This window comes from Pseudoalteromonas sp. SWYJZ98, assembly GCF_015864495.1.
GTDB lineage: Bacteria > Pseudomonadota > Gammaproteobacteria > Enterobacterales > Alteromonadaceae > Pseudoalteromonas > Pseudoalteromonas distincta.
The window spans coordinates 57,672-115,342 of the sequence record NZ_JADYXA010000007.1; the positions used below are offsets into that span (position 1 = coordinate 57,672).

A 57,671-nucleotide genomic window follows, 5' to 3' on the forward strand; every position below is an offset into this window, starting at 1 on the left:
CTTCTTATAATAGAAGGGGTCGATTACCGATATAACCGCACACAAAACAATGAGGGAGGTAAAAAATGCTTGAGGATGGTCCCACTGCGTAACCGCTAAAAAAAACGGCAAAGCAAAAAATAGACTTTCTTGTTGCACCATTTGTAGAGCAAAACGCATTACATTAGGAGATACAGCCACACCAAATTTTTCTTCTACTTTGTCTCGTAGCCAATTATCAATAATTAGCCACAACCAACTAATAAGTAAAAATATCGCAATAACTTGCGAAAAAGACTCTTTTCTATCTACAAGTGCAAAGCTGGCAACGCCCGACAAAAACGCCAATACAGCCAATAATCCAGGCCGCTTTTGCATCGCGCTTATAAATTTGGCGATTATATTTTTACAGTAATCCATGTATGAGTGTTTCCGTACGGGTACGTACTTTATTATTTTTATTCAGAGTAAGGTTAGTTTAACCACTTTTAAATGAACAACAGATAGACGGATGGATTTAAACGCGTCATTTAACAGTACATCAAACTAACCATTTTTAATTAAATAAAAGCTCGGCATAGCGCGTCATTGGTACGTTTATTAATTTTTGTAACGCGTGAGCCTTAGCAAGTAATTCATCCTCACTAAGTACAGGCATTTTATTGTTAAAAGCAAAAACAATTTTATTCCCGCCTTCAATAATAAAACTAAAAATCTTTCCTGCAAATTCTTTCTTAAGTAGTTGATCAAACGCTTCTCTTTGCCCAACTTTGGTATGGCAAATATTAAGTACTAAAACACCATCAAAAGTGAGCGCATTTTTACAATCGCGTAAGTAGGATGATTGCACCTGATCTGATTCCATCCCTTCTGAGCTATATAAATCAGAAAAAATAACATCCGTTTTTATCTGCGTTTTTTTCATGTAGTTTGCCGCATCATCAATGTGAATAAACAAACGTTCTGACACAGGCAGTTCAAAATATTTTATAGCCATATCAGCCACGGCTTTACGGTATTCAACGGTATGTATGGTCAGTGAAGGAAACGCATGATAAAGACTTTTTGCTATAGAGCCCGCCCCAAGTCCCATTATCATCGCGGTTTTTAAATTTGGTATAAAAAAAATCGCAGCCATCATAGCTTGCGTATAAGCTAAGCTTAACCCATTAATATTATTTAACTTAATACAGCTTTGATAAATTTTTCCGTCAAAGCTGAGAATAAGATTCTTTTTTGTTTGATATACATAAACAGGGCCATGCTCATCAATAGTTGATGCAATACAAGTGCCTTTGATATCCACGAATACTCAATAGGTGAGGTGATGAAAAACGAGTATAACTTAGTTAACGTACTACCATTGCTACTAATATGGCTCATAACGCTTTTATTAATTTACAAGCATTTATACGTACTCAAAAAAGTCGGTTTATCATTTAGGTTAGATGAGCTGAAGTATCTGCTTTTATAGTGAATTAAAACTTTCCCAGTGATGACTCTTAGTACAAGCAACGACTTAACCTACTAAAAATTTGACTAATGTACTGTTATAGCTATAAAAAACCCCTTTGAATATTCCTCATGTTCAACATGAATAAAGTGCACACCACCACTAAAGAAGTCTAAACGGCTAAACATCCATCCTTTATTTTTACTGATTTGTGCCTTTTTTTCGTCAATTGCTACGTAATCGAATCTAACAATAATGATTAATGAATATGACTCATGTTTTATGTGAAATTAAACCGTTTTTCTTCATATCCCAATCAACGTATAAATTACTCATCCCTTAGCGCTAAACACTATTGCTAACAACTTAAAGCTGCTGAATACCTAAACCAGCTGAGCCAGCTTAGTAAGTTGTGTTGTAAGGCTAGTAAAGCGCAAAGCATCAATCAGGTTTAAATTATAAAATTGGATATAAACACGATGAAAAAAGATTTTACATTTAATATTAAGAGCGTTTCACTCGACGAAAATTATCATCCATCAACTAATACGCGTATCACAACCAACTTTGCTAATTTAGCCAGAGGTGAATACCGCAAAGCAAACTTACGTAACGCCTTAAACATGATTAACAACCGTTTTAATGCCCTAGCCCACTGGGATAATACCAAAGGTGAGCGTTATGCTGTTGAGCTTGAAATTGTCTCTGTTGAAATAGGTATTGAAGATGGCGGCGAAAGCTTCCCCTCTATCGAAATATTAAAAACAAATATTGTTGATCATAAAACAAATAAACGCATTGAAGGTATTGTAGGAAACAACTTTTCATCGTATGTGCGCGACTACGATTTTAGCGTACTTCTACAAGAGCATAATAAAGGTAAGTCTCAATTTAGCATTCCAGATGACTTTGGGGTTTTACATGGCAAACTATTTCAGTCATTCGTTAATTCGGATACATACAAACAAAACTTTAAAAAACCACCGGTTATATGTCTAAGTGTGTCAGATAACAAAACCTACAACCGCACTGAAAACCAACACCCGGTACTTGGCGTTGAATACGAGCCAAATGAATCGTCTTTAACTGAGCAATACTTCAAAAAAATGGGCTTGCAGGTACGTTACTTTATGCCGCCAAATAGTGCAGCGCCTTTAGCATTGTTTTTCTTTGGTGATTTACTTAATGATTACAGCAATCTTGAGCTTATAAGCACCATTAGTACGATGGAAACGTTTCAAAAAATCTACAGACCAGAGATTTATAATGCCAACGCAACAGCGGGTAAATCATATAAACCAAACTTAAAAAACTTGGACCACTCACTAACGCAAATTGTGTATGACCGAGAAGAGCGCGGCAAGTTAGCAAACGAGCAAGGCAAGTTTGCGCAAGAGCATTTTATCAAGCCGTACCAAAGAGTTCTTGAGCAATTCTCTACTAGCTATCTGTCATAACAACTAATAGCAACAACCAGTAATAACGCGCTTAACGATACGTTTAATAATTAACTAAAATATACGGCATTATTTATTATGAAAAAATTACTACCTACATCTACCGCAGGCAGTTTACCTAAGCCTTTATGGCTTGCAGAGCCAGAAACACTTTGGTCACCTTGGAAATTACAAGGTGATGAATTAACCCAAGGAAAACACGACGCCCTACGTTTGTCATTATTCGACCAGCAACAAGCAGGCATTGATATTGTTAGCGATGGCGAGCAAACAAGGCAGCATTTTGTAACTACATTTATAGAGCACCTAAATGGCGTTGACTTTGAAAAACGTAAAACAGTAAAAATTCGTGACCGATACGACGCAAGCGTACCCACTGTTGTTGGCCCTGTTAGCCGTCAAAAGTCTGTGTTTGTTGAAGACGCTAAATTTTTACGCAAGCAAACCAAACAGCCTATTAAATGGGCATTGCCAGGCCCTATGACAATGATTGACACGCTTTATGACGATCATTATAAAAGCCGCGAAAAACTAGCGTGGGAATTTGCCATCATTCTTAATCAAGAAGCAAAAGAGTTAGAAGCCGCAGGCGTTGATATCATCCAATTTGATGAGCCCGCGTTTAACGTATTTTTTGACGAAGTAAATGAGTGGGGAATTGCCTGTTTAGAGCGAGCAATTGAAGGTCTTAAATGCGAAACCGCCGTGCATATTTGCTATGGCTACGGCATTAAAGCAAATACAGATTGGAAAAAAACACTAGGATCTGAATGGCGACAGTACGAAGAAGCATTCCCTAAGCTTCAGCAATCTAATATCGATATTATCTCACTAGAGTGCCATAACTCGCATGTACCAATGGATTTACTAGAACTCATTCGCGGTAAAAAAGTAATGGTAGGCGCAATTGATGTAGCAAATCATACTATCGAAACGCCAGAAGAAGTAGCTAATACGCTACGTAAAGCACTACAATTCGTAGATGCCGACAAACTCTACCCGTGTACAAACTGCGGCATGGCTCCACTGCCTCACCATATAGCCAGAGGTAAACTAAATGCCTTGAGCGCAGGGGCTGAAATTATAAGAAAACAATTATTAGAAAAGAACTAGAAAAGTAGCTTTAAAATACAAACTGTAAACAATAACAACTGTCGCACCATGTCATAGTAAAACCCATAAACATGGTGCGTTAGCTTAAACCGACTAAAGAACAAAGTTTAGGTTAGTTATTTAATTTTTTTATTTAAAAGCTCTAACCTATTTTTTGAAAAATCAATAACTGCTTGGTATTGAGTAAAAAAGGGAGAGCCTAACAAGCCATGTACTCCCTTTTCACCACCCGCTACCTGAACATGGTCAAGATTAAGTGACACAAAGTCAGGACTTTCAAACAAGGCATTTCCAAACTCAATTGAATGAACTTCTATATTCCCCATAGCGTGATCCGAAGTGCCCAAGCCTGCTGCATTCTCAACATTTAGTGTCTCTTCAATGCCTAACTCACTTAGGCATCCCCTGTCTAAAACAGATGCCCCAGCGCCAGTATCTAAAATAAAACGTAACAATTTACCGTTAATTTTAGCTTCAACAATTTGGTGTCCTGTTTCTGATATTTCAAACTCAATTACAGTTTTGCCTTCAGATAAATTCATATACGTTCCTTGTTATAAAGTTTTTAAAATCTTACTTACTATTTTCAGCTTCCCACAATTAATAGCCAAATTTTACTAGTCGCCCACCTCAGCGCGTTTTGTTAGGTAACGTTTATCACCTGAGGCTCAATATTTGTTAAAACATGAATGATTTCATTTGTAGTCATTACTGAATAATGAAACAGCTTATTGTTGTTTAAACTGAAAGTATTCGTTTTAGTTTGAGCATACTCCAATAAGCTTGAATCAGAATACACGCCGATTACGCCCGAATCACGGTTTTGATGATAGTCATGAAAATGGCTACTTTCAACATAAGTTTCAAATAAAACGGTATTCGTAAACACAACCATAAACCTTACGGGATCATCGCCTTTTATATAAGTTTTAAGGTTCAGTGTTAGTAACCCATCAACATACGATAATTTGTCTAAGCTCCAGTCTTGGTAATTATTTGTGACTTCATCGATGGCAGTATTCATTTAATTACCTAACGAGCCTGTAGATTAACTCGTTTCTATTTGTTTTTATTGATAAGCAAACCATAGCTGAGTTCCTATTTTGGTTCAATTGATTACTGTCTTTTTACACAGAATATAGAAGTGTTTGATATTGTTTTAATTGGCGTTTTGGAAGGGATTAAGGGTGGTTGAGTGGCTTTTATTTAGAGTAAGAGGGCTTACCCTTCTTAATTCATCGTGTTTTGCAGCTTTTCTATATTATGAGCAAGGCAATACAGTTGCCACACAATAAAGTAAAGGCATTGACTTTCGCTTGACCCCGTAAGGTCAGTTTATTCATGCCTTTGTTCACTGTAATATTCCGCTTTTTATTTAAAGGAAAGCCGGTTCGGTACAGCCGAGTCGTTTGCCATTCTTTAATAAACAGCTATCGTAGCCCGATTGTGCTGTCTATTTTTACTTTCATTTTGTCTACATAGCTCAGCTTTTTGCGTGATTCATTATTTATAATAGTGCACTCTTCATACTGTTTTTGTTGGCTTTTTTCCTAATGATTAGGATAGGTGTCATCCTAATCATTATTTTCCTCAAAGTGATGAGGAGGTGTCCACTAAAACGGGTCAGGAGCATTGTCCTTGTTTAACAGCTTGTTATAACTAATTACCACTTCTAAGCTGTTCTTTTAAGTTAACGTTTTCATTTTTCAATATTTCAACTTGCTGCTTGTAAGATGCAACTTCACTTTTTAAACTAGAAACATCAGACTGTATCTCATCTAGTTTTTCTACAATTTCTATGGAACGTGCATTCCCCAAAAAGAGAACAATTAACGCTATTACGAATAACGTGCCACCAGTTAACTTTACTTTTGATTCCATCCACTACAGCTCCTTTGGTTATAACAATTTTGTCTACGACATTTGTCGTTTTATAAACAGACAAATGTCCATATATTACAGTGCATTTATCTTAACCATCAAATAAACACCTGTAAACAATTAGTTAACTGGAAGTTATTTTTAATCAATACACAAATACACCGAAATGGTGAAGATCAGTAATATTGGACTAAACAACGAACACTGTCTATATATACAGTTAACTTTTAATAGAGATTCATATCATGAAATCACCTTTTTAACTATGATAGCCGAACAAATGTATCTAAAGCGTTATGCTAAAAGTACTATTAAAGCGTATTTATACTGGATAGCTTCGTTTATTCGATTTAACCCTATGAGGCACCCAACAACGATGGGACATAATGAGGTCGAACTTTTTTTAGCTTTTTTAAACTCGTTTAGTCAACCAACAAAATGTTGCTCCTAACACTCAAACACAAGCCTTAAATGCGTTGAGCTTTTTATTTAAAGAAGTGATTAAAAAGCCACTCTCATTAGGTTTTATTAAGAGCAAACGAGCAACTAATTTCACAACAAATTCCCAACGCCGTTATCAGCCCTTTTTCAAGATTATAAACTCCTCGATTTAAAACAAAGAAACACAGCCCGCAAGCGCCATGCTTTTTAAATCAACCTTAACCCCGCTTGTTTTACAAACGAATGCCGCCGTCTATTTCAACAACGCGGCCGGTAAAAAAGTCGTTTTCGATTATGTATTGTGCAGTATGCGCAATTTCGTCGCTTTCACCCAAGCGCCCTACTGGCGTTACTGCGAGCATACGTTGTTTGGCTTCGGGCTTCATGGCGTCTGTCATGGCGGTACTTATTACACCTGGTGCAATAGCGCCTACACGTATACCAAATCGGCCAAGTTCTTTAGCCCATGTGGTGGTAAGTGCCACTACGCCTGCTTTTGATGCTGCGTAATTTGTTTGGCCTATGTTACCTGCACGCGCTACGCTCGACATATTAACTATAACGCCGCCTTTGCCTGATTCAATCATGTGGCTTGCAGCTTCCCGCCCTGCTAAAAACACACCGGTCAGGTTTACATCAATAACTGATTGAAATTGCTCAAGAGACATTTTTTTTACCACCTTGCCGTCTTTAGCCTTTATAAACATGCCGTCGCGTAAAATACCGGCGTTGTTTATAAGCACACCGATGTGGCCAAAATCGCTGTTAATGGTATTAAATACGTTTTCTACTTCGCTCTCATTTGTTACGTTTGCGGCATAACCTTTAATATTGCTGGTTACACCTTCAAGCTGTGTCAATTGCTCGCATGCGTTGTTTAATAAGTCTTGTGCCATATCTATTAAAGCAATGTTAGCACCCATAAGTGCAAACTTTTGCGCCATTGCAAAGCCTAAACCTTGCGCGCCACCGGTTATTACTACCGTGTTATTTTTAATTTCCACGCGTTGCTCCTACTTAGAAAACAGTTTAAAAATGGCACTAAAGTCATCACTACCCGCACCTTGGTGCTGTAGCATAGTGTATAAATTTTTAGCCATTGAACCCATAGGGGTTGATGAATTACTTTGCTGAGCGGCTTCCATGGCAAGGCCTAAATCTTTAGCCATTAAATCCACCATAAAGCCAGGTTTGTAATCGTTACTAGCAGGGGCTGTATCCATTACACCTGGGCAAGGGTTGTAAAGTTCAAGCGTCCAGTTACGGCCAGAACTTGCGGTCATGATGTCGCTAAGTACTTTAGGATCGAGGCCATTATTTATACCCATTTGCAGTGCTTCGCTGGTGCCTGCCATTAAAATACTGAGTAGCATGTTATTACATATTTTTGCTACTTGTCCTGCGCCAATATCGCCTGCATGAAATATGTTTTTACCCATATCACTCAGCACTGTATTTGCTTTATCGAACGCGGCTTTTTCGCCGCCTACAATAAAAGTAAGTGTGCCTGCGGTTGCGCCTGCAACGCCGCCCGATACCGGTGCATCTACAAAGCTTATGCCTTGTTTGCCAAGTGCACTGCCTACAGTGCGTGCTGATTCTGCATCTATTGTTGAGCAATCAATTACTAATGTATTTTTGCTCAGCACATTAATTAAACCGCTGTCGTCGTTATTACCTAAATACAGCGATTTAACATGCTTGCCTGCAGGTAACATACTAATAAGTACGTCAGCATTGGTTGCGCACTGCTTTGCATCAACTGCTGCTTTTGCGCCTTTGCTTGCAAGTTCATTTACGACCGACTGGTTTAAATCGAACACACTCACAGTATGTCCAGCTTTAATTAAGTTAGCCGCCATTGGGCCGCCCATATTGCCTAAGCCGATAAAGCCAATATTGAGTTTAGTCATCGTCTTTCCTTTATTTGTGTGTTGGTGTGTCTAAGCCATTGAGTGGGTGGTTTTCGCCAAAGCGATTAGCAAAAAAGCTGTCGATTATTGTTTGTGGTACATCACTAAGAGTTTTGTACTGCCAATTAGGCGCGCCGTCTTTATCTATTAATAACGCTCTTACACCTTCTTGAAATTCACCTACTTCGCCAGCGCGCACCGACATACCCAGCTCCATTTTAAAACACGCTAATAAGCTTTTGCCTTTGCTTGTTTTTAATTGCTCACTAACGAGTGCACAGCTTAGTGGGCAGCCATGTTTAAGTGATTTTTGAGCGCGTTGTAGCCACTTATCGTCAGTGGTTAGCCCTAAAATATAATCTACCTGCTCCTGCAAAGTTGTAAACTCACCCAGCTTTTGAATCGTTTTGAGATTAGCTTTTACATTGCCTTTTGGCATACGCGCAGATTGGTTGTCTAAATCGGTTAATAACTTAGTTAAACGCTCATGATTTAAGCTTGCGGTTTTCCCCCACTTTGCAGTTAAAATTTGTGCAAGCATGGAATCATATTTAGTGCTGTCGATGAAGTGATCGGCAAGCGATACAAAACGCGCGTCGTCGCAGTTAATTGATGCTGACGTTAGCCCTAAAAATAACCCGACGTTTTGTGGCATTTTATGTAAAAAGTAACTCCCGCCTACATCTGGGTATAAACCTATGGTTTGCTCTGGCATGGCAATGCGAGATGTTTCGGTTACAACGCGGTGGCTAGCACCGGCCATTAGCCCTAAACCGCCGCCCATCACTATGCCGTTACCCCAAACGAGGATAGGTTTATCAAAGGTATGAATAAGGTAATCAAGCTTGTACTCTAGCGTAAAAAACTCTTCAACTAAGCTTGTTGGTTTACCTTGCGCCATTGCATGATGAAGGCTTACAACATCGCCACCTGCACAAAATGCTTTATCGCCTGCGCCTTTTAACAACACCATTGCAATAGCATCATCGTCTTGCCAAGCTCGCAATTGTGGTTCAAGTAATTTGATCATCTCAAAATTAAGTGCATTTAACGCTTTTGGCGCATTGAGTGTAATAAGCCCAATTAAACTGCCGTTTTCTGCGGTTGCGGTTTCAAATACCACGGGTTCATCAGCGCTATTTAATAATGTTAAAGCACTCATTAGCCGTTTACCCAGTTAGCGCGGCGTTTTTCTAAAAAGGCATTTACGCCTTCTTGTTGATCTTCGGTATCAAATAAACCAATAAATAACTCGCGCTCAAGAGGTAATACACTTGCCATTGGTTGTTGGCGCCCTTTTTGAATCAATGTTTTACATGCTGCAACTGAGGTGGGGCTTTGATCGGCCACTTGGTTGGCAAGTTTTAGTGCTGCCGCAAAGCTTTCACCTTGTGGTACTACTTCCTCTACTAAGCCAATTTGCAAGGCTTTATCAGCTTTTAAACGCTCGCCGCATAAAATCATCCGTTTTGCCCAGCCTTCGCCTACAAGCCATGCTAAATTTTGTGTGCCACCCGCACAGGGTAATAAGCCAACTTTAGCTTCAGGCAATGCCATTTGTGCTTGCTCTTCAGCTATACGTATATCGCACGCAAGCGCAACTTCTAGCCCGCCACCCATTGCATAACCATTAATGGCTGCAACCGACACGCCTCTAAAATTAGTAAGCGCTTCAAACGCTTCACCAAATACACACGACATATCAGCAGCTATACCTTTATCGCCACCTGCAAATACGTTTAAATCGGCACCGGCGCTAAAAAACTTCTCGCCTTCGCCAGTAAGTACTAAGGCATAAATATTTTTATTATTGTTTAGCTCGTTAACGGTATTTTTTAAGTCAACTAAGGTGTCTTTTGTCCAGGTGTTTGCTGGCGGGTTAGACATCGTTAAAATAGCAACATGACCTTCGGTTGTAAGTTCAATACTCGGATTAGATTTAGATTCTGACATACATTGCTCCTTATAAAACGTCGCTTGCAGACTCAGCCAAAATACGGCGCGCTATAATCACACGCATAATTTCGTTAGTGCCTTCTAAAATTTGATGAACGCGTACATCACGTACATGGCGCTCAAGCGGGTATTCTTTTATGTAACCGTAACCACCATGAATTTGCAGTGCGTCGTTACATACGGTAAAGCCAACATCGGTAGCAAAACGTTTAGCCATGGCGCAGTAAGTTGTTTTTTCAACGTCGTTATTATCAAGTTTAAATGCAGCAAGCCTTACCATTTGGCGCGCAGCTACAAGCTCGGTGTTCATATCGGCAATTTTAAATTGCAAAGCCTGAAACGCAGCCAATGGTTTACCAAATTGCGTGCGTTCTTTTAAATATTCACGGGCGGTATTAAGCGCCGCTTGCGCTGTACCAATTGAACATGTGGCAATGTTAATTCGACCGCCATCAAGGCCTTGCATCGCAAATTTAAAGCCTTCTCCCTCTGCGCCTAACAAGTTATGCGCAGGAATGCGCACATCTTCAAAGCTAATTAAGCGTGTAGGTTGTGCGTTCCAACCCATTTTTTCTTCAGCTTTGCCATATTCAACGCCTTTTGCGTCGGCAGGCACTACAAATGCCGAAATACCCGCAGCGCCTTCGCCGCCTGTACGTGCCATTACCACTAATACTTCGGTTTCGCCCGCGCCCGATATAAACATTTTTGAGCCGTTAATAACGTACTCATCGCCCTCAAGCACGGCTTTTGTTTTAAGTGATGCGGCATCTGAGCCCGAGCCTGGCTCTGTTAAACAGTAAGAGGCAAGTAGCTCGCCCATTACTAATTGCTCTACGTATTTGTCTTTAACGGCATCGGTACCAAAACTTGCTACCATCCAGGTGGCCATATTATGAATGGTCAACATGGCCGTTGTTGCGGTACAGCCCATAGCAAGTTGTTCAAAAATAATGCTCGAATCTAAACGAGATAAACCAAGGCCGCCGGCTTCCTCTGGCGTGTATAAACCACAAAAACCAAGCTCGCCCGCTGCTTTAATCGTATCTTTTGGAAAAATATGTTCGCGATCCCATTTTGCTGCATGGGGCGCAAGTTCTGACTCGGCAAATTGGCGTGCTGTTTGAGCAAAGGCTTGTTGATCTTCAGATAAGTTAAAGTCCATGTTAGACCTCTTTAATTGTGTTAGTTGTGTTGTTAGTGTTTCCCGTCACGGGAGTAGTTTGTGACGAGCGGCGAAGGCTTATGTGTGTGTTGTGTGTGAAGTAGCCTTCGCGCCCATCTTTTTTATTAATTATTCTTTTATTTACTCATTTTTTAATTACGATTATTTTAAGTTAATACTCATGTTTGGACCCGAAGCAATATCGTCTTCAAACCAACGTGATGTAATCGTTTTAGTTTCTGTGTAAAAGCGAATACCTTGTTTACCGTACGTGTGCGTATCGCCGTAAAACGAGCCTTTCCAACCAGTGAACGAAAAGAACGGAAGTGGCACCGGAATTGGCACATTAATACCTACTTGGCCTACTTCAATTTCGTGTTGGAATTTACGAGCCACTGCGCCGCTTGAGGTAAATAACGAGGTGCCGTTACCGTAAGGGCTATCGTTAATAAGGGCGATTGCTTCATCAAGCGTGTTTACAAACATACACGCCAGTACTGGACCGAATATTTCTTCTTTGTATAAATCCATCTCTTTGGTTACATCGGTAAATAACGTTGGGCCAACCCAGTTACCTTGCTCATACCCTTCAACCGTAAAGTCAGAGCCATCAATTAAACAGGTAGCGCCTTGCTCTTTACCACCAGCAATGAGTGATAAAATACGTGCCTTTGCTGCTTTTGATGTTTGTGGACCGTATGCCGCGTTTGCATCATCCCACAAGCCTGGGCGTACATTTTCAAAGCCTGCTTTTATTTCATCTACCCACTGACTTGCTTGGCCTACAAACACAGCAACCGAAATACCCATACAACGCTGGCCAGCAGCACCGACTGATGCACCTACTAGGTTGTTTACAACGTGAGATTTACTTGCATCTGGCATAATAACCATGTGGTTTTTAGCGCCAACACAGGCTTGCACGCGCTTAAGGTTTTGCGTGCCTTTAGAATAAATATAAGCACCTACACCACACGAGCCAACAAACGAAATAGCGCGTACTGTTTTATCTTCTAGTAAGCGGTCTACTTGTGGTTTTGTACCGTGAACAACTTGTAATACGCCTTTTGGTGCACCGGCTTCAATAAATAGCTCTGCTAAACGCATTGGTGTAAGTGGATCTTGCTCTGACGGTTTTAAAATAAAGGTGTTACCACACACAATAGCCAGCGGGAACATCCAAAGTGGGATCATTGCCGGAAAGTTAAACGGGGTAACGCCCGCACACACGCCAAGTGGCTGCATGTAAGAATACGTATCGATTTTACGCGCTACGTTTTCCATTGTTTCACCCATCATTAATGATGGTGCGTTAGCGGCTTGTTCTACTACTTCAATACCACGCCAAACATCGCCTTTTGCATCTTCAAATGTTTTACCCAATTCGTGGCAAATAATGGTAGCAAGCTCATCGTGGTGTTCCTTTAATAGCGCAGCGTACTTCATCATAATGCGAGCACGTTCAGTAATAGGTACGTCTTTCCATGTTTTAAACGTCTCAGAAGCTGAGGCAATTGCCGCGTCCATTTCTGATTCTGTGGTACATGGCACTTGTGCAAGTACTTCTTGAGTTGCTGGGTTTATAACATCGATAAGCTCTTTTGATGCTGATTGAATAAATTCGCCATTAATAAGTAGTGGTACTTGGTGCATGATTAAATCCTAGTGTGTGAGTTGTGTGTTCTCTTTTAAAATTGGTAGCGCCGCTTTGTTAGTATTATTAGTGCAGCGCTTTTATAGTTATTCGTACAGCTTTCTTATAACTATTAAATACCTAGTTAATACGCTTCTACGGCCATAGCAACCGCTTCACCGCCACCAATACATAAAGACGCAATGCCTTTTTTAAGGCCTCGGTTTTTAAGGGCATGAATTAGCGTTACTAAAATACGCGCGCCGCTTGCACCAATTGGGTGGCCAAGTGCACATGCACCGCCATTGACGTTTACTTTGCTTTCATCAAGTTTTAACTCGTTAATAGCCAGCATGGTTACCATGGCAAATGCTTCGTTAATTTCCCAAAGGTCAACATCGCTTACAGCCCAGCCTGCTTTTTCAAGCACGCTGTTCATAGCCCCTACTGGCGCTACTGTAAATTCACTTGGTTTTTGAGAATGCGTGCTGTGCGCTACAATTTTACAAAGCGGTGTTAAGCCCTGCTCTTTTGCTTTTGATTCGCTCATTAATATAAGCGCTGCGCCACCGTCTGAAATTGACGATGAATTAGCCGCTGTAATGGTCCCGTCTTTTTTAAAAGCAGCACGTAAGGTAGGAATTTTTTCTGGGCGGGCGTTGCCTGGTTGCTCATCAATCGATACTGTTACATCGCCTTTGCGTGTTTGCATTGTATGGGGTGCAACTTCGTTATCAAAGCTACCGTTTTGTATCGCGGCTTTAGCTTTACTTAATGAGCCTAATGCAAACGTATCCATTTGCTCGCGGCCAATGCCGTATTCGTCGGCGGTGTCTTGTGCAAAACAACCCATAGCTTTGTTGTCGTAGGCATCTTCAAGGCCGTCGCTCATCATGTGATCTTTTATTTCGCCGTGACCCATACGCATTCCGCCACGCGCTTTTGGAATAAAGTACGGTGCGTTTGTCATGCTTTCCATGCCACCAGCAATAGCAGATTGAATAGAGCCGGCTTTAATTAAATCGTTTGCAAGCATGGCTGCTTTTAAACCAGATCCGCACACTTTATTAATTGTTGTAGCGCCAGTGCTAAGTGCAAGCCCTGCTTTTAACATTGCTTGGCGTGCAGGCGCTTGCCCAAGGCCCGCTGGTAATACGCAGCCCATAATTACTTCATCTATAGCGTTATTAGCTAAACCAGTTTGTGCAAGTGCGCTGGCAATGGCGGTAGCGCCAAGCTCGGTAGACTGCGCATCACTTAACGCTCCCATAAAACCACCCATTGGGGTGCGTTTTGCTGCTACAATTACCACTGATTCTAAAGTCATAACTAACTCCATTGTATTTATTTGCAAATAGTTGTTAGTATATTTGCTCTATTAATTTAGTATTCATTTATTATTTAATACCCTCACACAATACTAACGTTTACGCCAACGTCAACTAAAAACAGCTTAATTTTTAGTTTTATAAGTGTAAGGATTATTTTCCATCGGTTAGACCACACTGATGGAATAAAAATAACCCATTGAATATTAACAACATAAATCAAAACCTCGCTTAAACATCCCTTTATAAATAGTTTCAAATCAAACCAAGCTTTACCTTTACGTAAACTTCACTTATATTGGGGTTATTCGAATGAGGTAAATACAATTATGAAACCAGATAATCAAACAAACTTTGCAAGCTCAGCCAAAATGCCGGCCAGTAATGAACAAACATTTAGCATTAGCGAACTCGCTAAAGAATTTGACATTACAACCCGCTCTATTCGCTTTTACGAAGACCAAGGGTTAATAACTCCAGAGCGTAATGGTCAAACCCGTATTTATTCAAAACGCGATAAAGTGCGTTTAAAACTAATATTACGTGGTAAGCGCCTTGGCTTTACATTGGCCGAAACCGGACGTTTGTTTGAACTGTACGACGCAGATAAATCAAGCGCTAAGCAGTTGGTTACTATGCTTGACCTTATATCAGAAAAAAAAGCAGATCTATCTCAACAAATGGACGACATTAAAGTTGTTCTTATGGAGTTGGTGACGGCCGAGCGCCGCTGCAGAGACACGCTTAATAAAATAGACGAGTAAGTTTATTTTTAAAATAAAAACACACTGACAACACACACGTCACACAGGAATGAATCATGAGCACTATTTCACTATATAAAGAAATGAACTTTGGCCTTGGCGAAACCGCCGATATGATCCGCGACCACGTAAACAGTTTTGCGAGTCAGGAGATTGCCCCGCTTGCTGAAAAAACGGACTTAGATAACGCTTTTCCAAATCAACTTTGGACTCAAATGGGCGAAATGGGCGTACTAGGTATGACCGTATCTGAAGAACTTGGCGGCGCCGGTTTAGGTTACTTAGAACATGTTATTGCTATGGAAGAAATTAGCCGTGCCAGTGCCTCTATAGGGTTAAGCTATGGAGCACATTCAAACCTGTGCGTTAATCAAATTAACCGTAACGGCACACAAGCTCAAAAAGAAAAATACTTACCTAAGCTTATTAGTGGCGAGCACATTGGTGCCCTTGCAATGAGTGAGCCTAATGCGGGCTCTGACGTTGTATCGATGAAACTCAAAGCCGAAAAAAAAGGCGATAAGTACATTTTAAACGGCAATAAAATGTGGATCACTAATGGTCCTGACGCACACACACTCGTTATTTACGCTAAAACAGATTTAAACGCTGGCGCTAAAGGCATTACCGCATTTATTGTTGAAAGTGACTTTCCTGGTTTTTCAACAGCACAAAAGCTCGACAAACTGGGTATGCGCGGCTCAAATACCTGTGAGCTAGTATTTGAAAACTGCGAAGTACCCGAGGAAAACATTTTAGGTAACTTAAACGAAGGCGTTAAAGTTCTTATGAGTGGCCTTGATTACGAACGCGTAGTACTTGCAGCGGGCCCGCTTGGCATAATGCAAGCGTGTATGGACATAGTGGTACCGTACATTCATGAGCGTAAACAGTTTGATACCCCGATTGGTCAATTTCAGTTAATTCAGGGCAAAGTAGCCGACATGTATACACAAATGAATGCTGCCCGCTCATACGTATATACAGTAGCTAAAGCGTGTGACCGTGGTGAAACGACCCGTAAAGATGCAGCCGGAGCAATTTTATACGCAGCAGAGCTTGCAACTAAAATGGCGCTAGATGCAATTCAAATTTTAGGTGGCAATGGCTATATAAACGAATACGCAACGGGTCGCCTTCTTCGTGACGCTAAATTATATGAAATTGGTGCAGGTACATCAGAAATACGCCGCATGCTTATTGGCCGCGAACTTTTCACAGAAAGCCGTTAAGGATTAAACCATGACTATTTTAAAATCGAGCGTTAATCCTCACGATCCAACGTTTGTGCAAAACCATAAAAATATGTCAGCGCTGGTGGATGATTTACGCAGTAAAGTAGCCACAATTTGCCAAGGTGGAGGCGCTGCATTAAAGGAGCGCCACGAAGGCCGTGGTAAATTATTTGTACGCGACCGCATAAATACATTAATTGACGAAGGCTCACCGTTTTTAGAAATTTCACAGTTTGCTGCCTTTGGTGTGTACGAACAAGCAATACCTTGTGCAGGCGTTGTAGCCGGTATTGGCCGTGTTAAAGGCGTTGAATGCATGATTATTGCAAACGATGCCACGGTTAAAGGCGGTACATATTTTCCGCTTACCGTTAAAAAGCATTTACGCGCACAAGATATCGCCGAGCGTTGCCACTTACCGTGTATTTATTTGGTGGATTCGGGCGGTGCAAATCTGCCAGAGCAAGATGATGTATTTCCAGATAAGTTGCATTTTGGTCGTATTTTTTATAACCAAGCCCGTATGTCGGGCAAAGGCATTCCACAAATTGCCGTGGTAATGGGATTATGTACCGCAGGTGGTGCGTACGTACCTGCAATGGCCGATGAAAGCATTATTGTAAAAGATCAAGGCACTATATTTTTAGCAGGTCCGCCCCTTGTAAAAGCAGCAACAGGCGAAGAAGTAACCGCCGAAGAGTTAGGCGGCGCCGATGTGCACTGTAAAATTTCGGGTGTTGCCGATCACTACGCTGAAAACGACGCCCATGCGCTTTCTATTGCGCGCCAATGTATTGAGCGTATTAATTACACACGCCCTACTGCCCCTCTTCTAGATGATGTAAAACCACCCCGTTACGATATAAACGAGCTTTACGGCATTGTAGGCACCGACCTTAAAAAGCCGTTTGATGTACGCGAAGTAATAGCGCGCACAGTGGACGACTCATCATTTGATGAATTTAAACGTTACTTTGGTGAAACGCTGGTCACCGGCTTTGCCAGTATTTATGGCAATCCGGTTGGCATAGTAGCTAATAACGGTATTTTATTTAGTGAGTCGGCGCAAAAAGGCGCGCACTTTATTCAGCTGTGTGCTCAGCGCAGTATTCCTTTAGTGTTTTTACAAAATATTACCGGCTTTATGGTGGGTAAAAAATACGAAGCCGAAGGCATTGCAAAGCACGGCGCTAAAATGGTGATGGCGGTTTCGTGTGCTGATGTGCCTAAATTCACTGTACTTATTGGCGGCTCTTACGGCGCAGGTAACTACGGAATGTGTGGCCGCGCATTTGAACCAACCATGATGTGGATGTGGCCTAATGCCCGTATTTCGGTAATGGGCGGCGAACAAGCTGCTGGTGTAATGGCGCAAGTTAAACAAGATGGTTTAGCACGTAAAGGCCAAAACATGAGCGAGCAAGAAATCAGTGATTTTAAAAAGCCAATTATTGATCAATACGAAGAGCAAGGTCACCCGTATTACGCAAGTGCACGCTTGTGGGATGACGGCATTATAGACCCTGCCGACACGCGTAATGTATTAGGGCTTGCGTTAACGTCTGCGAATAACGCACCAAAACGTGATTCGAAATTTGGCGTATTTAGAATGTAACCGGAGCGCAAAATGTCAGTAACACTACAAATAACAAAATCTAATGTGGCTGTACTTGTGTTAAGCCGCCCAGAAAAAAGAAATGCATTTAACTGTGAAGTAATACACGAACTTATTCAGTGTATTGAACATGCAAATACGCTTGATATTCGTGCTTTGGTTTTAAAAACAGAAGGTAAACACTTTTCAGCCGGTGCTGATTTAGCTTGGATGAAATCGATGGCGGATAACAACTACGCCGATAACCTAGCTGATTCAATGCAATTAGCTAAATTAATGCAGGTATTGGCAAGCTCCCCGCACCCTACAATTTGCGCTGTGCAAGGTGCTGCTTTTGGTGGTGCTCTGGGCTTAATTGCCTGTTGCGACATAGCCCTTAGTAAAGACGATGCGCAATTTTGTTTAAGCGAAGTAAAGCTGGGTCTTATTCCGGCTGTTATTAGCCCATACGTCATTAAAGCGATTGGTGAACGCGCTGCTCGCAGGTACTTTTTAACGGCTGAAGTGTTTGATGCACATACTGCTAAGCAACTTGGTTTAATTCATCAAGTAACCGGTAATTTAGACTGTGCGCTCGATAATATGCTGCAAACACTGATTGATAACGGACCTGTTGCAGTAAAAGCCGCAAAAGCATTAATTAACGATGTAGCAAATAAAGAAATTACCGATGAACTCATTGAGCTTACCGCAGAAAGTATTGCAAAAATTCGCGTATCTGAAGAAGGTCAAGAAGGGCTAAGTGCTTTTTTTGATAAACGCCCACCCGCTTGGCAACTGTAGGATTGATTATGAAGACACAACGATTACAAAAAATACTGATTGCCAATCGTGGAGAAATTGCGTGCCGAGTAATACGCACCGCAAAACAAATGGGCTTAACCACGGTCGCAGTTTATTCTGATGCAGACAAACATGCCCAGCACGTAAAAATGGCTGACGAGGCTTACCATATTGGTGCCGCACCAAGTAAAGATTCGTATTTGGTGGCAGACAAAATTTTACAAGTTGCTAAAGACTGCGGCGCTGATTGTATTCACCCAGGCTATGGTTTTTTATCTGAGAACAGCGAATTTGCTAAAGCCTGCGAAGCTAATAACATTGCTTTTATAGGGCCACCAGCAAGCAGTATTGAAGCAATGGGGTCTAAAACCCGCGCTAAAGAAATAATGGCAGCTGCTAATGTACCGTTAGTACCTGGTTATTACGGTGATAAACAAGACCCTGCTTTTTTACAAAGTGAAGCTGAAAAAATTGGCTACCCTGTACTAATTAAAGCCGCCTTTGGTGGCGGTGGTAAAGGCATGCGCATTGTACAAAAAGCAAAAGACTTTATGAGCGCACTACAAGGTGCGCAACGTGAAGCGATTGCCGGTTTTGGTAACGATTTAGTATTACTTGAGCGCTACGTTAACCAGCCTCGCCATGTTGAAGTGCAAGTATTTGCAGATAACTACGGTAACTGTGTTTATTTAGGCGATCGTGATTGTTCTTTGCAACGTCGTCATCAAAAAGTAATTGAAGAAGCCCCTGCTCCGGGTTTATCTGACGAACTACGCAAAGAAATGGGCGAAGCGGCTGTACGTTGTGCACTGGCTATAAATTATAGAGGCGCAGGTACGGTTGAGTTTTTACTGTGTGGCGATGAATTTTTCTTTATGGAAATGAATACGCGCCTTCAAGTAGAACACCCTGTGACCGAAATGGTAACGGGTGTAGATTTAGTCAATTGGCAAATTAATATTGCGGGTGGGCAAACATTGCCACTGACACAAAGTGATATTCAATTGCAGGGTCATAGCTTTGAAGCACGTGTATACGCAGAAGATCCAGCCAACGACTTTATTCCGTGCTCGGGCACTATTGAAGCACTACACACACCGCTTAACAGTGAATTTGTACGCATTGATACAGGCATTGCACAAGGCGACGAAATCAGCCCGTTTTACGATCCAATGATTGCAAAACTTATTGTGCACGACGACAATCGCGAACAAGCACTGAGCCGCTTACAACAAGCCCTTGAGCAATTTCATTTAGCGGGTTTTAGCACTAACATTGGCTTTTTACATAATTTAGCAAGCCACCCTACCTTTAAACAGGGTGCGCCAAGCACACACTTTATTGCTGAGCAAGGTGATTCGTTAGTTGCTGTTGACGAATCGTTATTGCAAACAAGCCAGCTTATTGCTGCTTTTGCGTATTTAGAATCGTTAACTAACACCCAAAATGCGCAAAGCAGTGCAAGCCCGTGGCAACAACTAACTGGATTTACACTCAATTCACCACAAGCAATTAAAGTCCCTTTTGCCGATTTACAGCTAAGCGCTATAAAAACAGCAGCGGGTTATAGTATTACGCATAACGAGCATGTATTTAAACTACAAGGCACATTAAATAATAATCTGTGCACTGTATTTATTAACGGTGAAAAACATAGCGCGCACGTAACTACGGTTGGTAATAGTACTGCGGGCAATATTATCACTGTTATGAATAAAGCACTGCAAACTAAGCTTGAACTAGTTGATAAACATTATATTAGTTCGCACGAAAGCGAAGCTTTGCCACTTGCCGCGCCGCTTAATGGCACAGTAGTTAAGCACTTAATCGACATTGGTAGCACAATTACCAAAGGCGATGCGGTTGTTATTATCGAAGCCATGAAAATGGAATACACGCTAAACGCACCGCATGACGGCATTTTAAAAAGCTACTGTTTTGGTGAAGGCGAATTAGTAACGCATGGTGCTCTGCTTGCTATTGTCGAAGATACAACAGAGGAAGGTGCATAATGAGTGCCTTTCCAAATAAAGTACGTATTGTTGAAGTTGGCGCGCGAGACGGCCTACAAAACGAAAAAACAGTAAGCACAGCCGATAAAGTAGCGCTTATTAACGCCCTAAGTGCTGCAGGTTTAAAAGATATTGAAGCGGGCGCGTTTGTCTCCCCTAAGTGGGTGCCACAAATGGCAGACTCAGCGGATGTAATATCAGCGCTAGATTTACCCAATGTAAATTTAAGCGCCCTTACACCTAACTTAAAAGGTGCACAAGCAGCGCACGCTGTTGGCATTAAAGAGTTTGCTATATTTACCGCTGCAAGTGAGTCGTTTTGTCAAAAAAATATCAACTGCTCAATTGAGCAAAGTATTGAACGTTTTAGTGAAGTAATGGCGTTTGCTAAAGCTAATAATATTCGTGTACGTGGTTATGTAAGCTGTGTGCTAGGTTGCCCTTATGAGGGTGAAATTAACCCGCAAGCAGTACTAAGTGTATCGCAAAAGCTATTAGATTTAGGCTGTTACGAAGTAAGCCTTGGCGATACCATAGGTGTTGGCACCGCAAAAAAAGTAACGCAATTAATCGAGTTACTTTTAACGCACATTGATAAAGCCAAGTTGGCCGTGCATTTTCATGATACATACGGCCAAGCGCTCACAAATATTTACGCAGCTTTAAGCCTAGGTATTGCAACGGTTGACGCGGCAGTTGCGGGCCTTGGTGGCTGTCCTTATGCAAAGGGGGCGTCAGGAAATGTTGCCACCGAAGATGTAGTTTACTTACTGCAAGGGCTTGGCATTGAACACTCAATTGATTTACAAAGGTTAAGTGACGCTGGCTGGGAGATAACCAAAGTACTTGGTAAGCAACCTGTGAGCAAAGTATCAGTGGCACTACACACTAAATAACCTGAGCTCTGGATAATAAATCTATCTCGAGCAGCTATTTTCAGCACTAACTGCGTTGAATTTACTTGCAATAGACCAGCTATTGACGCGTAAATTCGCCTTGTTTTCACTGAAAATCTCTGGCTAGAGAAAATAAATTTAAATATCAACCTAATTCAATATGTTAGTAAATCTCTTAACCAGAGTTCAGGTTAAATGGCTATCTTATAAAATGATAATTAAAGATAATTAACAACAAATAGCACACAATGAGGAGAGACTCATGGCCGGTTTTGATAAGGTAGTTTCTAGTTACGAAGCTGCAATGGAAGGATTAAAAGACGGCGATACCATTATTGCCGGTGGTTTTGGTTTATGTGGTATTCCTGAGGGCTTAATTAAACAAATTAAGCACATGCAAACAAAAAACTTAACCGTAGTATCTAATAACTGTGGTGTTGATGACTTTGGTTTAGGTATTTTATTACAAGACAAACAAATTAAAAAAGTAGTTGCCTCGTACGTTGGCGAAAATGCCCTATTCGAGCAGCAGTTATTAAGTGGCGAAATTGATGTAGAGCTTACGCCTCAAGGTACACTAGCTGAAAAAATGCGTGCTGGTGGCGCGGGTATACCTGCGTTTTACACCGCAACCGGTTACGGTACTCCTGTGGCTGAGGGTAAAGATGTAAAAGAGTTTAATGGTCGCCCGTATATTTTAGAAGAATCTATAACGGGTGAATTTGCTATTGTTAAAGCGTGGAAAGCCGACCGCTTTGGTAATTTAGTGTTTAGACACACCGCCATGAACTTTAATCCAATGGCGGCAACAGCGGGCAAAATTACCGTTGCCGAAGTAGAAGAAATTGTAGAGCCGGGTGAGCTTGAACCAAGCCAAATTCATACCCCGGGTATTTTTGTAAATCGCGTTATTAAAGGCAGCTTTGAAAAACGCATTGAACGTGTAACAACACGAGATTAAGCAGGAGCAAAATTATGGCATTATCACGTGAACAAGTTGCAATGCGCGTTGCACAAGAACTACAAGACGGTTACTACGTAAATTTGGGCATAGGAATTCCGACACTCGTCGCAAACTATGTACCAGATGATATTGAAGTTATGTTACAGTCCGAAAATGGCCTTTTAGGCATGGGCCCGTACCCGACTAAAGCAGAGCTAGACGCCGATATGATTAACGCGGGTAAAGAAACCGTGACAGCAGCCACAGGTGCAGCCATATTTAATAGTGCAGATAGTTTTGCCATGATACGGGGTGGTCATGTAGACTTAACCGTTCTGGGTGCATTTGAAGTTGACCAGAACGGCAACATCGCATCGTGGATGATCCCTAAAAAGCTGATTAAAGGCATGGGTGGCGCGATGGATTTAGTCGCTGGCGCGAAAAATATTATTGTTACTATGACCCATGCAAGTAAGCATGGTGACTCTAAACTATTAGAGGCCTGCTCTTTACCGCTTACTGGCGTTAATTGCGTAAAAAAAATAGTAACAGATTTAGCCGTATTAGAAGTTAAAGACGGCGCATTTCATCTATTAGAACGTGCTCCGGGCGTTACTGTTGATGAAATCATTAGTAAAACAGCAGGTAAATTACTTGTTGACGGTGAAGTTCCAGAAATGGCTTTTTAGGCTTTAGCTTAAAATAACGCTTTACCCTGTACCGACCTCATTCCCAGTGCCAATGGCGCTGAGTTACCCAAAATCCCTCTTACGAGGGATTTTTTTTATCTTTTGTCATTATTTTTACCGTCATTCATACATCTGTAGTAAATTTTATCTATAATACAAATATAAATTAAATGTAAGCGCTTAGATTCTTTGCACTATTTAGTGGATAGCCTGCACCCTTTTTGTGAACTAGCGTTAACTTTATTTTTAACCTACTGATATTTAAACACTAAATAGTTGGTTCAAATTTTGCCTAAGTAAGGCGTCTCAATAAATTAAATAATTCTGGAAAACATGCAAACTCCTATTCGTGGCCTTCGCTCTTTTTGCTTTGCCGCAAGAAGCCTAAGTTTTAAGCATGCAGCTAATGAGCTGTACTTAACGCCGTCTGCGGTAAGCCATCAAATAAAACAACTTGAAGAACAACTTGGTATTGAGCTTTTTCAACGTAAAACGCGTTCAATTAGCTTAACCACAGCGGGTAAAAACTTTTTTGATGCTGTGTCTCCTATCATCACAATGTTAGAGAGCACCATTAATGAGTTTAGTCAGATGCAGCAAAATACAAATTTGACGATTACCCTGCCTGAATTTTTTGCCAGCGAACTACTCATGCCTAAATTAAGTGAGTGGACGTCAGAACACCCTAATATAAACCTGCAAATGGACACGCTTAAAACACGCAAAGAATTAACGCGTCATAGCGATTTATCTATTGTATTGTCCTCTGGTAAACCTACTGAAGGGTTAGCGACTGAGTTGTTTAACCTTGAATATATTCCTGCATGTAATAAAAAATTGCTCGATCAGTGGAGGGACGATCATCGTCAAGCGCTTAACCAAGTTCCCCTCATCCTCCACAAAGCTCGCCCTTGGGCATGGCACCAGTGGGCCGAAAAAGCGGGTATTGATGACTTTTCTCCTTCGCAGATTATTCAAATAGATAGCATGTTTGGTGTAGCGCGTGCAGCGCAGCAAGGCATGGGCATTGCGCTTATTCCACTGCCTATTAGTCAAAGCTGGTTAGATGAGCAATGGCTGTACAAATTATTCGAGCAGCCTTTAACAACTAAAGATAAATACTATTTAGTGCAGCACGAATCAAGCACGCCTAATCACCCGCTTGATTTATTTGCGAAGTGGGTTGTAAATACGTTTAGAAAAATCCAAGAATAATCCCCTATTAGACGAGTTCAGTAATACAACCCACTCTGTGTTTTATTACTGAACTCGTCTAAACCTCTCTGCAATTTTTAATAATATTTTTTATTTAAATACATAAACTTAACGCCGAGCATTAGACTAAAGTCTATAGTTTAATTTTTTTCACTCATTGGTTTCATTTTTATCGTTTGTCGAAAATAAAGTTAAATATTAAAGTTACTTCATCAGCTCAAAACAACTTAGTTAATTTGTTTTTTAAGAGCAATAAATGCAACCTTTTGAGTTTTAGTAACTCAAACTTAGCAGTGAAAAGAATCTTATATTGTGTGTGTAAGATGTTGTCAGTGTGAAAAAGCGGTTCAAGTTAGGTGGTGACTTGGCTTGAACTGTTTTTATTCTTGGCTCAACCACATGATATGCATTACAAAGCTACTAAAGCGTAGCAAACCGAATCTTTATATTGTGTGTGAAGATGTTGTCAGTGTGAAAAGCGGTTCAAGTTAGGTGGTGACTTGGCTTGAACTGTTTTTATTCTTGGCTCAAACCACATGATATGCATTACAAGGCTACTAAAGCGTAGAAAACAGAATCTTTATATTGTGTGTGAAGATGTTGTCAGTGTGAAAAGCGGTTCAAGTTAGGTGGTGACTTGGCTTGGACTGTTTTTATTATTAAGCACATACATAATATAGCTATATACAGATTAATACATTTTAAAAAGCCCCGTAAGTTATAACTTACGGGGCTTTTTTAGTTAATTTTTTATTTGATACTCTTTTTTTAATTTACTTATTTGCACTTTATGTGAAAGCAAAAATGTATCAAATTGCTTAACTACCTCAGGATAGTCAATCGACGATAATAAAAAGGCTTGTAAATCTGTCGGCAATTCGTTTTGAAAATAAACGGGTCGGGTTAATTTGAAATATTTAACAATATTATAGTTTAATACATCGTTAGATATGTAAATACACTCCACTCGCTCTTTTAAAAGCATCTCTATTAATTCAATTACGTTAGCTGTTTCTATTAACTCAACGTTTTCATTATTCATTAACGGTTTAAAGCTTTGAGGCGTAAACCCTCTTACCGTTACAAAACTAATGCATTCATCAATAGTGATATTTATATTTAAACTCGCAATGCCCGTTTTAGTCACAACGGTTGGCTGCGAATAAATAATTTTATTTACATCAATAAATGAAGCTTTGTAGCTTGATTTCCAGCTAGGGTTATCTGGATACTTAAAGTCGACATGGCGATGTTCCACAAATTCTTTGTAAAGTCGATTAATAGGTAGTGTGTAAAACTCAAACTCAAAGTCATGCTGCTGGGCAAACAAGGTAAGTAACTTTTGACTGAAACCATAATAGTCGCGGTTATCAGCCCCACTACCATCGTAGTATGGAAGGTATTCTATATTCTCTACGCCTACTACGTAATGAGTCGCTGATTTAGCGTTGTTTATTAAAAGCAGTAAAGCGAATGGCAAATATATTAACTGCGTTGCTATTTTTTTAAATTGATTCATTAATAACCTAAGTAATATTATTGACAATTAGCTGCACGCTTTAATTTTAACAAATTTGCAAAGATTATGATAAGCCTATTTTGTTTTATGCAAAAAAAAGCCTGATTAAAATCAGGCTTAGCAAAGAAAGGGTTTAGCTTTTATCTCTCGGTACAAAATCAAGGACTGTTGCATTAATACAGTAACGATCGCGACCTCTTGGACCTTCACCTGGAAATAAATGCCCTAAGTGTATGCCTGTACTTTTAGAGCGAAGCTCAATGCGTGTCACGCCCCAGCGGCTATCGTCGTGCTGTGTTACGTTGTTTTTTACAGGATGAGTAAAGGATAACCAACCAGTACCTGAGTTAAACCTATCGCTTGTATCAAATAGTGGCTCGCCACTTAATTTATCAACAAAAGTACCGTCAGGTGTGTTTTTAAACTCTTTGTACTCTTTACAGTAAGGTCTATCTGTTCGTGCATCAAATGCAACTTTATAAGCATCACTGTTACCTAATTTAAAAGCGCCTAATGCTTTATAAAACTCTTCGGGCGTTGCGTAACCTTGACGACCATATACCTCAACGCCATTTTCTAAAAACAAAATGGTTGGTGTTGCCCACGTGGCTGACTTAATAGTTAAATCATCAAGTTGGTCAGCATGGCGAAACGACATTGGTATTGTTCCTTTGTAATCATTTGCGACTGCTTTTTTAAACTTTTCACAATATGGGCAGTATTCACGTGAATCAAGTACCACTATTTGCTTTCCTGCTAGTAAAGCCGTGTTATCTACTTTTTCTACAGGTGTTTTATTAAAAACAACACCGGTAGAATGATCTGGGCAATAGCCATTAGGGTTCTTTTCTAAATAATTTTGATGATACTCTTCTGCCGATACAAAACCTTGAAGCGGTTTAATAACTGTTTCAATTTTGCCATAGCTCGCATCAGTTAAAAGCTGCTGATATTGCGATTTAACTTGCTCAGCTACTTTAGCTTGCGCATCAGTGGTCGTTAATACAATTGAGCGATATTGCGTACCAATGTCGTTACCTTGGCGATTTTTTTGTGTAGGGTCGTGACTTTCAAAATAGTTTTTTAAGAGATCTTCTGCTGAAATTATATTGCTGTTATACATAACTTGTACAACTTCAGCATAATTGTTCTCGTCAAAACGACGAGACTGATCAGTAATGTTTCTGTAGGTAGCTTTAAAGCCATTGCCGTCAGCGTACCCCGATTCAGCATCAATAACGCCATTAAGCGCTTCGTAGCGTTTTTCTGCTCCCCAAAAACACCCCGATCCAAGTACAATGGTTTCTACATGCATGGTGGCTTCTACATTACTGTGCTCAATTTTTTCCATAGATAAAGCAAAGCTGCCTGCGCTAAATATAATAGCAGCGCCTGATAAATATAATAAATGCTGGTGTTTCATAAAGTACCTCTTAAACAAGTGCTAACTAAGACCTCCTTATCCTAATTTTTATTTCAACCTAATTACTTATTTAGTACGAAGCGTATTAAGTTTTGGTCTTCAATAAGTTAAATACGATTAATTGAATATAAAACTACTCTTAAAGTAAGTTGGGCAATAAACATAACCACTTAGTCGCAATGGTGTAAATAAATTAATAAAACTGTGTTACGTTTAAATTATGTTGTACAAATAGGTTTATTTAATGAAGCCAGCTCCTCATATTTATGCATTAACAAACAGTAGTTTACTGTTTGATGCATCGCATTTAGACGCTACAGATAGACTCTCTATTCAAAAGAAAATTTGGGCTTTAGCTAGCCACTGTAAAAGCACTGATGAATTTAGCGATTTGGTGCCCGCCATGAACTCGCTCACTCTTTATTTAAAATCAGATAAACACTTAAATAAGTGGTTACAAGTGCTACCCCCGCTGTGGAATGAGATTAAAACGAGTACTTTTAAGGGGCAGCATCACTTAATCAAAACCTCATACAAGGGTGAGGACATTAATTACGTGGCTCGCTATCATAATTTAAGTGCCGATGAAGTTATTAATATTCATAGTAAAACCAAGTACCACGTTTTATTTTTAGGCTTTCAGCCCGGTTTTGCTTACCTACATGGCTTAAATGAGCAATTACATACACCAAGACGTGATGAGCCACGTACTAGGGTTTCTAAAGGCTCTGTTGCGATAGGTGCTGCACAAACCGGCATTTACCCCGCAGATACCCCAGGTGGTTGGCATATAATAGGTCATACAGATACTGCATTGTTTGATTCGACCTCTGAGCAACCTTGTTTAATTCAACCAGGCGATACGCTTGAATTTGTTCCGCTCGTTAATAAAGGAGCAAATCATGATTAAAGTACTTAAAAGTGGTGTATTACTTACAATTCAAGATTTTGGCCGTGAGGGCTACCGCCATTTAGGTGTAAGCAAAGCGGGCAGCCTAGACCCTATTGCACAAATCATTGCTAATAGATTACTTAACAATAACGACAATGATGCCGTTTTAGAAATAACTGTAGGTTTGTGCGAACTGGAATTTACCTGCGACACAGTAATTGCGCTTCATGGTGCAGATTTGCAAGCAACCCTTGATGGACATGCAATTTATCCTGGTTGGACATACGCAGTAAAAAACAAACAAATCCTAAGTTTTGCTACTGGTAGAGCGGGCTTAAGAGCTTATTTAGCAGTGAAAGGCGGTATACAAAATGCTGAGGTTATGGGTTCTAAATCTACAGATTTAAACGCATGCTTTGGTGGTTTTGAAGGTAGATCTCTCACCACTGGTGATGAAATACCTATTACTCCTTATTATGGAGAGTTTATAAAGGTAGGCGCAATTGCTCCCGCCCAGCGCAAGCTTATACGCCTGCATCCAAGTCCTCATGCTAATTTGTTAGGCGAGACTTTACTTAGCAACTTTGTGTCTACCGCTTTTAAAGTCAGCAATAATAGTAACCGAATGGGTGTAAGGCTTGAGCATAAAAATAATTTGGGCCATTCACACTCTTTGCCATCATTAGGGGTGAGCCCTGGGAGTATTCAATTACCACCAAGTGGAGAGCCGATTGTGTTACTAAATGATGGCCAAACTACAGGGGGCTACCCTCTGCTAGGGACTGTTATTGAAGCCGACTTACGTCAATTTGCACAGTTTAGACCTTTAGATACTGTTGAGTTTAAATATGTAACGTTTGAAGAAGCAGCAAAGGCGAAGCAGAAACTTGACGGACACCTGCATCAATTGAGCCTTGCACTTAAAAATAACCTATAAAAATATTCTAAAAATAAATAGGAAAACTATGTTCGACTTAAATTATTGGCCCTGATAATCGTTTAATACTGGTTGTTTTGTATTGTGTAGGTATATTTTTAATTGAAGGTCATGGCACAAGCCCTGCTCCATTAGTTGTGCTCGGCATGTATAGCGGCAATTGCGGTACGTTAATGACGCCTATGACAGCAAATTAAATATTATTCCTACAGCTCTTTTAGACTTAAAAGATAAGTACCATGTAATAAAGGTTCAAATTCAGACGGCAGTTACCTTACTCGCCGTTAATATTATTTTAATGTATAGCTTGGTGTGTAATGACTAAATCAACTTCTTCTATGGCGTGTGTATTAATAACCGGCTTTGCGCCTTTTGGTAGCGAAACTATCAATCCTTCTTGGCAAGCAGTGCAAAAACTTGATGAAACTATCATCATGAAACACAAAATAAGTACACTAGAACTTGCCTGTGAGTTTAATACGTCTATTAGTCAGCTTATAAACGCCATTGAGTCGCACAATCCGACGGTTGTTTTATGTATAGGTCAAGCTGGTGGGCGCAGCGAAATATCAATTGAGCGTATTGCAATAAACGTTGATGATGCACACATTAAAGACAATGCAGGTAAGCAACCTGTCGATACACCAATAGAAAAAAATGGCCCTGATGCCTATTTCACTAACTTGCCAATAAAGCGTATGTTACAAGCACTGCACAACAGCAATATACCTGCTGCCATTTCCAATACGGCAGGTACGTATGTATGCAATCACGTTATGTATGGCCTTATGCATTACATAAGTGATCACTGCGCTGTAATGAAAGGTGGCTTTGTGCATATTCCTTATTTACCAAGCCAAGCTGTGCACCACAATGGCGCACCTAGCATGTGTGAAGACACTGTTATTAACGCGCTAAAAGTGATGATTGCACAAGCTTTGAACAATAATAACGACGTAAAAATAGCAGCAGGCACCACGCATTGACCACTTTGGTGCGGTTACATATAACTTGGTGCATAAATTATTCTTAATTAATTGTAAAAGCTATGTGACTTGAGTAATTTTTTCTGATAAAACAAGGTTTCGCAGCACAGCAAATTGGCTTTGCTGCACACATAATAGGAATGAGGAGTTACTATGTGTTCAATTTTTGGGGTATTAGATATTAAATCTGATCCCGCTCAATTGCGTGCCCAAGCAATTGAAATGTCAAAGTTGCTTAGGCACCGTGGCCCAGATTGGTCTGGTGTATATGCATCTGAAAAAGCTATTTTAGTACATGAGCGTTTAGCTATTGTTGGTGTATCAAGCGGTGCACAGCCTTTATACAATCCTGAAAAAACAAATATTTTAGCGGTTAATGGCGAGATTTATAATCATAAAGAACTTGCAGCAGAGCTAGATGTTGATTTTACTTTTCAAACTCAATCAGACTGTGAAGTTATTTTAGCGCTTTATAAACAAAAAGGGCCTGACTTTTTAGATGATCTAAATGGCATTTTTGCATTTTGTTTATACGATGAAGAAAATGACGCTTACTTAATTGGCCGTGACCATATTGGTATTATCCCGCTTTACACTGGTCACGACGAGCACGGTAACTTTTACGTTGCTTCTGAGCTAAAAGCACTTTCTCCAATTTGTAAGCATATTGAAGAATTTCCACCGGGGCATTACCTGTACAGCAAAGATGGCAAAATGACGCCTTATTACAAGCGTGATTGGGAAACATTTGATGCAGTTAAAGATAACAGCGCACAAGCGCAAGACGTTAAAGATGCATTAGAAGCGGCCGTTAAACGCCAGCTAATGTGTGACGTGCCTTACGGTGTATTACTTTCTGGTGGTTTAGACTCATCGGTTATCTCTGCTATTACCCAGCGCTTTGCTGCCAAACGTATTGAAGATAACGACGAAAGCGATGCATGGTGGCCTAAGCTGCATTCTTTTTCAGTAGGCCTTGAGGGTTCACCTGATTTAGCCGCTGCCCAAAAAGTAGCTGACATGATTGGTACTATTCACCACCCTATCATTTTTACCATTCAAGAAGGTATTGATGCACTGCGTGAAGTGATTTACCATATTGAAACGTATGATGTAACCACGATTCGTGCCTCTACACCTATGTACCTAATGGCTCGCCAAATTAAAGCAATGGGCATTAAAATGGTGTTATCTGGCGAAGGTGCTGATGAGTTATTTGGTGGTTACTTATACTTCCATAAAGCCCCTAACGCACAAGAGTTTCATGAAGAGCTAAACCGTAAAGTATCAAAACTGCATATGTTTGACTGTTTACGTGCTAATAAATCAATGGCAGCATGGGGTGTTGAAGCACGTGTACCGTTCCTTGATAAAGAATTTGTTGATGTTGCTATGCGTATCAACCCTGAAGCCAAAATGTGTAAAGATGGCAAAATTGAAAAACACATTTTACGTGAAGGTTTTGATGGCTACTTGCCTGATGAAGTTTTATGGCGCCAAAAAGAGCAATTTTCAGACGGTGTTGGTTACAGTTGGATTGATACGTTAAAAGAGTTTGTAAATGAGCAAGTGAGCGATCAAGAGCTTGCAAATGCTAAATTTAAATACCCTATTAATACGCCAGATTCAAAAGAAGCTTACTACTACCGTACTATTTTTGAATCGCACTTTCCTGGTGATGCATCAGCTAAATGTGTACCACATGGTAAATCGGTAGCGTGTTCGACTCCTGAAGCACTTGCATGGGACGCATCGTTCCAAAACAATGCAGATCCATCAGGTCGTGCTGCGGGCGTTCATAACGACGCGTATGCAAGCAAAGGATAACACTCTTTGTTTAACGAAGCGTAAGCCCAAATGGCTTACGCTTCGCTTTATAAAACTCACTTCCACCGAATCTGTTTTTTATAGCCCTGCAAATAACTTAAAAGGCTCAAGTGCTTTAATTGTTATTTATAAAATTGGGTTAACATCAAAAACAATGCAATATATTGCATCACAATCAAATCACCCTGCTACCGTATTTTTAAATCAAAATGAGATAACTAAACGCCATTGTAATATTCGCTGGTTTAACCAAACAAGTGAAATTAAACGCTGTGGGCATGGTTCTTTAGCGGCCGCTAATTTTTTAATAAAATATTTTGGTTATTGTCCTGAAGTATTTATATCAATGAGTAATGAGCGCTTTACTATAAGAGTAAAAAAACAACGCGCCCAGTTGTTACTAAAAAGTATAGAGCCTAAAAAAAGCGAATTAGCTAATGGTGAGTTAAAAAGTGTGTTTTCATTAGCAATAAAAGCAGCCTACAGTATCGGCGAAAATAACGGTTATACGGTTGTGTTATTTAATGAAGAATTTAGTAAAGACGTTGAAAAAGAAGATTTAAAAAGCTTACACGTTGATTTTAAAGCGTTAAATAAACTCCATAAAAATGCTGTTATAGCGCTTAGTATAAAAAATATAGACAAAAAAAATGCCATAGCGCATTTTAGATATTTTGCCCCCCAGTTTGGAGTAAATGAGGACAGTGCAACGGGCTCTGCGGTATCTGTTATTGCCCCCCTGCTATTTAGACTACATGGTTTAAATAAAGCTAAGCTTATACAGCAATCAAATAATGGTGCATTGCTAAGCTATGAGTTTAGCAATGCTAAAGTTGTCATTTATTAAAGATAACTTAAGTAACGTTTAAAGCGGCCTTAATAAGCACAATGCAAAATAGTTACTATCGTCTTGCCATGTTTGCTCTAACTTTAAATTAGCTTGCGCTGCAAGCTGCTTAAACGATTCGAGCGTGTACTTATGAGAGTTTTCTGTATGGATACTTTCGCCTTCAATAAAGTCTATTTGCTGATCATTTATAACCACGCTTTGATTACAGTTACTTACTAAATGCATTTCAATACGGCTATGTTGCTCGTTAAAGCGTGACTCGTGGCTAAAGTTATCTAAATTAAATGTGCCGTTTAGCTCGTTATTAATACGTTGTAGTAAATTTTTATTAAATGTAGCGGTGATTCCCGCTTTATCGTTATATGCATCAAGTAGCACTTGGCGCTCTTTTACTAAATCAACCCCAATTAATACATAACCGTTTACACCACATAAGCGATGGAAATTATTCATAATTTCTATAGCTTTAACTGGGGCAAAATTACCAAGAGTAGAGCCTGGAAAATACACCAAATTGGTTTGACTATCTAAAGCGGTGTCTTTGGTTAGCTGTTTAACCGTTTGGCTATGTGTAAAGTCTCCTAGCAATGGCGAAATTGCCAAATCTGGAAATAACGGTGACAAATGTGCAAGTGAATAACTGAGCATCTCCTCAGAAATTTCAAACGGTACGAAGGTTTTTACGTTTGCCATATGCGCTAATAAATACGCGACCTTTTTACCCGAACCACACCCAGGCTCAATAATAGAGAGATTTTCAGGTAGCATTTGAGCAATCGACTGCGAGTATTGCTCTAAAATAGACAACTCCGTACGTGTAACATAATACTCTTGTAAGGATGTTATTTGCTCGAATAATGCAGCCCCTTTATCATCGTAAAAATACTTACACGGAAGCGTTTTTTGTTGTTGAGTTAATCCGCTTATCACGTCGTTTAAAAATTCAGTGTCGGTTATGATACTTTGTTTAATCGCTGTTACTTGGCTCATACTATATCCTTAGCTAGTCTTATCCCGCTGCACATCCACGCTTGATGTGGGTAATAAAAATTTCGGTATGTTTGTCGTAAATGGTTTTGAGGAGTAAACACACACCCACCCCGTAACACCATTTGGTTATTCATAAATTTACCATTGTATTCCCCTGCTACTCCTTCAATAGGCTTAAAACCGGGGTATGGCAAATATGCACTGTTTGTCCATTGCCAACATGAATCCGTTAACTGGTTTATTTCAGTATCATCTTTTGCTTGTTGTGGTGTTAGGTAGTTATTATTAGTGTCTGTTGCAGGTGTATTTTTAGCTGCATATTCCCACTCGAACTCTGTAGGCAAGCGAGCCTTTACAAAATTAGCGTAGGCGCTGGCCTCAAAATAACTAACATGGCTGATGGGAGCACTTAAATTTAAAGGCTGCAATCCATAGTGTGTAAATTCAAACCATTCGTTATTTATGTAATGCCAATATAGTGGATGCGTTAAACGAGTGTTTTGAATATGCGCCCAACCGTCGCTTAACCAATATTGTGGATTGCTATATCCACCGGCATTTATAAAGTCTAAATATTCACCATTAGTGACCAATCTATTAGCAAAGCTGAATGGATGAATTAGTACTTGGTGTTTGGGGCACTCGTTATCATATGCAAATTCATCTTCGGCATTTGTGCCGATATTAATAATGGCTTTTTCAAAATTGATAAAATTAAGGGGTTTAATATCAGCTGATTTTTTTTGGCTATTTAAAAGCGATGTTTTATATTGAGGAAATAATGGATTTACTGAAAAGTTATATTTGATGTCCATAAGCATTAGTTCTTGATGCTGTTGCTCGTGGTGTAACCCAAGTTCAATAATATCTTTAATGTGCGGGTTAACGTCAGTCTTAAGTAATTCAATCACGCGGCTATCCACATGTTCTTTGTAAGCTAGTACTTCGTCTAAACATGGCCTAGATAAGCTTCCTCTGTTTGCCCGTTTAAATTGCTCTCCAATCCCATTGTAGTAAGAATTAAAAAGCATTTTATAGTGAGGATTAAACACTGCGTACTGTTTACAATGAACACTAAGTAAAAACGTTTCAAAAAACCACGTGGTATGCGCTAAATGCCATTTAGTAGGACTGGCATCAGCCATAGCTTGTAATAGGCAATCTTCTACAGTGAGTGGTTCGATAATGGCTAGGCTTTCGTCTCTAACGCTACAAAAGCGTTTAACAAGTTCGTTTTGATTGGTATCGTTTGTAACGCTTTCACGCATAATAGTATTAATCCTTTGCCTATCTATTTATAAAATATAGCTTAGTGTTGTGTTAAATCATATTCATATTACAACTTGATTAAAGATGCTTATCGGCTTATAAATTTATAATAGCCTTGAAGAGAAATTTGCTCTTTGCTAGCCGGTCTTTGATTATTCTTACGTGCATGCAAGCATGAGAAATAACGCATAAGCTGTTACCGAACCGCTAAGCTATAAAACTAGGAGCGATTAAATTGCGCCTAGATTAAATAAATTTCAATCCTTAAAGACTAACAAGTCCTAATATTTAAGCATTAATTAAGCTACTTAAAAATGATCTTTTTTTACTTAATCAAGTAAATTAATACTTTTAATAGCAAACTAAATTTTAACGTTCACTGAATTTTTAAATTTAGGGCTTTTAAATGAAAGAATCATGAATTTGGTCATATAAACAGCATTTTAAATACAAATTCATTTACATTTAATATTTAACTCATACACTACTAGCTGTATGATCACGCTTCAAATTAGTTAGTCTTCAAATAATTACGGTATTACTTTTTACTTAATATTTAAAGACTAATGTAATTCGATATGACGCCGAATTTATTTTGGCTTGTTAGGACAACTAAAGAGGTATTGCATGAAGGAAAATCATGACAAATATAGTATTGACAACACGGATTACACCGTAGGTCAGGACAACGTACAAAAGTGGGGGTTTGATATTCACAACCCTGTTTTTGGAACTAGTGCGGGCCTGATTGTCATCTTTTTAATCGCCATACTTGTTACCGACCCACAAACTGCAAAAACAGCGCTTGATAGTATCAAGACCGATATTATTAATAATTTTGATGCCCTATTTATGTGGGCTGCTAACTTCTTTGTACTCTTTTGTTTAGCACTTATTGTTTCTCCTTACGGTAATATTCGCCTTGGTGGTGATGACGCTAAACCTTCTCACTCTCGCGTTTCATGGCTTGCTATGTTATTTGCTGCGGGTATGGGTATCGGCCTTATGTTTTGGGGCGTTGCTGAACCAGTTGCTTACTTTACTGGTTGGTACGAAACACCGCTTAATGTAGCCGCTAATACACCAGAAGCTGCAAAATTAGCAATGGGCGCAACTATGTTTCATTGGGGTCTTCACCCTTGGGCTATTTACGCTGTTGTTGGTTTATCTCTTGCATTTTTTACCTATAACAAAGGTTTACCGCTTTCAATTCGTTCTATTTTTTACCCTATATTAGGTGATAGAGCTTGGGGTTGGCCTGGCCATATCATTGATATCTTAGCTGTACTTGCTACGTTATTTGGCCTTGCAACATCTTTGGGTCTAGGTGCGCAGCAAGCTTCTGCTGGTATTAACCATGTATTTGGTACAGAAGGTGGTGTTGGCTCTCAAATATTAGTAATAGTGGGCGTAACACTACTAGCTATAATTTCTGTTGTGCGCGGAATTGATGGCGGCGTAAAACTTTTAAGTAACATTAATATGCTAATTGCTTTTGCTTTATTAGTGTTTGTTTGCTTAGTAGGTTTTGCTGTTGCTATGGGTAACGTACCCACTACCGTGATGGGCTATGTAGAAAATATTATTCCATTGAGTAATCCTCACGGTCGTGAAGACGAAACATGGATGCATGGTTGGACTGTGTTTTACTGGGCTTGGTGGATTTCCTGGTCGCCGTTTGTAGGTATGTTTATCGCGCGTGTATCACGTGGTCGTACAATTCGTGAATTCTTAATTGCAGTTTTACTTATTCCTACTCTAGTTACCGTTTTATGGATGTCTATTTACGGTGGTATTGCGATTGATCAAGTAGTTAATGGTGTTGGTGCGTTAGGCACTAATGGTTTAACTGATGTACCTTTAGCTATGTTCCAAATGCTTGATGAATTACCTTTATCTAATATTTTATCGTTTATTGCAATTTTATTAGTGTTGGTATTTTTCATTACGTCATCTGACTCTGGTTCATTAGTAATTGATTCAATTACAGCTGGCGGTAAAATTGATGCACCGGTACCACAACGTATATTTTGGGCATCGGTTGAGGGCGCAATTGCAGCTGCTTTACTTTGGATTGGTGGCACACAAGCAATTGAAGCACTACAAGCAGGCGCTGTCTCTACAGGCTTGCCATTTACTATTGTATTATTATTTATGTGTTTAAGTTTAGTTTTAGGTTTACGAACTGAGCCTCGCCCAGTTAAGTAATACTTTTAGTGAGTAATACTTTTAATTAGTAACGAAAGCGCCGCAATTTTTGCGGCGTTTTTTTGTTTGGTCATTAAAAGCTAGAGCCACAGCTCTGAGATTGGAGTATCTACACGATAATGATAACTCAGCTGCGCTTGTAAAAGTTCTGCTGTAGCAAGTGCATCCGTTAACGCATTGTGATTTTGATATGCTGGTAGGGAATAACGCGCACGGCAATCTGTTAGCCTAAGAGAACCTAATTTTGTGTTAAACAACCGCCCTAATAACCCCTGCCTTGCTTTTAGTGCTCTTTTTTCTATTTCCATTGTATCAACAAGTGCAAACTCAATACCTTCTTTAAGCCTTAACAATAACGCATTATTTAAAAAGTGACGTTCTATTGCTGCATAATGCACCACGACAACTTTACCACTGAGCGCTTCAAGTAAAGGCTCTATAATTTGATTAAAGTCGGGGGCGTCGTCCACCTCAGAGTGCGTTATTCCATGTATTAAAATAGACTCTTCATGAAGGTTTCGCCTAGGCTGCACAACCCAATGCCGACTGTGCTTACAATAAATGCGCTCTAAATTGAACGGCACTAAACCAACACTCACTATATCGTCGTTTTGGCTATTTAAGCCTGTTGTTTCAAAATCCATTGCTACAAAAGGCACGTCTTTTATTGCAGCTTTGTCTTGATTATAAGCACCCGCATAAAAGTGTTTTAGGAGTTTATTTTTGGTGCTATTGGCAAGCTCGTTATACCTAGCTTGCCAATCAATTGCTTTATGATTACGCGGATTCATAGGCTACTTCACACCAGAGTTTGCTGTGTAGCTAAATTTTAAATAGCTTTGTGCTTTTTCTAAAATGGCGAACGCCTCTTTTAAGTTTCGTTGCTCGAACGGAGAAAGTAAATGTGGATCTAAGTCGTTATCGGGCTCTTCGCCCTTCTCTATTTGCCACGCTTGATGGCGAATTCGCATCATGGCAATATACTCAAGTGCATCACGTAAATCTTGCGCTTTACCCTGTGGTAAAAGTTTCGCTTCAATAATATCTTCTAGTCGTTCAAACGAATTTTGTTTACGTGAACCAATAGCCAATGCGTGCACGCGAATAACATCAGAAAGAGGTGCAGTCCCTCTTCGCTTTAAGTTCATTGAACGCTTATGTTGGCCATTATGCTCCATAACAAAGCCTTTAAAGAAACCTAGTGGAGGTGTTCTATTTCTAGCATTTGCTGCCATATTAGCTAAAAATACGCGATTTACTTTACTTTGTTTTGCTATAAATATTTTAAGCTCGTCGGCCCACTTGGTTTTACCCCACACACCGTCTAAGTCAAAAAATATAGAACTATTAAGCAATGCTTGTGGTTTTGGCTGCGCGATCCAATCTGCAAATTGATCGAACCACTGTGAGCGAGTTTTACGCCATTTTTTAAACGACGCCATAATTTCTCCATCACAGTAGGTGTAACCACACTGCGCTAAACCATCACACACAAAATCGGCAATATTTTGAAAATACGCGTTATGTTTTTCGTCGTCATAACTGTCATCTAAAATAAGCGCGTTGTCTTGATCGGTTACAATAAGTTGCTCGTCTCGAGCCATTGAGCCCAGAGCAATAAAACAGTAAGGCACAGGAGGTGGCCCAAACTTTTCTTCTGCTAGTACAAGTAGTCTTTGTTTAAATGTACGCCCTATAACAGCCATGGCTGTACCAACCATGTGTGAGTTTGCATCTTCATTCACCATACGAACAAACACATTGGGCAATTGGCGCGCATAATGAGCCAAATCCTCTATTGTTTGTTGAGCCAGTATACCGCGTACAAGTAATAAGCTACTTTGGGATTCATAACGCAAAATATCAGAGAGGGAGATAACTCCTATAGGACGTCTTTTTTGTACTACGGGTAAATGATGGAGATTATCTCTGAGCATGGCCAATACTGCTTCGAAAATATAGTCATTGGCATCTAAAAGCACCAAGTTAGTAGACATAATCTCTTTTGCTTGTGTATTAAAATCAAGCCCTTTAGCCACTACTTTTGAGCGTAAATCCCTATCGGTTATTATACCAACTACTTGTCCGTCATCTTCTTCTGGGTCATCATTTATTGGTTTATTTACATCGGTTACCAACACTGACGATACCGCCTCTTCGGTCATTAATTTAGCGATATCTTGTATCGTAGAGGTTGCATCTACGGTAACTACATCTCTGTGAATTAATGATTTTACCTTCGCGGTTGTCAGGTCATTGCCATCGGCTTGCTCGACAATAGCTTGATGCAAACGCACGTTACCGTCTGTTTCGAAGTAATCAGCAAATGCATCAAACTCATCACAGTAACAATTAAAGAGCTCGACATTTATGCAATAAACTAACGTATCTTCCAGAGCAGTTGCAGGAAAACGTACCTTACGGTTCATCAATAAACCCATTTGACCAAATATACCTGCGGTAGCCAAACGATTGTACAGCTCGCCATTTCGGCGATACATTTCTACAGAACCACTTCTAATTACATATAAATCAGAAATGTCTTGTCCAAAACTCAAGATATCTGTTTTTGCTCTAAAATAAGCCACTTCTACTTGTTGAGCTAGCTCATTAAGCGCTTTTTGAGGTAAGTCATCAAAAGGAGGATGTTGTGCTAAAAATTGTGCGATTTCAACTTGTTCGGCTTGCATAAATCCCTTCCTGTATGCGCATTAAAATGACTAAATCTATTTTGCAGATTAACACTATCATCGGGGTGTGAAAACAATTACTGTACAAATTTAGGCACAAAAAAAGAGCCTAAATAGACTAATGCCGATCATTTAAGAATTAGTTAATAGCACTTGAACGATCTTCTAGGTATGTAAGAATCCGAATTCTTTTGTAGAATTCGGATTTTTTTATGCAACTTTCTAATGCTCTCGATATTATTAACAACATCAAACCTAATGACGTTGAAACACTCGCAGACTTACTCCCTTTATCTCTTATCGAAGAAGCCTATACACTGACCGAAACCGTTACACTACGAAAAAGAAAACTAACCCTAGAATCGATGGCTTGGTTGTTGATCGGGATGGTTATTTATAATGACAAATCGATGGCCGATGTCGTTAATATGCTCGACATTGTTGACCGCGATGGTAAGCCATTTGTTGCGCCAAGTGCTTTAACTCAGCGCCGTAAAAACCTAGGTGAAGCCGCCATGAAAGCCTTATTTGAATGCACCCAAAGGCATTGGAATAATGACGCTAATCATCCTCATTGGAATGGGCTTACCTTGCTTGGTGTCGATGGTGTCGTTTGGCGTACGGATGACTCACCCCAAAACAATGAAGCCTTTACAAAACCGACTAATACACAATACCCACAGGTCAGAATGGTGTGTCAAATGGAGCTAAGCAGCCACCTAATCACGGGGAGTGCTTTTGATGATTACAAGGTCAATGAAATGGTGCTGGCTGAAAAGCTTATAGAAACCACACCCGATAACAGTCTCACTTTATTCGACAAAGGTTTCTATTCTTTAGGGCTTTTACATAAATGGCAAACAACTGGCAGTGAACGCCATTGGCTAATCCCCCTGAAAAAAAATGTGCAATATGAAGTTATTCAAACATTAGGGCGTAATGATAAATTAGTCCAACTTAGTAGCAACCCAAGAGCAAGAAAGATGTGGCCAACGCTGCCTAACACCTTAATCGCGAGGTTAGTGACTCGAAAAATAAAGGGGAAATCATATAGTGTGATGACATCTATGACAGATCCGATGCGATATCTATCAGCCGATATAGGTGATTTGTACAGTCACCGCTGGGAGATAGAGCTTGGTTATCGGGAACAAAAGCAATATATGCTGGGCAATCGATTAACATTAAGAAGTCGCTTACCAGCGCTTGTAAAGCAAGAGCTGTGGGGAGTGTTGCTTACTTATAATATGGTGCGATATCAGATGGTAAAAATGTGCCACACATTAAAAGGTGATTATTTACCGTACCAACTGAGTTTCAATGGTAGTTTAGCTCAAATAATGAGGTTGCTTGTTGGATTACCTTATTCAACACCTGGAGCCATACCACGTCAATTAAAATACTTTTATGCGATGGCAGAAAGCCTAATTCTAGAGCCTCGAAGGGATCGAGGTTTTCCTCGTGCAGTCAAGCCAAGACCACAGCGGTACGCTAGAAATAAAAAAGCCGCTCACCTTAAGTGAACGGCATTAGCCTAAATAGACTCTTTAAATGTAATACTTATTGTATAAATTTATTTACCGCGCTGAGCGTCTTTTTGGGCTTTTTTAGCTTCTTTACGTTGCTGTAAAACAGCTTGTGCTTCATTACCAATATGGCCTTCACCACGCGCTTGCGCTAATTCTATTTGCTTTTGGCGCTCTGCAAAACGTGCGCGTTGTTCATCCGTAACTTCTTCAATACAATGATGACAAGAGACGCCCTCCATGTATTCAGGCTTTAACTTTTCGTCTTCTGTAATTGGCATACGACACGCGTGGCATTGATCATAAGAGCCTTTTTGTAGGTCGTGATTAACCGCAACGCGATTATCAAATACAAAACACTCGCCTTCCCACATGGTTTCTTCTTTTGGCACTTCTTCTAGGTATTTTAAGATACCGCCTTCAAGGTGATAGACTTCATCAAAACCTTGCTCTTTCATGTAGGCTGTCGATTTTTCGCAGCGGATACCACCTGTACAAAACATCGCCACTTTTTTGTGTTTTTCAGGGTCTAAGTTTTCTTTTGCCCACTGTGGAAATTCGCGGAACGTTTTGGTATTTGGATCGACCGCATTTTGAAATGTACCAATTTCAATTTCGTAATCATTACGTGTATCAATTAAAATTACTTCAGGGTCAGATATAAGTGCATTCCATTCATTTGGCTTTACATAGCTACCCACAACTTTAAGCGGATCTACGCCTTCAACGCCCATCGTTACAATTTCTTTTTTTAGTTTTACTTTAGTGCGGTAAAACGGACATTCATCGTCGTAAGATTCTTTTGTAACGATGTTTTTTAAATTTGGTTGCTCATCTAACCATGCTAATAAGTTGTCTATCCCTTCACGTTTTGCAGAAACAGTGCCGTTTATACCTTCGGCAGCGAGCAATAAAGTACCGCGTACTTCATTTGCTTCCATCACTTCTAGTAATGGCTTACGGATAGCTTCAAATTCAGGTAAACCTACAAACTTATACAGCGCACATACTACAAAGTGATCGCCCGTTACATTATCTTTATGAACAACAGTCATTATATTTCCTATTTTGCCTTGTTAGCCAATATTGGCGTTTACCGAATCGTAAATCCGGCGCATATGGGGCGCGTATTTTACGCTTTTTTAGTTTAATTGCAAAAAATAGCGCTATAGATTGGTTTTTACTGTTAGCGACCTAGCTGTGTAAGCTATAATGCGCTAATAAATTTATAGAGTTAATTTGCTCATTTTGGAGAAACACACATTGCAGTTTACTGATCTTGGGATTGATACACGCCTTGAAACACAATTAGCACATCAAGGGATCACCCAGCCCACCGATATTCAAGCGCATGCAGTGCCTACCGCACTTGCAGGGCATGACATTTTCGCTCAGTCTAAAACTGGGTCGGGCAAAACCTTGGCGTTTTTATTACCTGCTGTACAAAGGGTTATGAAACAAAAAGCACTCAGCAAACGCGATCCTCGTGTACTTATTGTTGCTCCTACGCGTGAGCTTGCTACGCAAGTATTTACTCAGCTGCGTTTATTAATTGCAGGCACAGCTATTAAGGCAGTTAAAATACTTGGCGGCGAAAACTTTAATGACCAAATAAAAGCTCTTAGAAACGACCCACAATTCGTAGTTGCTACACCTGGGCGTTTAGCTGATCACATAACAAAACGCTCATTGCAATTGAGTGGACTAGAACTGCTTATTTTTGATGAAGCCGATCGTATTTTAGATTTAGGCTTTACCGAGCAGTTAAAAATGATTAACGAGCAAGCTAATCACCGATTACGCCAAACGTTATTGTTTTCTGCAACACTTGACCATGCACAAGTAGATGCACTATCACGTAACCTATTAAAAAAACCAAAGCAAATTACGCTAAGTGCAGCAAATGAGCAACATAGTGATATTAAACAAACGTTATACCTTGCCGATCACCTTGATCATAAAGAAGCGTTATTAGAGCATTTTTTAAACCAAGATGATGTTGGTCAATGTATTATCTTCACAGCAACGCGTTCTGACACGAGCCGTTTGAGTGAAGCCCTTAATGCTAAAGGCTTCAAATCTGTAGCGCTTGCTGGTGATTTAACGCAAAACAAACGTTTAGATATCATGGATTCGTTTAGTCGCGAAAACTTTAAAATATTGATTACCACCGACGTTGCATCTCGTGGTTTAGATTTGTTAAGCGTAACGCACGTTATTAACTTTGATTTACCAAAACACGCTGAAGAGTATGTACACCGCATAGGTCGTACAGGACGTGCTGGCTTTAAAGGAAATGCAATTTCATTAGTTGGCCCAAAAGATTGGGCAAGTTATTTAGCTATTAAAGCATTTTTAAATGACGAATTAAAATTTGCGAGCGTAGAGAGCTTAAAAGCTAAGTTTAAAGGCTTAAAAGAGAAAAAGCCTGAGGCAACGTGGGATAAATCTAAAGAAAAATCCGCCGCTGTTAAAAAGCCTGTATTTAAACGCAAAACCAAAGCTAAAAAGCCAACAGCACCTATTAAAGCACCAATGAACATTGATGGCGATACACCAATGCGCCGTAAAAAAAAGACTGAGCAGGAATAATTATGAGTTACCTAGGAACCACACAAACATTATTTGTAAAAGAAGTGAGTAACGAAGGTGCTTACTTAGACGGTCATGATTTAGGTGAAGTGTTTTTACCAAAACAAGAAATTAAACATGAGCTTGAAGCGGGCGATAGCATTAGTGTATTTATCTTTTTAGACAATGCTAATTTAGCCACAGCAACAATAAAGAAACCACATGCTCAAGTTGGCGAGTATGCCCTACTACGCGTTAAAGAAATAAATAGTATTGGGGCATTTTTAGATTGGGGGCTTGAGAAAGATGTGCTTGCACCTTTTAATGAACAAAAGCCACGCATGCAAGAAGGCCATTCTTATTTAGTACGCCTGTACCTTGATAATGCAAGCCAACGTATTTGTGCCTCAAACAATTTTAATCGTTTCTCATCAAAAGATGAGCCGCAATATACTCACTTACAAGAAGTGGATTTAATTGTTGCTGGCAAAACAGATATTGGCTACAAAGTATTAATTGAAGAGTCGCACTTCGGTGTTGTTTTTTACAATATGGTATTTAAAAGCTTATTTGTGGGTCAAAAGCTTAAAGGCTATATTCAAAAAGTACGTGACGACGGAAAAATTGATGTTGTACTAGAAAAGCCAGGTATGGGAAAAGTAAGTGACCTTGGTGAAACTATTATGCAAAAGCTTAAAAACGAAGGCGGTGTTATTCCACTTGGTGATAAGTCTGATCCTGAAGCAATAAAAAAGATGTTTTCTACAAGTAAGGCTAATTATAAAAAAGCAATTGGTGGCTTATTTAAACAAGAGTTAATAGATATTGAAGCGAAATCCATTCGCTTAAGATCTTAATTATAATTGGCTGTAATTACTAATAATACCTGTTTGTAATTAACCTAAAATATATTTATAAGGCAATGTACATTGCGTATATTGCCTTGAATAATCAAGCACTTCAACTTCCGACTCAAGATTGAGCGGCGCCAAACGAAAAACCTTTTTTTCACATTCTGTTTTTTTATCATCAAGCTTTGATATACATTCACTAACGCTTACATGCTGAGATATGAGTGTATCTTCATTTTTGTAACACAGATGATGAGCATAATCTTGCATTGTTTTTTTAAAATCAAACATATCGACTGGGTACGTTGGAATTATATCTGTAACGGTTGTTACACCATCGTATGCTTTATTAGAAAAAACGTACTTATTTACTGAAAAACCCGCAATAACAATTACTATAGAACCAAAAAATAACTTCAAAACAAACCCCTACTACATTTTGATTTTATTAATGTAACATAAAACTCACATAAGGTAAGGGTTTTAGCACTATATGACTGCTTAATGTTAAATTAAGCTATAGAGTTATTAACATCACTAAGCACTTTTACAGGATTATCTGCTTGAGTAATCGGTCTGCCTATAACTAAATAGTCACTTCCTGAATCTATAGCTTGCTTAGGAGTCATTATACGCTTTTGATCACCCGCATCACTCCCTTCAGGGCGTATACCAGGCGTAACAAGCTTAAAGCTATCACCTAACTCTGTTTTTAAAGCTTTTGCTTCTTGTGCAGAGCACACAACACCATCAAGCCCAGCTTCCTTTGCAAGCTTAGCTAAATAGATAACTTGCTCTTGAGCTGATTTATCAACACCTAAACGCTTAAGTTCTGTTTCATCCATACTTGTTAATACAGTAACAGCGATAAGTAATGGCGCTTTGTCACCAAATTGCTCTAGAGCCGATTTAGCTTTGCTCATCATTTCAAAGCCACCAGAAGCATGAACGTTTACCATCCACACCCCCATTTTAGCAGCTGCAGTAACCGCTTTAGCTACTGTATTAGGAATATCATGAAACTTTAAATCTAAGAAAACATCAAAACCTAAATCAATTAACTCTTTAACAAATGCAGGTCCAAAATAGGTAAACATTTCTTTGCCGACCTTGAGACGGCAAGTATCAGGAGAAAGTTGTTTAACAAAGTTTAAAGCAACTTCTTGATCATCGTAATCTAATGCAATAAGAATTTTTTTTGAGTGTTCGAAAGACATAACTATCCTAGTGAATGGCAGTAAAGTTATAAATTATGGGGTTATTAAAATCCGTCTAAGCCTCGACTTGGAACAATGGTTTCCCAATGCTTACAAGAAGGGCAGTTCCAATATATGGTGTAGCTTGTAAAACCACAATGCTGGCATTGGAAATCTGGTTTTGTAGCAATATAAGAGGTTACAAGCTTATCAATTTCGTTAAGTACTTCTTTAGTATTTTTATTTTGGTCACCCATTAATTGCAGTAAAAAACTAAAACCACGAATAGTAGGTTGACGTTTTAAGCTATCAGTTAAAAATTCAAAGGCTTGCTTGGTGTGACCTTGCTCAAGTAATGCTTGGCAATGCTTTATTTTAATTAATACTCCGCCCTTCTCTAACAAGTCACTGACTAACTCGTGAAATTGATGCGTCAAATTCAATTGTTTATAACTGTGTGCCAGCTCATCAATAAACAACGGAGCAAACAAGGTAAATTGAGAGACAAGTTCACGCCAGTAATAAATAGCTTTAACGTAATCTTCTTTTGCGTAAGCAACTAACCCTAACTCGTAAAGCGGACGCACGGCTTTATAATTTAAGCTAATCGCTTTTCTCATTAGTTGGGGTGTATTGTCACTTAAAGCTGACTCACAATAAAAATTAGCAATTGCTTTAAATTGCTGTTCTTTTGAAAATAATTCGCTATGGGCTTCAAACATGTTGATGCCTTTTTCCCACTCACGGGTTTGCGAATATAAAGTGATAATAGGGTCCAGCGCTTCTACATGCCCTGCTTTAACTAACCAAACTAAGTGCTCTTCCGCACTATCTAGTAGTCCAGCCATTATATAATCTTCGGCTAGTTCTAAACGACTAGTTGCAGCTTGTTGTTCATTTAAGCTTGGGTGTTTTAATAGAAGTTCGTGAATTTTTATTGCGCGGTCTAATTCACCTCTACGGCGAAACATGGTGGCAAGTGTAGAATAGTGTTCAACCGAGTCGGCTGAAACTTCAAGTAAGTTGATTAAATGCTCTAAGCCTTGATCTTCTTCTCTATCGAGTAGAAATTTTAAGCCTTTGCTATATTCAGAAGTGATCTGACGATTAAGTTGATGAGCTTGGTTTTTAGCACTGTTTTTACCCATAATCCAACCGTAACCAGCGGCAACGGGTAATAGTAAAAACAAAAGCTCAATCATAGTTAGGTGTCTTTATTCGCGGCAAGCTTTTTTTTATCTTTTTCAGGCGCTAATTGCTTTTTTAAGCGGTAGTTTTGCCACTTTAATTGCGAAAACAATTTAAAGCTAATAAAACAACCAATCAAAACACCTAATAAAAAGCAGATACTTATTATTACAGCTAAAGGTAGCGTATTACTGGCTATAATGTAATTTACTTGTACTAACTGTGGGTTTTGTGACCCTAATACAAATGCACTGATAAGGCATAGTGCAGCCAGAATAATTTTTAATACCTTGAACAAGTAACTACTCCACTAAGTTAACTAGGCAATGCTTTCATTCACGCGGTCGCGTAATTCTTTGCCTGGTTTAAAATGAGGTACATGCTTTCCTTCAAGCTCAACTGTATCGCCAGTCTTAGGATTACGACCTGTGCGAGGAGCGCGGAAATGCAAAGAGAAACTACCAAAACCTCTGATCTCAATACGATCTGAAGTAGATAATGAGCCGGCCATTTGTTCAAGAATTTCTTTTACAGCATTCTCAACATCTTTCACTGGAACGTGTGCGTGTTGTTCCGCAAGTATTTCTATCAATTCTGACTTAGTCATAGCGTTTCCTTAAAAAGAGATATAGGAAGGGCAAAAAATGCCCTTCCAACTAAAAACTAATTATATATTAGTCTTTTTGTGCATTTGCGAAAGCAGCTGCCATTGCGTTTTCAAACACTGGCTCTTCTTTCTTAAGCTTCTCTAGTACTTCTTTCTCTTCTGCTTCGAAAAGAGCTTTTACAGATAAGCTTAAAGTGCGGTTCTTACGATCAACACCAACGTATTTAACTTCAATCTCGTCGCCTACAGAAACAACAGTAGTTGCATCTTCAACGCGCTCTTGAGCGATATCAGCTACACGGATGTAACCTTCAACGCCTTCGATAAGTTCAACAGTTGCGCCTTTCGCATCAACTTCAGTCACTTTACCTTTAACAATAGCACCTTTTTTGTTTGCATCAAGGTAGTTATTGAATGGGTCAGCTTCGATTTGCTTAACACCTAGAGAGATACGTTCACGCTCTGGGTCAACTTGCAATACGATAGCAGTGATTTCGTCGCCTTTCTTGAATTCACGTACAGCTTCTTCGCCAGGTGTATTCCAAGAAATGTCTGAAAGGTGTACAAGACCGTCAATACCACCGTCAAGACCGATAAAGATACCGAAGTCAGTGATTGATTTGATCTTACCAGTAACTTGATCGCCTTTGTTTTGTAGACGAGCAAATTCCTGCCAAGGATTAGCAATACATTGCTTAAGACCAAGAGAAATACGACGACGTTCTTCGTCAATTTCTAAAACCATAACTTCAACAGTGTCGCCAAGGCTTACAACTTTTGAAGGATGGATGTTCTTGTTAGTCCAATCCATTTCAGAAACGTGTACTAAACCTTCAACGCCTTCTTCGATTTCCACGAAACAGCCGTAATCTGTAAGGTTAGTAACACGACCAGAAAGTTTAGAACCTTCTGGGTAACGACCAGCGATAGCTGCCCATGGATCTTCACCAAGCTGTTTAAGGCCTAGAGAAACACGAGTTTTATCTTTGTCGAATTTTAGAACTTTAACTGCGATTTCGTCGCCAACATTAACGATTTCTGAAGGGTGCTTAACACGCTTCCAAGCCATATCAGTAATGTGTAGTAGACCATCAACACCACCAAGGTCAACGAATGCACCGTAGTCAGTAAGGTTCTTAACGATACCTTTAACTTCTTGGCCTTCAACAAGGTTAGCAAGAAGCTCTTCACGTTCTTGTGAGTTTTCAGATTCGATAACTGCACGACGTGAAACAACAACGTTGTTACGTTTTTGGTCAAGCTTGATTACTTTAAATTCAAGCTCTTTGCCTTCAAGGTGAGTTGTGTCACGTACTGGACGAACATCAACAAGTGAACCAGGTAGGAAAGCACGGATTGAATCAACTTCAACTGTGAAACCGCCTTTAACTTTACCGTTGATAACACCAGTAACAGTCTCTTGCTCTTCACATGCTTTCTCAAGACGGATCCATGCTTCGTGACGCTTAGCTTTCTCACGAGAAAGGATAGTTTCACCGAAACCGTCTTCAATTGCATCTAGTGCAACATCTACTTCGTCGCCTACAGCAACTTCTAGTTCACCAGCAGCATTTTTGAACTGCTCTGCAGGGATAGCACTTTCTGATTTAAGACCAGCATCTACAAGTACAATGTTATTCTCGATAGAGATTACTGTACCTTTAACGATAGAGCCTTGCTCTGCTTCAAAACCCTTTAAGCTTTCTTCAAATAACTGCGCAAAATTTTCTGACATACGAATATACGTCTCATATATTAATACCAATAAGCAACCATGCTGCATGGGGTTGTTAAAATAGCACTGGCATCCTGCTGGCGCATAAAATGTGTTTAGCTTCGTTTAGGAAGCTTACCTTCAGAGATAGCAATATCCAATAAAGTTATTACCTTATCAAACACTTGCTGTGCATTAAGATCGCTAGTATCGATCTCAATAGCATCCTCTGCAGGTACAAGCGGAGCAACGGTGCGATTCATATCGCGCTCGTCACGAGCTTGAATGTCTTGTAATAGACCACTTAGTGTAACATCAAGGCCGCGCGTATTCAACTCAACAAAGCGTCTACGAGCACGCTCTTGTGCACTGGCTGTTAAATATATTTTTAACGGCGCATCTTGAAAAACCACAGTGCCCATATCACGGCCATCGGCAATTAAGCCATTTTCAGTGCGAAATGCACGCTGGCGACGTAATAACGCTTCACGAACGCGAGGTAATGCTGCAACTTTTGAAGCCGCAGCGCCTACTTCTTCATTACGAATAGTAGTGGTTACATCTTCGCCTTCTAAAATAACTTTTCCTGCATTAGTTTGACTATCTACCAAAAACTGCACATCTAAATTTGCAGCAAGCGGGACAAGCCCTTCTTCATTGTCTAATGCAATTTGGTGATGAAGTGCAGCTAAAGATAAAACACGATAAATCGCACCGCTATCTAATACATCCCACCCTAACTTGTCGGCTAACAAGCGACAAACAGTTCCTTTACCTGAACCACTTGGGCCATCAACGGTGATCACGGGCATTAATAACGCCTGCATTTAAAACCTCCTGCAATGCACACCTAAATAAACCGCGACATTATACGTCAGTTATTAAAATATATCTGCTATTAGTGTGTAACTTTTGTAATTACTTCTAATTAGCTTATTCACTGACTGACGCTAAAACATTGAAAAATGTAGGAAATGTTTTATAGGTACACTTTGGATCATTAATTGTTATTGGCTTTCCACCAACGGCAACCATTGCAAAACACATGGCTATACGGTGATCGTCGTAAGTATCAACAGCAACATCATTAAATGTTTCAGGTGGGGTGATCTCTATAAAATCTTCACCTTCTACAACCTGTGCGCCTACTTTACGAAGCTCAGTTGCCATTGCATATAAACGGTCTGTCTCTTTTACTCGCCAGTTATAAATGTTACGAATGGCTGTTGGGCCTTTGGCAAAAAGAGCAACAGTTGCAAGAGTCATAGCTGCATCAGGAATTGCATTGGCGTCAATATCCACACCTTTTAGTTCACCTTTGCGAACAACTAAACGCTCATCATACCAATCAATTTTTGCGCCTACTTGCTCCATTACTTTGGCAAAGCCTATATCACCTTGCACCGACTTGGCACCCACGCCCTTAATTTCAATCTCACCGCCTGCAATTGCAGCCGCAGCAACAAAGTAAGAGGCAGAAGATGCATCGCCTTCAACCATTATGCGATCTAATGATTGATACTGTTGACCACCTTTAACTTTAAAGGTTGCATAATCACTGTGCTCAACATTAACCCCAAAACGTGCCATTACATCAAGTGTAATATCAATATAAGGTTTAGAGACTAAAGTACCTTTAATAGTTATTGTTGTATCACCGTTAAATAATGGCGCTGCCATTAATAGAGCGGTTAAAAATTGACTTGAAATACTGCCGTCAATTTCAACCTCACCGCCTTTTATTTGGCCACCCACAATTTTAAGTGGTGGGTAGTCTTTGTGCTTTGTATAAGTAACATCACCACCCAATGCTTGCAGCGCGTCAACCAAGTGCCCTATCGGGCGCTCTTCCATACGTGGCTCGCCTATTAGCTCGTACTCACCAGCAACGCCAGCAAGTACTGCTGTTAAAGGTCTATAAGCAGTACCCGCATTACCTAAAAACAAGGGCTCAGTCGGTGTATTAAACACACCACTAACACCCTCTACGGTGGCTACAGTGCGTTCATCATTTAAAGTTACATTTACACCTAATAACTTTAAGGCGCCCAGCATATGGCGTATATCGTCACTATCAAGTAAGTTTTCTACAACGGTAGTACCGCTTGCAAGTGCTGCTAATAATAAAATTCTGTTCGATAGACTTTTTGAACCTGGTAGGGTTACTGTGCCATTTACTCTAGAAATAGGTTCTAAACGAAGCTGCTCCATTAGCTGTGCTCCTTTGCAAAAGCAGCCATAAAGTCTACAAGTGCTTGAACACCTTCAATAGGCATTGCGTTATAAATACTTGCGCGCATACCGCCCACAATTCTGTGGCCTTCAAGAGCTAGTAACCCTGCATTTTTAGACTGAGCAACAAACTTATCATTTAAGCTTTCATCATTAAGCCAAAACGGAACATTCATACGTGAACGGCAATGTTTAGCTACTTTATTGGTATAAAAGCTCGATTCATCAATAAAGTCATAAAGTAGCTGCGCTTTAGCAATATTTTGAACTTCCATCGCTTTTACGCCACCATTACTTTCAAGCCATTGAAATACTTCAGCAGCTAAATACCAAGCAAATGTAGGGGGCGTGTTAAACATACTGCCTTGTTTTGCTTCTAATGCGTAATCTAAAATGCCTGGCTTAGGTAAGCCTTCACGCTCAAGTAATGTTTTACGAACAATAACGATTGATATGCCCGACGGGCCGATATTTTTTTGCGCACCAGCGTAAATTAAATCAAATTTATTAACGTCTATTTCGCGTGATAAAATAGTTGACGACATATCAGCAACGATCGGTGCTGTTGGGTGGCTTGGTACATCAAAAATTTCTAAGCCGTCAACCGTTTCGTTAGGGCAATAGTGAATGTAAGATGCATCTTCTGGTAACACCCAATCAGCAACCTGTTTAATAGAAAACTCGCCATTGGCATCATTACGCACATCAATAGAGGTTGCTTGAGTAAACTTGTTGGCCTCGTCTGTTGCACTTTTTGACCACACGCCGTTTTCGCAATAAACCGCAACTTTGCCTTCTTGGTGTAAATTTAATGGCACAGCACTAAACTGACCACGGCCACCACCATGCATAAACAGCACTTCAAATTCATCACTGATATTCATTAAGCGACGAAGGCTGGCTTCACATTTAGCTGTAAGGGCTAAAAACTCTTTGCTACGATGGCTTATTTCCATCACAGACACACCTAAATCTTGCCAATCTAGAAACTCTTTTTGTGCTTTTTTCATAACCGCTTGCGGAAGCATAGCTGGCCCCGCACAAAAATTATATTTACTCATTACCTTTGCCTCATTCCAGTAATTTAACTACTAAGCATGAACGCTCAATACCCACCCACTAAACCTTTGAGTTTTAATGAATGAATATAACTTCACACCCTATTAATTTTTTTCAACAACATTAAAAAAAGCGGCCAAGGCCGCTTTTTCAATATCAATTATTCTGAAGGAGGATTATCATCCGCTACTTCATCAATAACCGTATCTACAGTTTCAACGTCTTCAATATCAATCAAGTCACTTTCTGTAACTTCAATCTCTTCTATACGTTGTAAACCAACTACTTGCTCTTCGTCAATAGTTCTGATCAAAATAACACCTTGGGTGTTACGTCCAACCGTAGAAACTTCATTAACGCGAGTACGTACTAAGGTACCACGATTTGAAATAATCATGATTTCGTCGTTATCATCAACTTGTACAGCGCCAACAACAGCACCGTTACGCTCACTCACCTTGATAGATACAACACCCTGTGTTGCACGGCTCTTAGATGGGTAATCTTCAAGTTGTGTACGCTTACCGTAACCATTTTCAGTTACCGTTAAAATAGCACCGTCAGTTTTTGGTACAATTAACGATACTACGCGTTGATCATCGGCCATTTTAATACCACGAACACCTGTAGCAGTACGACCCATTGGGCGAACACCTTTGAAACGAATCTCAGGGTTACCTTCTTCGTCTAATACTGGGTTACCGTTTTCATCAACAACTGTTGTTTCTTCAGCTTCTTTAAAGCGTACAACTTTACCTGCATCAGTGAACAACATAATTTCGTTGCTACCATCGGTAATATCAACCCCAATCAGGCTATCGCCATCATTTAAGTTAACAGCAATAATACCGCTTGCACGTTGACGACTGTAAGCCGTTAATGGTGTTTTCTTAACTGTACCAAATGCTGTTGCCATAAAGATGTATTTATCTTCTGCGTACTCGCGTACTGGCAATATAGCAGTAATACGTTCATCAGCTTCAAGTGGTAACAAGTTAACAATTGGCTTACCGCGCGCTGCACGACTCGCTAGTGGTAACTGATACACTTTAAGCCAATATAAACGACCGGCCGTAGAGAAACACAATATAGTATCGTGTGTATTTGCAACTAATAGACGCTCGATGAAATCTTCATCTTTCATCTTCGTTGCTGACTTACCTTTACCACCACGACGCTGTGCTTCGTAATCAGACAATGCCTGATACTTCACATAACCTTCGTGAGAAAGCGTTACTACTACGTTTTCTTCAGTAATTAAGTCTTCAAGGCTGATATCGTGAGCAGCTGCATTAATTTCAGTGCGACGCTCATCACCATATTGCTCTTTAATTTCAACTAGCTCGTCACGAATAACTTCCATTAAACGCTCAGGAGTTGCCAAAATATAAAGTAGTTCAGCAATTAGTTCTAATAACGCTTGGTATTCGGTCAAGATTTTTTCGTGTTCAAGACCTGTTAGCTTATGTAAACGCAAATCAAGAATTGCTTGAGCTTGTTGCTCAGAGATATAATATTGACCATCGCGAATACCAAGTTCGCTCGCTAACCAATCTGGACGAGCAACATTGTCTTCTCCTGCTTTTTCAAGCATACCTTGTACATTACCTAATTCCCACGGACGCGCTGTTAAAGCAATTTTAGCTTCAGCAGGTGTAGGGGATTTACGAATAAGTTCGATAATTGGGTCAATGTTTGCAAGCGCAATCGCTAAGCCTTCAAGCGTGTGTGCACGGTCACGGGCTTTACGTAAATCAAATACTGTACGACGAGTTACTACTTCACGACGGTGAATAATAAACTCTTCTAACATTTCTTTTAAATTGAAACATTTAGGTTGGTTATTAATTAGCGCAACCATATTCATACCAAACACAGTTTGTAACTGAGTTTGTGAATACAAGTTGTTTAAAATAACTTCGCCTACGTCACCACGTTTGATCTCGATAACGATACGCATACCGTCTTTATCAGATTCATCACGTAATGCGCTAATGCCTTCAATTTTCTTATCTTTGACAAGCTCAGCTATTTTTTCAATTAAGCGTGCTTTATTCACCTGATAAGGAATTTCGTGAACGATGATTGTTTCGCGACCTGTTTTTTCATCGGTTTCGATGTCGGCGCGTGCACGCATGTACACTTTACCACGGCCAGTTAAGTAGGCTTGTTCAATACCTTTCTTACCGTTGATAATTGCAGCCGTTGGGAAATCAGGACCAGGGATATAATCCATTAACTCTAAAATAGTTAAATCAGGATTTTGAATAAGTGCCAAACAACCATTTACAACTTCAGTTAAGTTATGTGGTGGTATATTTGTAGCCATACCTACTGCAATACCTGACGAACCATTCACTAATAAATTAGGAATTTTCGTTGGTAAAACATCAGGGATGAACTCAGTGCCATCGTAGTTAGGAACGAAATCAACCGTTTCTTTTTCAAGATCGGCTAATAACTCATGCGACATTTTTGCCATACGTACTTCTGTATAACGCATTGCCGCTGCTGAATCACCATCAACCGAACCGAAGTTACCTTGGCCATCTACTAGCATATAACGCAGTGAGAATGGCTGAGCCATACGAACTATCGTGTCATAAACTGCACTGTCGCCGTGTGGGTGGTATTTACCGATTACGTCACCGACCACACGGGCCGATTTTTTGTAAGGCTTGTTCCAGTCATTACTAAGCTCGTTCATTGCAAACAAAACGCGGCGATGAACAGGTTTTAAGCCGTCACGTACGTCTGGTAATGCACGTCCTACTATTACGCTCATTGCGTAATCTAAGTAAGAGTTTTTTAACTCGTCTTCAATATTGACTGGCAGAATTTCATTGGCGAGATCAGTCATTTGATATCACATTCCTTCAGTATCAGCTCTCAACAACCCGGTATTGGGTATTAAGAGTATTGTTATTATTTCTAACAGACATGCTATCACAATTAATTTTAATTTACAGGCGCAAAACTTTGCGATTTATCAATTTAGCCCTATATAATGGCCTCAGATTGACGAGGAAGTATTTTATGACCGAACATCAAAATGTAGATCACGCAGAAATAGCAAAATTTGAAGCCATCGCCGAGCGTTGGTGGGACCTAGACGGAGAATTCAAACCTCTTCACGAAATTAACCCGTTACGTTTAGACTTTATAGCAAACAAAACGCAAGGCTTATTCGATAAAGAAACACTCGATGTTGGCTGTGGTGGCGGTATTTTAAGCCAAAGCATGGCGCGTATGGGTGCAAAAGTAACTGGCATCGACATGGGGCAAGAGCCTTTAACTGTTGCTAAGTTGCACAGTTTAGAAACTGGCGTAAATGTAGATTATATAAAAGTGCCTGCAGAAGAGTTTGCATCGCAACACCCAGAGCGCTTTGATGTAATAACCTGTATGGAAATGCTTGAACACGTTCCCGACCCAGCATCTATCATTCATGCTGTAGCTGCACTAGCCAAACCAGGCGCGCATGTGTTTTTTTCAACCCTGAACAAAACACCTAAGGCATATTTATACGCCATTGTTGGCGCTGAAAAACTTTTAAAAATGGTGCCTGAAGGTACACACGACCATAAAAAGTTTATAAAACCTGCGCAGCTCATTGCATGGGCAGAGCAAGCGGGTTTAAAAGTTCGTGCAAGTACAGGCCTTTCTTATAATCCACTATCAAAGCAATATACGCTCAATAGTGACGTTAGCGTAAATTACATACTGTACTTTGAGAAGTTAGCTTAATGGCTAACTCTCAAGCCCCCCTCCCCCTTATTGAGTACGATGCATTTTTATTTGATTTAGACGGCACTCTACTCGACACCGCTGATGATTTAGGTGTCGCTTTAAACGCAGTGCTTATTAGCAATAAAATAGAGCCAGTTAGTAGTGATGTATACCGCCCTGCGGCATCTAACGGCGCAGGCGCATTATTAGAGGCTGGTTTTAAAGAGTTATGGGACACACAACCTCAAAGCGAACTTATCAAGCAATTAGTCGACGAATACGCTGCAAACATAGCAAATCACACACGTTGCTTCAGCGGAGTTGAATCGTTACTTATTGCCCTTGATCAGAAAAAGATCAAATGGGGGATCATGACTAACAAACCGGGGTTTTTAACCGATCCTTTAGTGGCAACTATGCCCGCATTAAAAAATGCCAGTGTAGTAATAAGTGGCGACACCTTAGCAGAGGCCAAACCGTCACCTCTCCCATTACTACATTGTGCAAAATTAATGGGAGTTAAGCCTAACCGCTGTTTGTACATTGGTGATGCACAGCGAGACATACAAGCAGGCAAAGCCGCAGGTATGCGCACAGCAACGGCACTTTGGGGCTACATACCAAATATTGATGAAGCCAACAGCTGGAATGCTGATTTTAACTGGCAAAGCCCAATTGATGGTTTTAACCATATATAGTGCCATGTTAATTAATAAACACTATATATTGTGATTGTGTTAGTTTTTACACAAAGCTTGCTGATAAAAAAAGCAGTCAAAATTTATTTTTAAAATGCGTAAATTTAGCAGATCATTAGTTGATTTTTGCATATTTCAACTTAAATGATTGTTCGAAGGTGAGTGTCTACTAACACAAATACGTTATCCCGAAGTTATCCACAAATAGGGGCAATTATGTCCCTTGCAAAACAACTCA

The 57,671-nt window shown here is 39.8% G+C and carries 52 protein-coding genes and 3 pseudogenes (1 of these 55 only partly in view); 25 read left to right on the plus strand and 30 right to left on the minus strand.

The window, feature by feature from the left end; translation table 11 throughout:
* Positions 1 to 399, minus strand: partial view of a DUF5924 family protein gene (locus tag I6F10_RS07295; protein ID WP_138489039.1) — the 5' portion only. 615 nt of this gene lie to the left of the window's left edge; only the first 399 of its 1,014 coding nucleotides appear in the window; its start codon is at positions 397 to 399; its stop codon lies beyond the left edge, outside the window.
* 136 nt (positions 400 to 535) lie between these two features.
* On the minus strand, positions 536 to 1,285 hold the full coding sequence (locus I6F10_RS07300) for a spermidine synthase (protein ID WP_165743823.1): 750 nt from the start codon (positions 1,283 to 1,285) through the stop codon (positions 536 to 538).
* A gap of 626 nt (positions 1,286 to 1,911) precedes the next feature.
* Here I6F10_RS07300 and I6F10_RS07305 point away from each other — a divergent pair.
* Positions 1,912 to 2,889, plus strand: a complete 978-nt coding sequence (locus I6F10_RS07305; protein WP_002960920.1) for a DUF1852 domain-containing protein — start codon at positions 1,912 to 1,914, stop codon at positions 2,887 to 2,889.
* A gap of 78 nt (positions 2,890 to 2,967) precedes the next feature.
* The gene (locus I6F10_RS07310; RefSeq protein WP_197098670.1) at positions 2,968 to 4,002 is read left to right on the plus strand and encodes a methionine synthase; all 1,035 of its coding nucleotides are present in this window, start codon (positions 2,968 to 2,970) and stop codon (positions 4,000 to 4,002) included.
* A gap of 116 nt (positions 4,003 to 4,118) precedes the next feature.
* Here I6F10_RS07310 and I6F10_RS07315 read toward each other — a convergent pair whose 3' ends face one another.
* The 4 genes and pseudogenes from I6F10_RS07315 to I6F10_RS07325 all read right to left on the minus strand — a co-directional run bounded on the left by I6F10_RS07315 (position 4,119) and on the right by I6F10_RS07325 (position 5,883).
* Positions 4,119 to 4,544: a retropepsin-like aspartic protease gene (locus I6F10_RS07315; RefSeq protein ID WP_197098671.1), complete on the minus strand. Its 426-nt coding sequence runs from the start codon at positions 4,542 to 4,544 to the stop codon at positions 4,119 to 4,121.
* A gap of 101 nt (positions 4,545 to 4,645) precedes the next feature.
* Positions 4,646 to 5,026 (minus strand): hypothetical protein, encoded by a 381-nt coding sequence (locus I6F10_RS07320; RefSeq protein ID WP_197098672.1) that lies wholly within the window; start codon positions 5,024 to 5,026, stop codon positions 4,646 to 4,648.
* Positions 5,027 to 5,232: 206 nt separating this feature from the next.
* Positions 5,233 to 5,516: pseudogene (locus tag I6F10_RS20555) on the minus strand (hypothetical protein); the annotation flags it as partial.
* Between the two features lie 145 nt (positions 5,517 to 5,661).
* Entirely contained in the window at positions 5,662 to 5,883 is a 222-nt protein-coding gene (locus tag I6F10_RS07325; RefSeq protein ID WP_024595309.1) for a hypothetical protein, read from the minus strand.
* 280 nt (positions 5,884 to 6,163) lie between these two features.
* Between I6F10_RS07325 and I6F10_RS20375 the strand changes: the two genes are divergently transcribed.
* Positions 6,164 to 6,334, plus strand: a complete 171-nt coding sequence (locus I6F10_RS20375; protein ID WP_269435810.1) for a phage integrase N-terminal SAM-like domain-containing protein — start codon at positions 6,164 to 6,166, stop codon at positions 6,332 to 6,334.
* Positions 6,335 to 6,347: 13 nt separating this feature from the next.
* Positions 6,348 to 6,497, plus strand: a pseudogene (locus I6F10_RS20380) (integron integrase); the annotation flags it as partial.
* 60 nt (positions 6,498 to 6,557) lie between these two features.
* On the opposite strand, the gene I6F10_RS07340 reads toward I6F10_RS20380, so the two are convergent.
* From I6F10_RS07340 to I6F10_RS07370, 7 genes are all read right to left on the minus strand, one after another.
* Complete coding sequence (locus I6F10_RS07340) at positions 6,558 to 7,328, minus strand: SDR family oxidoreductase (protein ID WP_149592399.1); 771 nt, start codon at positions 7,326 to 7,328, stop codon at positions 6,558 to 6,560.
* Positions 7,329 to 7,337: 9 nt separating this feature from the next.
* Positions 7,338 to 8,237: a 3-hydroxyisobutyrate dehydrogenase gene (gene mmsB, locus I6F10_RS07345; protein WP_002961865.1), complete on the minus strand. Its 900-nt coding sequence runs from the start codon at positions 8,235 to 8,237 to the stop codon at positions 7,338 to 7,340.
* A 10-nt stretch (positions 8,238 to 8,247) separates the two neighbouring features.
* Positions 8,248 to 9,399: an enoyl-CoA hydratase/isomerase family protein gene (locus I6F10_RS07350; protein WP_197098673.1), complete on the minus strand. Its 1,152-nt coding sequence runs from the start codon at positions 9,397 to 9,399 to the stop codon at positions 8,248 to 8,250.
* Complete coding sequence (locus I6F10_RS07355; protein ID WP_197098674.1) at positions 9,399 to 10,190, minus strand: enoyl-CoA hydratase; 792 nt, start codon at positions 10,188 to 10,190, stop codon at positions 9,399 to 9,401. The genes I6F10_RS07350 and I6F10_RS07355 overlap by 1 nt, the downstream gene beginning before the upstream one ends.
* A 10-nt stretch (positions 10,191 to 10,200) precedes the next feature.
* Complete coding sequence (locus I6F10_RS07360; RefSeq protein WP_002961869.1) at positions 10,201 to 11,358, minus strand: acyl-CoA dehydrogenase family protein; 1,158 nt, start codon at positions 11,356 to 11,358, stop codon at positions 10,201 to 10,203.
* Between the two features lie 162 nt (positions 11,359 to 11,520).
* Positions 11,521 to 13,011 (minus strand): CoA-acylating methylmalonate-semialdehyde dehydrogenase, encoded by a 1,491-nt coding sequence (locus I6F10_RS07365; protein ID WP_197098675.1) that lies wholly within the window; start codon positions 13,009 to 13,011, stop codon positions 11,521 to 11,523.
* A 125-nt stretch (positions 13,012 to 13,136) separates the two neighbouring features.
* The gene (locus tag I6F10_RS07370) at positions 13,137 to 14,318 is read right to left on the minus strand and encodes a thiolase family protein (protein WP_197098676.1); all 1,182 of its coding nucleotides are present in this window, start codon (positions 14,316 to 14,318) and stop codon (positions 13,137 to 13,139) included.
* A gap of 330 nt (positions 14,319 to 14,648) precedes the next feature.
* Here I6F10_RS07370 and I6F10_RS07375 point away from each other — a divergent pair, with 330 nt between their 5' ends.
* The 9 genes from I6F10_RS07375 (at position 14,649) to I6F10_RS07415 (ending at position 24,471) form a co-directional block, all read left to right on the plus strand.
* Complete coding sequence (locus I6F10_RS07375; protein ID WP_008135264.1) at positions 14,649 to 15,083, plus strand: MerR family transcriptional regulator; 435 nt, start codon at positions 14,649 to 14,651, stop codon at positions 15,081 to 15,083.
* 56 nt (positions 15,084 to 15,139) lie between these two features.
* Positions 15,140 to 16,315, plus strand: a complete 1,176-nt coding sequence (locus I6F10_RS07380) for an isovaleryl-CoA dehydrogenase (RefSeq protein ID WP_182703249.1) — start codon at positions 15,140 to 15,142, stop codon at positions 16,313 to 16,315.
* A 10-nt stretch (positions 16,316 to 16,325) separates the two neighbouring features.
* Positions 16,326 to 17,933, plus strand: coding sequence for a carboxyl transferase domain-containing protein (locus I6F10_RS07385; protein ID WP_165744336.1), 1,608 nt, complete (start codon positions 16,326 to 16,328; stop codon positions 17,931 to 17,933).
* Between the two features lie 12 nt (positions 17,934 to 17,945).
* The gene (locus I6F10_RS07390; protein WP_165744335.1) at positions 17,946 to 18,716 is read left to right on the plus strand and encodes an enoyl-CoA hydratase/isomerase family protein; all 771 of its coding nucleotides are present in this window, start codon (positions 17,946 to 17,948) and stop codon (positions 18,714 to 18,716) included.
* Positions 18,717 to 18,724: 8 nt separating this feature from the next.
* Positions 18,725 to 20,728 carry an acetyl/propionyl/methylcrotonyl-CoA carboxylase subunit alpha gene (locus tag I6F10_RS07395; protein ID WP_165744334.1) on the plus strand — a complete coding sequence of 668 codons (2,004 nt, stop codon included), beginning with the start codon at positions 18,725 to 18,727 and terminating at the stop codon, positions 20,726 to 20,728.
* Entirely contained in the window at positions 20,728 to 21,624 is an 897-nt protein-coding gene (locus I6F10_RS07400) for a hydroxymethylglutaryl-CoA lyase (RefSeq protein ID WP_165744333.1), read from the plus strand. The genes I6F10_RS07395 and I6F10_RS07400 overlap by 1 nt, the downstream gene beginning before the upstream one ends.
* A gap of 262 nt (positions 21,625 to 21,886) precedes the next feature.
* Positions 21,887 to 22,585: a CoA transferase subunit A gene (locus tag I6F10_RS07405; RefSeq protein ID WP_008135270.1), complete on the plus strand. Its 699-nt coding sequence runs from the start codon at positions 21,887 to 21,889 to the stop codon at positions 22,583 to 22,585.
* Positions 22,586 to 22,599: 14 nt separating this feature from the next.
* Positions 22,600 to 23,256 carry a CoA transferase subunit B gene (locus I6F10_RS07410; protein ID WP_165744332.1) on the plus strand — a complete coding sequence of 219 codons (657 nt, stop codon included), beginning with the start codon at positions 22,600 to 22,602 and terminating at the stop codon, positions 23,254 to 23,256.
* 333 nt (positions 23,257 to 23,589) lie between these two features.
* A complete protein-coding gene (locus tag I6F10_RS07415) occupies positions 23,590 to 24,471 on the plus strand; it encodes a LysR family transcriptional regulator (RefSeq protein WP_002961883.1) in 882 nt (293 codons plus the stop codon).
* Positions 24,472 to 25,213: 742 nt separating this feature from the next.
* On the opposite strand, the gene I6F10_RS07420 is transcribed toward I6F10_RS07415, so the two are convergent.
* On the minus strand, positions 25,214 to 25,990 hold the full coding sequence (locus tag I6F10_RS07420; protein WP_165744331.1) for an amino acid ABC transporter substrate-binding protein: 777 nt from the start codon (positions 25,988 to 25,990) through the stop codon (positions 25,214 to 25,216).
* A gap of 133 nt (positions 25,991 to 26,123) precedes the next feature.
* The gene (gene msrA / locus I6F10_RS07425) at positions 26,124 to 27,413 is read right to left on the minus strand and encodes a peptide-methionine (S)-S-oxide reductase MsrA (RefSeq protein WP_165744330.1); all 1,290 of its coding nucleotides are present in this window, start codon (positions 27,411 to 27,413) and stop codon (positions 26,124 to 26,126) included.
* Between the two features lie 244 nt (positions 27,414 to 27,657).
* Here msrA and pxpB point away from each other — a divergent pair, with 244 nt between their 5' ends.
* The 6 genes and pseudogenes from pxpB (at position 27,658) to I6F10_RS07455 (ending at position 32,902) form a co-directional block, all read left to right on the plus strand.
* Positions 27,658 to 28,323, plus strand: a complete 666-nt coding sequence (gene pxpB, locus I6F10_RS07430) for a 5-oxoprolinase subunit PxpB (protein ID WP_165744329.1) — start codon at positions 27,658 to 27,660, stop codon at positions 28,321 to 28,323.
* Complete coding sequence (locus tag I6F10_RS07435; RefSeq protein ID WP_197098677.1) at positions 28,316 to 29,242, plus strand: biotin-dependent carboxyltransferase family protein; 927 nt, start codon at positions 28,316 to 28,318, stop codon at positions 29,240 to 29,242. Before pxpB ends, I6F10_RS07435 begins: the two co-directional genes overlap by 8 nt.
* A gap of 44 nt (positions 29,243 to 29,286) precedes the next feature.
* Positions 29,287 to 29,567, plus strand: a pseudogene (locus I6F10_RS07440) (5-oxoproline transporter, DUF979 family subunit); the annotation flags it as partial.
* Entirely contained in the window at positions 29,560 to 30,228 is a 669-nt protein-coding gene (pcp, locus tag I6F10_RS07445; protein WP_165744327.1) for a pyroglutamyl-peptidase I, read from the plus strand. The pseudogene I6F10_RS07440 and the gene pcp, both read left to right, overlap by 8 nt.
* A 153-nt stretch (positions 30,229 to 30,381) precedes the next feature.
* The gene (gene asnB / locus I6F10_RS07450; protein WP_197098678.1) at positions 30,382 to 32,055 is read left to right on the plus strand and encodes an asparagine synthase B; all 1,674 of its coding nucleotides are present in this window, start codon (positions 30,382 to 30,384) and stop codon (positions 32,053 to 32,055) included.
* Positions 32,039 to 32,902: a PhzF family phenazine biosynthesis protein gene (locus I6F10_RS07455; RefSeq protein ID WP_165744326.1), complete on the plus strand. Its 864-nt coding sequence runs from the start codon at positions 32,039 to 32,041 to the stop codon at positions 32,900 to 32,902. Before asnB ends, I6F10_RS07455 begins: the two co-directional genes overlap by 17 nt.
* Before the next feature lie 18 nt (positions 32,903 to 32,920).
* Here I6F10_RS07455 and egtD read toward each other — a convergent pair whose 3' ends face one another.
* Together egtD and egtB are read right to left on the minus strand one after the other, a co-directional pair.
* Positions 32,921 to 33,895, minus strand: a complete 975-nt coding sequence (gene egtD, locus I6F10_RS07460; protein WP_165744325.1) for an L-histidine N(alpha)-methyltransferase — start codon at positions 33,893 to 33,895, stop codon at positions 32,921 to 32,923.
* Entirely contained in the window at positions 33,892 to 35,163 is a 1,272-nt protein-coding gene (egtB, locus tag I6F10_RS07465; RefSeq protein WP_165744324.1) for an ergothioneine biosynthesis protein EgtB, read from the minus strand. Before egtB ends, egtD begins: the two co-directional genes overlap by 4 nt.
* A 628-nt stretch (positions 35,164 to 35,791) precedes the next feature.
* Here egtB and I6F10_RS07470 point away from each other — a divergent pair.
* Positions 35,792 to 37,372, plus strand: a complete 1,581-nt coding sequence (locus tag I6F10_RS07470) for a BCCT family transporter (protein WP_165744323.1) — start codon at positions 35,792 to 35,794, stop codon at positions 37,370 to 37,372.
* 80 nt (positions 37,373 to 37,452) lie between these two features.
* Here I6F10_RS07470 and I6F10_RS07475 read toward each other — a convergent pair whose 3' ends face one another.
* Positions 37,453 to 38,163, minus strand: coding sequence for a 3'-5' exonuclease (locus I6F10_RS07475; protein ID WP_024595068.1), 711 nt, complete (start codon positions 38,161 to 38,163; stop codon positions 37,453 to 37,455).
* Positions 38,164 to 38,166: 3 nt separating this feature from the next.
* Positions 38,167 to 40,062, minus strand: coding sequence for a DUF294 nucleotidyltransferase-like domain-containing protein (locus I6F10_RS07480; RefSeq protein WP_165744322.1), 1,896 nt, complete (start codon positions 40,060 to 40,062; stop codon positions 38,167 to 38,169).
* Positions 40,063 to 40,274: 212 nt separating this feature from the next.
* Here I6F10_RS07480 and I6F10_RS07485 point away from each other — a divergent pair, with 212 nt between their 5' ends.
* Positions 40,275 to 41,585: an IS4 family transposase gene (locus I6F10_RS07485; RefSeq protein WP_197098679.1), complete on the plus strand. Its 1,311-nt coding sequence runs from the start codon at positions 40,275 to 40,277 to the stop codon at positions 41,583 to 41,585.
* A gap of 50 nt (positions 41,586 to 41,635) precedes the next feature.
* On the opposite strand, the gene trhO is transcribed toward I6F10_RS07485, so the two are convergent.
* A complete protein-coding gene (trhO, locus tag I6F10_RS07490; protein WP_165743599.1) occupies positions 41,636 to 42,643 on the minus strand; it encodes an oxygen-dependent tRNA uridine(34) hydroxylase TrhO in 1,008 nt (335 codons plus the stop codon).
* A 208-nt stretch (positions 42,644 to 42,851) separates the two neighbouring features.
* Here trhO and I6F10_RS07495 point away from each other — a divergent pair, with 208 nt between their 5' ends.
* Together I6F10_RS07495 and I6F10_RS07500 are read left to right on the plus strand one after the other, a co-directional pair.
* Positions 42,852 to 44,180 (plus strand): DEAD/DEAH box helicase, encoded by a 1,329-nt coding sequence (locus I6F10_RS07495; protein ID WP_165743597.1) that lies wholly within the window; start codon positions 42,852 to 42,854, stop codon positions 44,178 to 44,180.
* A gap of 2 nt (positions 44,181 to 44,182) precedes the next feature.
* Positions 44,183 to 45,016 (plus strand): CvfB family protein, encoded by an 834-nt coding sequence (locus I6F10_RS07500; protein ID WP_165743595.1) that lies wholly within the window; start codon positions 44,183 to 44,185, stop codon positions 45,014 to 45,016.
* 39 nt (positions 45,017 to 45,055) lie between these two features.
* On the opposite strand, the gene I6F10_RS07505 is transcribed toward I6F10_RS07500, so the two are convergent.
* From I6F10_RS07505 to gyrA, 10 genes are all read right to left on the minus strand, one after another.
* On the minus strand, positions 45,056 to 45,430 hold the full coding sequence (locus I6F10_RS07505; RefSeq protein WP_024595713.1) for a hypothetical protein: 375 nt from the start codon (positions 45,428 to 45,430) through the stop codon (positions 45,056 to 45,058).
* 92 nt (positions 45,431 to 45,522) lie between these two features.
* Positions 45,523 to 46,227, minus strand: a complete 705-nt coding sequence (gene pyrF, locus I6F10_RS07510) for an orotidine-5'-phosphate decarboxylase (protein WP_002961184.1) — start codon at positions 46,225 to 46,227, stop codon at positions 45,523 to 45,525.
* Between the two features lie 44 nt (positions 46,228 to 46,271).
* Positions 46,272 to 47,408, minus strand: a complete 1,137-nt coding sequence (lapB, locus tag I6F10_RS07515; protein WP_002961182.1) for a lipopolysaccharide assembly protein LapB — start codon at positions 47,406 to 47,408, stop codon at positions 46,272 to 46,274.
* A 2-nt stretch (positions 47,409 to 47,410) separates the two neighbouring features.
* Positions 47,411 to 47,692 carry a lipopolysaccharide assembly protein LapA domain-containing protein gene (locus I6F10_RS07520; protein WP_024595025.1) on the minus strand — a complete coding sequence of 94 codons (282 nt, stop codon included), beginning with the start codon at positions 47,690 to 47,692 and terminating at the stop codon, positions 47,411 to 47,413.
* Positions 47,693 to 47,713: 21 nt separating this feature from the next.
* Complete coding sequence (gene ihfB / locus I6F10_RS07525; protein ID WP_002961178.1) at positions 47,714 to 48,001, minus strand: integration host factor subunit beta; 288 nt, start codon at positions 47,999 to 48,001, stop codon at positions 47,714 to 47,716.
* Between the two features lie 67 nt (positions 48,002 to 48,068).
* Complete coding sequence (gene rpsA / locus I6F10_RS07530; RefSeq protein WP_002961176.1) at positions 48,069 to 49,736, minus strand: 30S ribosomal protein S1; 1,668 nt, start codon at positions 49,734 to 49,736, stop codon at positions 48,069 to 48,071.
* Positions 49,737 to 49,831: 95 nt separating this feature from the next.
* Positions 49,832 to 50,542 carry a (d)CMP kinase gene (gene cmk, locus I6F10_RS07535; RefSeq protein ID WP_002961166.1) on the minus strand — a complete coding sequence of 237 codons (711 nt, stop codon included), beginning with the start codon at positions 50,540 to 50,542 and terminating at the stop codon, positions 49,832 to 49,834.
* Positions 50,543 to 50,648: 106 nt separating this feature from the next.
* Positions 50,649 to 51,926 carry a 3-phosphoshikimate 1-carboxyvinyltransferase gene (gene aroA, locus I6F10_RS07540; RefSeq protein ID WP_024606548.1) on the minus strand — a complete coding sequence of 426 codons (1,278 nt, stop codon included), beginning with the start codon at positions 51,924 to 51,926 and terminating at the stop codon, positions 50,649 to 50,651.
* The gene (serC, locus tag I6F10_RS07545; protein WP_165743593.1) at positions 51,926 to 53,008 is read right to left on the minus strand and encodes a 3-phosphoserine/phosphohydroxythreonine transaminase; all 1,083 of its coding nucleotides are present in this window, start codon (positions 53,006 to 53,008) and stop codon (positions 51,926 to 51,928) included. Before serC ends, aroA begins: the two co-directional genes overlap by 1 nt.
* Before the next feature lie 158 nt (positions 53,009 to 53,166).
* Entirely contained in the window at positions 53,167 to 55,866 is a 2,700-nt protein-coding gene (gyrA, locus tag I6F10_RS07550) for a DNA topoisomerase (ATP-hydrolyzing) subunit A (RefSeq protein WP_165743591.1), read from the minus strand.
* Between the two features lie 176 nt (positions 55,867 to 56,042).
* On the opposite strand from gyrA, the gene ubiG reads away from it, so the two are divergent.
* On the plus strand, positions 56,043 to 56,753 hold the full coding sequence (ubiG, locus tag I6F10_RS07555; protein WP_165743589.1) for a bifunctional 2-polyprenyl-6-hydroxyphenol methylase/3-demethylubiquinol 3-O-methyltransferase UbiG: 711 nt from the start codon (positions 56,043 to 56,045) through the stop codon (positions 56,751 to 56,753).
* Positions 56,753 to 57,433 carry an HAD family hydrolase gene (locus tag I6F10_RS07560; RefSeq protein ID WP_165743587.1) on the plus strand — a complete coding sequence of 227 codons (681 nt, stop codon included), beginning with the start codon at positions 56,753 to 56,755 and terminating at the stop codon, positions 57,431 to 57,433. The genes ubiG and I6F10_RS07560 overlap by 1 nt, the downstream gene beginning before the upstream one ends.
* Positions 57,434 to 57,671: the final 238 nt, after the last annotated feature.

What these genes read in the sequence shown, in the direction of transcription:
- I6F10_RS07355 (WP_197098674.1), bottom strand. Translation starts at nt 10,190, where the DNA reads ATGTCAGAATCTAAATCTAATCCGAGTATTGAACTTACAACCGAAGGT.
- I6F10_RS07315 (WP_197098671.1), bottom strand. Translation starts at nt 4,544, where the DNA reads ATGAATTTATCTGAAGGCAAAACTGTAATTGAGTTTGAAATATCAGAA.
- I6F10_RS07380 (WP_182703249.1), top strand. Translation starts at nt 15,140, where the DNA reads ATGAGCACTATTTCACTATATAAAGAAATGAACTTTGGCCTTGGCGAA.
- serC (WP_165743593.1), bottom strand. Translation starts at nt 53,008, where the DNA reads ATGAGTAAATATAATTTTTGTGCGGGGCCAGCTATGCTTCCGCAAGCG.
- trhO (WP_165743599.1), bottom strand. Translation starts at nt 42,643, where the DNA reads ATGACTGTTGTTCATAAAGATAATGTAACGGGCGATCACTTTGTAGTA.
- I6F10_RS07405 (WP_008135270.1), top strand. Translation starts at nt 21,887, where the DNA reads ATGGCCGGTTTTGATAAGGTAGTTTCTAGTTACGAAGCTGCAATGGAA.
- pxpB (WP_165744329.1), top strand. Translation starts at nt 27,658, where the DNA reads ATGAAGCCAGCTCCTCATATTTATGCATTAACAAACAGTAGTTTACTG.
- I6F10_RS07310 (WP_197098670.1), top strand. Translation starts at nt 2,968, where the DNA reads ATGAAAAAATTACTACCTACATCTACCGCAGGCAGTTTACCTAAGCCT.
- mmsB (WP_002961865.1), bottom strand. Translation starts at nt 8,237, where the DNA reads ATGACTAAACTCAATATTGGCTTTATCGGCTTAGGCAATATGGGCGGC.
- I6F10_RS07385 (WP_165744336.1), top strand. Translation starts at nt 16,326, where the DNA reads ATGACTATTTTAAAATCGAGCGTTAATCCTCACGATCCAACGTTTGTG.
- I6F10_RS07470 (WP_165744323.1), top strand. Translation starts at nt 35,792, where the DNA reads ATGAAGGAAAATCATGACAAATATAGTATTGACAACACGGATTACACC.
- ihfB (WP_002961178.1), bottom strand. Translation starts at nt 48,001, where the DNA reads ATGACTAAGTCAGAATTGATAGAAATACTTGCGGAACAACACGCACAC.
- egtD (WP_165744325.1), bottom strand. Translation starts at nt 33,895, where the DNA reads ATGAGCCAAGTAACAGCGATTAAACAAAGTATCATAACCGACACTGAA.
- I6F10_RS07325 (WP_024595309.1), bottom strand. Translation starts at nt 5,883, where the DNA reads ATGGAATCAAAAGTAAAGTTAACTGGTGGCACGTTATTCGTAATAGCG.
- I6F10_RS07410 (WP_165744332.1), top strand. Translation starts at nt 22,600, where the DNA reads ATGGCATTATCACGTGAACAAGTTGCAATGCGCGTTGCACAAGAACTA.
- I6F10_RS07435 (WP_197098677.1), top strand. Translation starts at nt 28,316, where the DNA reads ATGATTAAAGTACTTAAAAGTGGTGTATTACTTACAATTCAAGATTTT.
- I6F10_RS07455 (WP_165744326.1), top strand. Translation starts at nt 32,039, where the DNA reads ATGCAAGCAAAGGATAACACTCTTTGTTTAACGAAGCGTAAGCCCAAA.
- I6F10_RS07420 (WP_165744331.1), bottom strand. Translation starts at nt 25,990, where the DNA reads ATGAATCAATTTAAAAAAATAGCAACGCAGTTAATATATTTGCCATTC.
- I6F10_RS07400 (WP_165744333.1), top strand. Translation starts at nt 20,728, where the DNA reads ATGAGTGCCTTTCCAAATAAAGTACGTATTGTTGAAGTTGGCGCGCGA.
- asnB (WP_197098678.1), top strand. Translation starts at nt 30,382, where the DNA reads ATGTGTTCAATTTTTGGGGTATTAGATATTAAATCTGATCCCGCTCAA.
- I6F10_RS07375 (WP_008135264.1), top strand. Translation starts at nt 14,649, where the DNA reads ATGAAACCAGATAATCAAACAAACTTTGCAAGCTCAGCCAAAATGCCG.
- I6F10_RS07305 (WP_002960920.1), top strand. Translation starts at nt 1,912, where the DNA reads ATGAAAAAAGATTTTACATTTAATATTAAGAGCGTTTCACTCGACGAA.
- I6F10_RS07365 (WP_197098675.1), bottom strand. Translation starts at nt 13,011, where the DNA reads ATGCACCAAGTACCACTACTTATTAATGGCGAATTTATTCAATCAGCA.
- egtB (WP_165744324.1), bottom strand. Translation starts at nt 35,163, where the DNA reads ATGCGTGAAAGCGTTACAAACGATACCAATCAAAACGAACTTGTTAAA.
- I6F10_RS07395 (WP_165744334.1), top strand. Translation starts at nt 18,725, where the DNA reads ATGAAGACACAACGATTACAAAAAATACTGATTGCCAATCGTGGAGAA.
- I6F10_RS07500 (WP_165743595.1), top strand. Translation starts at nt 44,183, where the DNA reads ATGAGTTACCTAGGAACCACACAAACATTATTTGTAAAAGAAGTGAGT.
- lapB (WP_002961182.1), bottom strand. Translation starts at nt 47,408, where the DNA reads ATGATTGAGCTTTTGTTTTTACTATTACCCGTTGCCGCTGGTTACGGT.
- pcp (WP_165744327.1), top strand. Translation starts at nt 29,560, where the DNA reads ATGACTAAATCAACTTCTTCTATGGCGTGTGTATTAATAACCGGCTTT.
- aroA (WP_024606548.1), bottom strand. Translation starts at nt 51,926, where the DNA reads ATGGAGCAGCTTCGTTTAGAACCTATTTCTAGAGTAAATGGCACAGTA.
- I6F10_RS07320 (WP_197098672.1), bottom strand. Translation starts at nt 5,026, where the DNA reads ATGAATACTGCCATCGATGAAGTCACAAATAATTACCAAGACTGGAGC.
- I6F10_RS07390 (WP_165744335.1), top strand. Translation starts at nt 17,946, where the DNA reads ATGTCAGTAACACTACAAATAACAAAATCTAATGTGGCTGTACTTGTG.
- I6F10_RS07480 (WP_165744322.1), bottom strand. Translation starts at nt 40,062, where the DNA reads ATGCAAGCCGAACAAGTTGAAATCGCACAATTTTTAGCACAACATCCT.
- rpsA (WP_002961176.1), bottom strand. Translation starts at nt 49,736, where the DNA reads ATGTCAGAAAATTTTGCGCAGTTATTTGAAGAAAGCTTAAAGGGTTTT.
- pyrF (WP_002961184.1), bottom strand. Translation starts at nt 46,227, where the DNA reads ATGTCTTTCGAACACTCAAAAAAAATTCTTATTGCATTAGATTACGAT.
- msrA (WP_165744330.1), bottom strand. Translation starts at nt 27,413, where the DNA reads ATGAAACACCAGCATTTATTATATTTATCAGGCGCTGCTATTATATTT.
- I6F10_RS07350 (WP_197098673.1), bottom strand. Translation starts at nt 9,399, where the DNA reads ATGAGTGCTTTAACATTATTAAATAGCGCTGATGAACCCGTGGTATTT.
- I6F10_RS07415 (WP_002961883.1), top strand. Translation starts at nt 23,590, where the DNA reads ATGCAAACTCCTATTCGTGGCCTTCGCTCTTTTTGCTTTGCCGCAAGA.
- ubiG (WP_165743589.1), top strand. Translation starts at nt 56,043, where the DNA reads ATGACCGAACATCAAAATGTAGATCACGCAGAAATAGCAAAATTTGAA.
- gyrA (WP_165743591.1), bottom strand. Translation starts at nt 55,866, where the DNA reads ATGACTGATCTCGCCAATGAAATTCTGCCAGTCAATATTGAAGACGAG.
- I6F10_RS07475 (WP_024595068.1), bottom strand. Translation starts at nt 38,163, where the DNA reads ATGAATCCGCGTAATCATAAAGCAATTGATTGGCAAGCTAGGTATAAC.
- cmk (WP_002961166.1), bottom strand. Translation starts at nt 50,542, where the DNA reads ATGCAGGCGTTATTAATGCCCGTGATCACCGTTGATGGCCCAAGTGGT.
- I6F10_RS07370 (WP_197098676.1), bottom strand. Translation starts at nt 14,318, where the DNA reads ATGACTTTAGAATCAGTGGTAATTGTAGCAGCAAAACGCACCCCAATG.
- I6F10_RS20375 (WP_269435810.1), top strand. Translation starts at nt 6,164, where the DNA reads ATGTATCTAAAGCGTTATGCTAAAAGTACTATTAAAGCGTATTTATAC.
- I6F10_RS07485 (WP_197098679.1), top strand. Translation starts at nt 40,275, where the DNA reads ATGCAACTTTCTAATGCTCTCGATATTATTAACAACATCAAACCTAAT.
- I6F10_RS07560 (WP_165743587.1), top strand. Translation starts at nt 56,753, where the DNA reads ATGGCTAACTCTCAAGCCCCCCTCCCCCTTATTGAGTACGATGCATTT.
- I6F10_RS07360 (WP_002961869.1), bottom strand. Translation starts at nt 11,358, where the DNA reads ATGGACTTTAACTTATCTGAAGATCAACAAGCCTTTGCTCAAACAGCA.